Source organism: Paracoccus sp. R12_2, from assembly GCF_017744015.1.
In the GTDB taxonomy this organism is placed as follows: Bacteria; Pseudomonadota; Alphaproteobacteria; order Rhodobacterales; family Rhodobacteraceae; genus Paracoccus.
In genome coordinates this window covers 57,672-115,342 of record NZ_JAGHRA010000012.1, presented here as the reverse complement: position 1 = coordinate 115,342, position 57,671 = coordinate 57,672, and the positions used below count along the sequence as shown (strand labels likewise).

General features: G+C 63.3%; 48 protein-coding genes, 1 tRNA gene and 2 pseudogenes (2 of these 51 cut by a window edge). 22 read left to right on the top strand and 29 right to left on the bottom strand.

Features of this window, described 5'->3' with window-relative positions:
• The 3 genes and pseudogenes from J7359_RS14430 to J7359_RS14420 form a co-directional block, all read right to left on the bottom strand.
• Positions 1 to 1,355 carry the 5' portion of a SulP family inorganic anion transporter gene (locus tag J7359_RS14430; RefSeq protein ID WP_209057631.1) on the bottom strand. The gene continues 367 nt to the left of window position 1, outside the view, so the window shows 1,355 of its 1,722 coding nt (coding positions 1-1,355); it begins with the start codon at positions 1,353 to 1,355; its stop codon lies beyond the left edge, outside the window.
• Between the two features lie 75 nt (positions 1,356 to 1,430).
• Positions 1,431 to 1,673 carry a helix-turn-helix transcriptional regulator gene (locus J7359_RS14425; protein WP_247740417.1) on the bottom strand — a complete coding sequence of 81 codons (243 nt, stop codon included), beginning with the start codon at positions 1,671 to 1,673 and terminating at the stop codon, positions 1,431 to 1,433.
• A 573-nt stretch (positions 1,674 to 2,246) separates the two neighbouring features.
• Positions 2,247 to 2,783 (bottom strand): annotated as a pseudogene (locus J7359_RS14420) (malonyl-CoA synthase); the annotation flags it as partial.
• 91 nt (positions 2,784 to 2,874) lie between these two features.
• Here J7359_RS14420 and J7359_RS19970 point away from each other — a divergent pair.
• The 5 genes and pseudogenes from J7359_RS19970 to J7359_RS14400 form a co-directional block, all read left to right on the top strand.
• Positions 2,875 to 3,050: pseudogene (locus tag J7359_RS19970) on the top strand (IS5/IS1182 family transposase); the annotation flags it as partial.
• Between the two features lie 237 nt (positions 3,051 to 3,287).
• Positions 3,288 to 4,541: a TolC family protein gene (locus tag J7359_RS14415; protein ID WP_348524396.1), complete on the top strand. Its 1,254-nt coding sequence runs from the start codon at positions 3,288 to 3,290 to the stop codon at positions 4,539 to 4,541.
• A gap of 2 nt (positions 4,542 to 4,543) precedes the next feature.
• Entirely contained in the window at positions 4,544 to 6,697 is a 2,154-nt protein-coding gene (locus J7359_RS14410) for a type I secretion system permease/ATPase (RefSeq protein ID WP_209057629.1), read from the top strand.
• A complete protein-coding gene (locus tag J7359_RS14405) occupies positions 6,694 to 7,866 on the top strand; it encodes an HlyD family efflux transporter periplasmic adaptor subunit (protein WP_209057628.1) in 1,173 nt (390 codons plus the stop codon). Before J7359_RS14410 ends, J7359_RS14405 begins: the two co-directional genes overlap by 4 nt.
• Positions 7,867 to 7,889: 23 nt before the next feature.
• The gene (locus tag J7359_RS14400) at positions 7,890 to 9,167 is read left to right on the top strand and encodes a BamA/TamA family outer membrane protein (protein ID WP_209057627.1); all 1,278 of its coding nucleotides are present in this window, start codon (positions 7,890 to 7,892) and stop codon (positions 9,165 to 9,167) included.
• 6 nt (positions 9,168 to 9,173) lie between these two features.
• Here the strand turns inward: J7359_RS14400 and J7359_RS14395 are convergent, their stop codons facing one another.
• The 3 genes from J7359_RS14395 to J7359_RS14385 all read right to left on the bottom strand — a co-directional run bounded on the left by J7359_RS14395 (position 9,174) and on the right by J7359_RS14385 (position 13,052).
• Positions 9,174 to 10,418, bottom strand: coding sequence for a glycosyltransferase (locus tag J7359_RS14395; RefSeq protein ID WP_209057625.1), 1,245 nt, complete (start codon positions 10,416 to 10,418; stop codon positions 9,174 to 9,176).
• Positions 10,415 to 11,089 (bottom strand): response regulator transcription factor, encoded by a 675-nt coding sequence (locus J7359_RS14390; protein WP_247740416.1) that lies wholly within the window; start codon positions 11,087 to 11,089, stop codon positions 10,415 to 10,417. Before J7359_RS14390 ends, J7359_RS14395 begins: the two co-directional genes overlap by 4 nt.
• Before the next feature lie 91 nt (positions 11,090 to 11,180).
• The gene (locus J7359_RS14385; protein ID WP_209057623.1) at positions 11,181 to 13,052 is read right to left on the bottom strand and encodes a response regulator; all 1,872 of its coding nucleotides are present in this window, start codon (positions 13,050 to 13,052) and stop codon (positions 11,181 to 11,183) included.
• A 362-nt stretch (positions 13,053 to 13,414) separates the two neighbouring features.
• Between J7359_RS14385 and J7359_RS14380 the strand changes: the two genes are divergently transcribed.
• Together J7359_RS14380 and J7359_RS14375 are read left to right on the top strand one after the other, a co-directional pair.
• The gene (locus J7359_RS14380; protein WP_209057620.1) at positions 13,415 to 15,505 is read left to right on the top strand and encodes a hypothetical protein; all 2,091 of its coding nucleotides are present in this window, start codon (positions 13,415 to 13,417) and stop codon (positions 15,503 to 15,505) included.
• A 69-nt stretch (positions 15,506 to 15,574) separates the two neighbouring features.
• On the top strand, positions 15,575 to 15,820 hold the full coding sequence (locus J7359_RS14375; RefSeq protein ID WP_209057617.1) for a hypothetical protein: 246 nt from the start codon (positions 15,575 to 15,577) through the stop codon (positions 15,818 to 15,820).
• A gap of 121 nt (positions 15,821 to 15,941) precedes the next feature.
• On the opposite strand, the gene J7359_RS14370 is transcribed toward J7359_RS14375, so the two are convergent.
• Complete coding sequence (locus J7359_RS14370) at positions 15,942 to 16,946, bottom strand: NAD(P)-dependent oxidoreductase (RefSeq protein WP_280637518.1); 1,005 nt, start codon at positions 16,944 to 16,946, stop codon at positions 15,942 to 15,944.
• A 491-nt stretch (positions 16,947 to 17,437) separates the two neighbouring features.
• Here J7359_RS14370 and J7359_RS14365 point away from each other — a divergent pair, with 491 nt between their 5' ends.
• Positions 17,438 to 18,244, top strand: coding sequence for a class I SAM-dependent methyltransferase (locus J7359_RS14365; RefSeq protein WP_209057610.1), 807 nt, complete (start codon positions 17,438 to 17,440; stop codon positions 18,242 to 18,244).
• Between the two features lie 922 nt (positions 18,245 to 19,166).
• Here the strand turns inward: J7359_RS14365 and hemH are convergent.
• Together hemH and J7359_RS14350 are read right to left on the bottom strand one after the other, a co-directional pair.
• Entirely contained in the window at positions 19,167 to 20,198 is a 1,032-nt protein-coding gene (hemH, locus tag J7359_RS14355; RefSeq protein ID WP_209057604.1) for a ferrochelatase, read from the bottom strand.
• Entirely contained in the window at positions 20,195 to 21,034 is an 840-nt protein-coding gene (locus J7359_RS14350) for an SAM-dependent methyltransferase (protein WP_209057601.1), read from the bottom strand. The genes hemH and J7359_RS14350 overlap by 4 nt, the downstream gene beginning before the upstream one ends.
• Here J7359_RS14350 and J7359_RS14345 point away from each other — a divergent pair.
• The 4 genes from J7359_RS14345 to J7359_RS14330 are packed head-to-tail and all read left to right on the top strand — an operon-like array spanning position 21,033 to position 23,453.
• A complete protein-coding gene (locus J7359_RS14345; protein ID WP_247740415.1) occupies positions 21,033 to 21,806 on the top strand; it encodes a double zinc ribbon domain-containing protein in 774 nt (257 codons plus the stop codon). The genes J7359_RS14350 and J7359_RS14345 overlap by 2 nt on opposite strands.
• A 32-nt stretch (positions 21,807 to 21,838) precedes the next feature.
• Positions 21,839 to 22,114, top strand: a complete 276-nt coding sequence (gene grxC, locus J7359_RS14340) for a glutaredoxin 3 (RefSeq protein WP_209057649.1) — start codon at positions 21,839 to 21,841, stop codon at positions 22,112 to 22,114.
• Positions 22,111 to 22,965, top strand: coding sequence for a carbon-nitrogen hydrolase family protein (locus J7359_RS14335; protein ID WP_247740414.1), 855 nt, complete (start codon positions 22,111 to 22,113; stop codon positions 22,963 to 22,965). The genes grxC and J7359_RS14335 overlap by 4 nt, the downstream gene beginning before the upstream one ends.
• A gap of 14 nt (positions 22,966 to 22,979) precedes the next feature.
• On the top strand, positions 22,980 to 23,453 hold the full coding sequence (locus tag J7359_RS14330) for a MarR family transcriptional regulator (RefSeq protein ID WP_209057599.1): 474 nt from the start codon (positions 22,980 to 22,982) through the stop codon (positions 23,451 to 23,453).
• Positions 23,454 to 23,463: 10 nt separating this feature from the next.
• Here the strand turns inward: J7359_RS14330 and ubiG are convergent, their stop codons facing one another.
• A complete protein-coding gene (gene ubiG, locus J7359_RS14325) occupies positions 23,464 to 24,198 on the bottom strand; it encodes a bifunctional 2-polyprenyl-6-hydroxyphenol methylase/3-demethylubiquinol 3-O-methyltransferase UbiG (protein WP_247740413.1) in 735 nt (244 codons plus the stop codon).
• Between the two features lie 48 nt (positions 24,199 to 24,246).
• On the opposite strand from ubiG, the gene pip reads away from it, so the two are divergent.
• On the top strand, positions 24,247 to 25,251 hold the full coding sequence (gene pip, locus J7359_RS14320; RefSeq protein ID WP_209057595.1) for a prolyl aminopeptidase: 1,005 nt from the start codon (positions 24,247 to 24,249) through the stop codon (positions 25,249 to 25,251).
• Here the strand turns inward: pip and J7359_RS14315 are convergent.
• Together J7359_RS14315 and J7359_RS14310 are read right to left on the bottom strand one after the other, a co-directional pair.
• Complete coding sequence (locus J7359_RS14315) at positions 25,243 to 26,415, bottom strand: GAF domain-containing protein (protein ID WP_209057593.1); 1,173 nt, start codon at positions 26,413 to 26,415, stop codon at positions 25,243 to 25,245. The two genes, pip and J7359_RS14315, sit on opposite strands and share 9 nt — an antisense overlap.
• A 123-nt stretch (positions 26,416 to 26,538) precedes the next feature.
• Positions 26,539 to 28,008 carry a 2-isopropylmalate synthase gene (locus J7359_RS14310; protein ID WP_209057592.1) on the bottom strand — a complete coding sequence of 490 codons (1,470 nt, stop codon included), beginning with the start codon at positions 28,006 to 28,008 and terminating at the stop codon, positions 26,539 to 26,541.
• Between the two features lie 122 nt (positions 28,009 to 28,130).
• On the opposite strand from J7359_RS14310, the gene J7359_RS14305 reads away from it, so the two are divergent.
• Positions 28,131 to 29,789, top strand: coding sequence for an NAD+ synthase (locus J7359_RS14305; protein ID WP_209057591.1), 1,659 nt, complete (start codon positions 28,131 to 28,133; stop codon positions 29,787 to 29,789).
• A gap of 43 nt (positions 29,790 to 29,832) precedes the next feature.
• Here the strand turns inward: J7359_RS14305 and J7359_RS14300 are convergent, their stop codons facing one another.
• From J7359_RS14300 to J7359_RS14265, 8 genes are all read right to left on the bottom strand, one after another.
• Positions 29,833 to 33,309 (bottom strand): VCBS domain-containing protein, encoded by a 3,477-nt coding sequence (locus J7359_RS14300; protein WP_209057590.1) that lies wholly within the window; start codon positions 33,307 to 33,309, stop codon positions 29,833 to 29,835.
• A 128-nt stretch (positions 33,310 to 33,437) separates the two neighbouring features.
• Positions 33,438 to 34,976, bottom strand: coding sequence for an argininosuccinate lyase (locus tag J7359_RS14295; RefSeq protein WP_209057589.1), 1,539 nt, complete (start codon positions 34,974 to 34,976; stop codon positions 33,438 to 33,440).
• Positions 34,977 to 35,070: 94 nt separating this feature from the next.
• On the bottom strand, positions 35,071 to 37,239 hold the full coding sequence (locus tag J7359_RS14290) for a TRAP transporter permease (protein ID WP_209057588.1): 2,169 nt from the start codon (positions 37,237 to 37,239) through the stop codon (positions 35,071 to 35,073).
• Positions 37,240 to 37,370: 131 nt separating this feature from the next.
• Positions 37,371 to 38,345, bottom strand: a complete 975-nt coding sequence (locus J7359_RS14285; protein ID WP_209057587.1) for a TAXI family TRAP transporter solute-binding subunit — start codon at positions 38,343 to 38,345, stop codon at positions 37,371 to 37,373.
• Positions 38,346 to 38,528: 183 nt separating this feature from the next.
• Positions 38,529 to 39,881, bottom strand: coding sequence for a sigma-54 dependent transcriptional regulator (locus tag J7359_RS14280; protein ID WP_209057586.1), 1,353 nt, complete (start codon positions 39,879 to 39,881; stop codon positions 38,529 to 38,531).
• Positions 39,878 to 41,737, bottom strand: coding sequence for an ATP-binding protein (locus J7359_RS14275; RefSeq protein ID WP_209057585.1), 1,860 nt, complete (start codon positions 41,735 to 41,737; stop codon positions 39,878 to 39,880). The genes J7359_RS14280 and J7359_RS14275 overlap by 4 nt, the downstream gene beginning before the upstream one ends.
• A 96-nt stretch (positions 41,738 to 41,833) precedes the next feature.
• Positions 41,834 to 42,889: an AbrB family transcriptional regulator gene (locus J7359_RS14270; protein WP_209057583.1), complete on the bottom strand. Its 1,056-nt coding sequence runs from the start codon at positions 42,887 to 42,889 to the stop codon at positions 41,834 to 41,836.
• Positions 42,879 to 43,691 carry an alpha/beta fold hydrolase gene (locus J7359_RS14265; protein WP_209057581.1) on the bottom strand — a complete coding sequence of 271 codons (813 nt, stop codon included), beginning with the start codon at positions 43,689 to 43,691 and terminating at the stop codon, positions 42,879 to 42,881. The genes J7359_RS14270 and J7359_RS14265 overlap by 11 nt, the downstream gene beginning before the upstream one ends.
• 148 nt (positions 43,692 to 43,839) lie before the next feature.
• Between J7359_RS14265 and J7359_RS14260 the strand changes: the two genes are divergently transcribed.
• Complete coding sequence (locus tag J7359_RS14260) at positions 43,840 to 44,403, top strand: hypothetical protein (RefSeq protein ID WP_209057580.1); 564 nt, start codon at positions 43,840 to 43,842, stop codon at positions 44,401 to 44,403.
• A 109-nt stretch (positions 44,404 to 44,512) separates the two neighbouring features.
• Here the strand turns inward: J7359_RS14260 and J7359_RS14255 are convergent, their stop codons facing one another.
• From J7359_RS14255 to gltX, 4 genes are all read right to left on the bottom strand, one after another.
• Positions 44,513 to 44,851, bottom strand: a complete 339-nt coding sequence (locus J7359_RS14255; protein WP_247740412.1) for an IclR family transcriptional regulator C-terminal domain-containing protein — start codon at positions 44,849 to 44,851, stop codon at positions 44,513 to 44,515.
• On the bottom strand, positions 44,820 to 45,314 hold the full coding sequence (locus J7359_RS19965; protein ID WP_247740411.1) for a hypothetical protein: 495 nt from the start codon (positions 45,312 to 45,314) through the stop codon (positions 44,820 to 44,822). The genes J7359_RS14255 and J7359_RS19965 overlap by 32 nt, the downstream gene beginning before the upstream one ends.
• 405 nt (positions 45,315 to 45,719) lie before the next feature.
• Positions 45,720 to 45,796 (bottom strand) — tRNA-Met (locus J7359_RS14245).
• A gap of 240 nt (positions 45,797 to 46,036) precedes the next feature.
• Positions 46,037 to 47,359: a glutamate--tRNA ligase gene (gltX, locus tag J7359_RS14240; RefSeq protein ID WP_209057574.1), complete on the bottom strand. Its 1,323-nt coding sequence runs from the start codon at positions 47,357 to 47,359 to the stop codon at positions 46,037 to 46,039.
• Between the two features lie 78 nt (positions 47,360 to 47,437).
• Here gltX and J7359_RS14235 point away from each other — a divergent pair, with 78 nt between their 5' ends.
• Positions 47,438 to 47,845: a metallopeptidase family protein gene (locus J7359_RS14235; protein WP_209057571.1), complete on the top strand. Its 408-nt coding sequence runs from the start codon at positions 47,438 to 47,440 to the stop codon at positions 47,843 to 47,845.
• On the top strand, positions 47,842 to 48,810 hold the full coding sequence (locus J7359_RS14230; protein WP_209057569.1) for a 1-phosphofructokinase family hexose kinase: 969 nt from the start codon (positions 47,842 to 47,844) through the stop codon (positions 48,808 to 48,810). Before J7359_RS14235 ends, J7359_RS14230 begins: the two co-directional genes overlap by 4 nt.
• A gap of 97 nt (positions 48,811 to 48,907) precedes the next feature.
• On the opposite strand, the gene J7359_RS14225 is transcribed toward J7359_RS14230, so the two are convergent.
• Positions 48,908 to 49,234 carry a DUF6280 family protein gene (locus J7359_RS14225; protein WP_209057567.1) on the bottom strand — a complete coding sequence of 109 codons (327 nt, stop codon included), beginning with the start codon at positions 49,232 to 49,234 and terminating at the stop codon, positions 48,908 to 48,910.
• Between the two features lie 363 nt (positions 49,235 to 49,597).
• Here J7359_RS14225 and efp point away from each other — a divergent pair, with 363 nt between their 5' ends.
• On the top strand, positions 49,598 to 50,161 hold the full coding sequence (gene efp / locus J7359_RS14220) for an elongation factor P (RefSeq protein WP_209057564.1): 564 nt from the start codon (positions 49,598 to 49,600) through the stop codon (positions 50,159 to 50,161).
• A gap of 78 nt (positions 50,162 to 50,239) precedes the next feature.
• On the top strand, positions 50,240 to 50,605 hold the full coding sequence (locus J7359_RS14215) for a DoxX family protein (RefSeq protein WP_209057561.1): 366 nt from the start codon (positions 50,240 to 50,242) through the stop codon (positions 50,603 to 50,605).
• Here the strand turns inward: J7359_RS14215 and dinB are convergent.
• The 3 genes from dinB to J7359_RS14200 are packed head-to-tail and all read right to left on the bottom strand — an operon-like array spanning position 50,602 to position 54,127.
• Entirely contained in the window at positions 50,602 to 51,747 is a 1,146-nt protein-coding gene (gene dinB / locus J7359_RS14210) for a DNA polymerase IV (RefSeq protein WP_247740410.1), read from the bottom strand. The genes J7359_RS14215 and dinB overlap by 4 nt on opposite strands.
• A complete protein-coding gene (locus tag J7359_RS14205; protein WP_209057559.1) occupies positions 51,744 to 52,463 on the bottom strand; it encodes a folate-binding protein YgfZ in 720 nt (239 codons plus the stop codon). The genes dinB and J7359_RS14205 overlap by 4 nt, the downstream gene beginning before the upstream one ends.
• On the bottom strand, positions 52,460 to 54,127 hold the full coding sequence (locus tag J7359_RS14200) for an ABC transporter ATP-binding protein (protein WP_247740422.1): 1,668 nt from the start codon (positions 54,125 to 54,127) through the stop codon (positions 52,460 to 52,462). The genes J7359_RS14205 and J7359_RS14200 overlap by 4 nt, the downstream gene beginning before the upstream one ends.
• 328 nt (positions 54,128 to 54,455) lie before the next feature.
• Between J7359_RS14200 and J7359_RS14195 the strand changes: the two genes are divergently transcribed.
• The 3 genes from J7359_RS14195 (at position 54,456) to msrA (ending at position 56,438) form a co-directional block, all read left to right on the top strand.
• Positions 54,456 to 55,424: a nitronate monooxygenase family protein gene (locus J7359_RS14195; protein ID WP_209057555.1), complete on the top strand. Its 969-nt coding sequence runs from the start codon at positions 54,456 to 54,458 to the stop codon at positions 55,422 to 55,424.
• 65 nt (positions 55,425 to 55,489) lie between these two features.
• Positions 55,490 to 55,930 (top strand): peptide-methionine (R)-S-oxide reductase MsrB, encoded by a 441-nt coding sequence (gene msrB, locus J7359_RS14190; RefSeq protein WP_209057552.1) that lies wholly within the window; start codon positions 55,490 to 55,492, stop codon positions 55,928 to 55,930.
• A gap of 1 nt (position 55,931) precedes the next feature.
• Positions 55,932 to 56,438 (top strand): peptide-methionine (S)-S-oxide reductase MsrA, encoded by a 507-nt coding sequence (gene msrA / locus J7359_RS14185; protein ID WP_209057549.1) that lies wholly within the window; start codon positions 55,932 to 55,934, stop codon positions 56,436 to 56,438.
• Positions 56,439 to 56,625: 187 nt separating this feature from the next.
• Here the strand turns inward: msrA and J7359_RS14180 are convergent, their stop codons facing one another.
• A protein-coding gene (locus J7359_RS14180; RefSeq protein WP_209057547.1) for an efflux RND transporter permease subunit crosses the window boundary here: on the bottom strand, positions 56,626 to 57,671 show its final stretch. Its footprint extends 2,020 nt past the window's final position; only the last 1,046 of its 3,066 coding nucleotides appear in the window; its start codon lies beyond the right edge, outside the window; the stop codon is at positions 56,626 to 56,628.

Below are 57,671 nucleotides of genomic sequence, written 5' to 3'. Positions count from 1 at the left end.
TCGCCGCGCGGGTGGACGCTGTCGGCCTCGTCGCGACCGACAAAGGCGCCGTCCGTCGCAATCTCGGTCATGCGACTCATGCGGTGAATGAAGAGCACCGAGCCGAGGGCGAAGCCGACCACGATGGCCTCGGTCAGGTTCCGAAATATGGTCAGGAAGAACGTCGCGCCGAGGACTGTCGCCTCGCCCCAGCCAGAGCGGATCAGGATCGCAATGGCCGGTTTTTCGATCATGTTCCAGGCCACGACCGCCAGAACCCCGGCAAGCGCCGCCAATGGGATGTAGGAAGCAAGCGGTGCCGCGACGAGCATGAACAGCAAGAGAAACAGGGCATGCAGCATGCCCGCCACCGGGCCATGCGCCCCGGCGCGGACATTGGTCGCGGTCCGCGCGATGGTGCCGGTCACGCAGAAGCCGCCGAACAGCGACGACCCGATATTGGCCGCGCCCTGCGCCACCAGTTCGCAGTTCGAGCGGTGGCGGCGGCCGGTCATGCCATCGGCGACGACCGCGGACAGCAGCGATTCGATGGCCCCCAGCAGGGTGAAGGAGATGGCGGCCGGCAGGACCGCGAGAATGGCTTCCATCGAGAGAGACGGCAGGGTGGGCTGAGGGAGCGACGATGGGATCCCGCCGAATTTCGTGCCGATCGTCTGCACCGGCAAGGACAGGAACATGGTCGCGACCGCGGCAAGGGCGACGGCGATCAGCATGCCCGGCCAGTGCGGACGCCAACGCCGCAGCCCAAGGATGACCGCGACAGTTGCCACGGAAACGACAAGGGCCGCTGGCGTCAGGCTGTCCCGAGCCTGCCAGAGCGCGGGGATCTTTTCCAGCAGCTCGCCCGGTTCATCGGTCAGCGTCAGGCCGAACAATTCCTTGACCTGACTGGCGAAGATGATGACTGCAACCCCCGCCGTGAACCCCACCGTGACAGGAAAGGGAATGAACTTGATGAAGGTGCCGAGGCGCAGGAACCCCAAGACCGCAAGCATCAGCCCCGAAAGGAACGTCGCGAGGATCAGCCCCTGCATCCCATGCTGGGTCACGGTGGCGGCGACGAGCACGATGAAGGCTCCGGCCGGCCCGCCGATCTGAAAGCGCGATCCGCCCAGCAGCGACACAAGGAAACCGCCGACGATGGCCGTATACAACCCCTGCGCCGGGGTCGCACCGGACGCGATGGCGATTGCCATCGAAAGCGGCAACGCGACGATTGCAACGGTCAAGCCGGCGATGGCATCCGCGCGCAGCTGCGTCATCCCATAACCCTCGCGCAGGACGGTGATCAGTTTGGGGGTGAAGAGCTCGGCGAAACTCGGATCGTCGATATGTCCGGTGGTCTGGTCTTTCATCTGTGGCCGCACCTTTGGGAAGGAAGCGGCGGGATCGTCGGCCTGGTGTCGGCGGTCGCCGTCGCGTGTTGAGGATCAGTGTCTTGACGGGGGCACCCTCAGTCGCACGCCACGTCCGCCCACCGTGCTGACGGCGCCTTCGCCAATCAGTTCAACACCGGCAAGTTCAAGGGCCGCGACAACCTTGGTCAGACTGTCGACGACGCCGCGCACGTTGCCGTGGCTGGCCTCCATGCGCTGAATCGTCGGGACGGAAAGTCCCGCCAATTCAGCCAAGGTCTTCTGGTCGATGCCAAGAAGGGTACGCGCGGCGCGCATCTGAGGTCCGGTAATCATGAAGCACATTCAGAATGGGATAAGCGTTATACTATTTATGCATAATGATATGTCAAATATCATCTAGCTTGGCTTAAAGTATTTAAGGTGAACGCGTGCGCGATGGCGAAGGTTTGCAAAGCGCTTCAGAGTGGGCCTTTGTATTTCGATGCCGATAGGCAGTGAAGTCCAAGGTTTGTGCCTGCTGGACGCGCGACATCCAGCGGCGGCAAACCTGACAAGAAGGAACGCTCGTGCTAGTTGCTGCGAACACTATGACCGGCGGTCGAGCACGCAACGATCGCATCCAGAGCGCTCATGCTGGAGCGGCTGCAGCGCGGGGTCACCCGAGACCAGGGCCATCATCATGCGTGGCGACAATACTGCCGGATTCATCGCTCGCGTATAAGCCGCCAGCCCCCGAAAGCCACCGTCTGGACCGCACCGCCACACGGATCAGCACCGCCATCTGCTCGGACAATGATCCAGAAAGCCGATCATGCACGAGATTTGAAGCCGGCCCACCTCATGGGACCGGACCATTCCAGGCGCGAGGTGGCGGCATCTGGTCGATGCAAACAGATCCTTGTAGGCCTCGCGCAGAGCATTTTTTGTACCTTGCCCATGGTGTTGCGCGGCAGACTGTCGACCACCACCAGCCGGCGCGGATGCTTGAAGCGCGCGAGCGGCCCCTTGACCGTCTCCATGATCGCATCGGTGTCAGGGCCCTGCCCGTCTTGCGCCACCAGAATGCCCAGTACGGTTTCACCGAAATCGGGATGCGCCACACCGATAACGGCGCTTTCCAGCACGCCGGGCTGCTCGTCCAGCACCAGTTCGATTTCCTTGGGGTAGATGTTGTAGCCGCCAGAAATGATCATGTCCTTGCCCCGACCGACGATGCTGACATAGCCGTCGGCATCGGTCTGGCCCAAGTCGCCCGTGATGAAGAACCCGTCGTCACGCAGTTCGGCGGCGGTTTTTTCCGGCATCTGCCAGTACCCCTTGAATACATTCGGACCGCGCACTTCGATCACGCCGACCCCGCCCTGGGGCATGGTTTCTCCGGTGTCGGGGTGGGTGATCTTCAGTTCGCCCCCCCGGCAGCGGAAAGGTGCAGATATCCAGAGATCAACTCACCGGGCCGGCACACAGATTAGGTTTCGGACCGCTTGATGTCTTCTTTTGGACGTGATTCACGACCCGAGGAGCGTGGAAAAACAACGGGATATGCGCTTGCATGCCCGCCCGAGAGCAGCGCAAGACAAGCGGCTCAACCGCATCGAGTTCATGTTCGGCAGGCACAAGGATTGGCAGCGTGCGGCAAAGTTCTTCCGCTCAGCCATCGCCCCCGCTGCAGCTGTCATCCATTCGCCATAAGTCCAGACCTTGACTAATGATTAATTTGTCTGGGTCCGGTGGACAGTCAATCGGGTTTATGTAAACTTGATCGTGCAAAAGGGGCATCGGATAGAGATCTTGCGCGCATTCGTGACGCCAGCATATGCAAGAGAAGCGCTAAACTGCCGTCAAACACAGGCGGCCGCACGACCGATCGGTTCCTCGAGACATTCTGGCCGATCGAAGCGAGCCTCTGTTTCATTTGCCAATGCCATCGTGAAAGCAGTGCGACTTGATTGCCTGCTTGCAGCGATCCTTGTCACTACATTCTCGGCAGGGGCCTTGCAGGCGCAGACGCGCTTGGCCGACGCGGTGCTGGTCGCATCCGAGCGGGACCCGGGCATCACTGCGATGAGACAACAGGTAGCCCGCCGCGGAGTCGATATCGAGGCCGCAAGAGACGAGCGATATCCCCAATTCAGCCTGTCCGCCGATACCAGTTCGGTCGACGCGAATGGCGCCGGCATCACGCTGACCGTGTCGCAGGTCCTCTATGACTGGGGTCGCGTGGAAGGCATGATCGCAAGTGCCTCGCAACAGCGCGTCAAGGCCGTCTCGGACCTCAAGATGGCGATTGAGGAACTGACGCTGGACGTGTCGAACTATTACATCGACGTTGAGGTGCTGGACCTCAAGATCGCGCGAACCCAAGACTATCTCGATTTCGCCCAGCGTATATCGGCAAACGCCTCTGAGCGCGCCGAGGCGGGACTGGGCGACCGGGGCGAGGTTGCGCGTGCGGGCCTGGAAGTCGGGCGGACCCAGGACCGTCTGCAGCAGTTGCGCAGCGATCGCGGATTGGCCCTGGCCCAACTGCAATTCCTGATGGGCCGCGCTCCTGGTGGCGTGTCTGCGCCGCCGGACCTTGGCTTCACCAGTCTCTATGGCAGCGGTAACGCGATTTCTTCGGCGGTCCGCATGTCGCCGGATTTCGTCGGAGCCAGGGCCGAGGCCGTGGCAGCCGAGGCCGGGATCGGCGTCGCCAAGGCGAAGCGTCTGCCAACCATTCGCTTGCAGGCAGAGGCCCGGGGCGGGCTGAACGGCGGGCGCAGCCGCACGGCCGTCGGGCTGTCAGCGGGCGTCGATCTGAACTCCGGCGCGTTTCAGGGCCGCCAGATTCAGGCCGCCCGTCTGGACGCAGCGGCGGCTCGATCAAACATGGATGCCATCGGCAGGAACCTTGCGAATGCCGCGCGTACCGCGATGGAACGAATTCGCGTGCTGCGCGCAAGCGAAACGTCACAGCGAAACCAACTTGTGCAGGCCGACGCGGTTCTAGCCACTTACGAAGAACAGTTTATCGCCGGGCAGCGCGAGTTGATCGACCTTCTGACGACGGCGCGCGATCTTTATGACGCGCAGATGGATGCGATTGACACCTATGATGATCGCCGGCGGGCAGAATATCAGGCCGCCCGCGACCTGGGCGTTCTCGGAACGCTTATTCTTTCCCGGTCCCGGAGCGGTTGAGGATGAGCGATACAAGCGACCCCGATCAACCTCGCACCACCGACCACCTTGCTCTCGGTCTTGTCGAATTGTGCCGCGTTCATGGTGTCGCCGCGTCGCCCGAGCGTCTGACCGACGGCCTGCCCCGCGCCAACGGTGAACCGCTGCATGTGCGCGATACCGCGCTGGCGCTGAGGCGGGTGAACATGAGCTGCCGTGTCAGCTCCGAGCCCCTCACATCGCTTGGGGATCACATCCTGCCGGTGCTGCTTTTCCTGCGCGACGGTCGCACGGTTGTTCTGGAGTCCATAAGAAACGACCAGGCCAGCCTGCTGCTGCCAGAGGCCGCAGGCGGTCGCGACGTGTGGCCGATCCAGAAGCTGACGCAAGAACATGACGGGCGCATCCTGATCTCGAAGCCTCTCGACATCGTCTCCGACCGGCTTGACGATGCAGGAGACAATAAAAGGCACTGGATCTTGGGTCCCGTCCTGGACAACTGGGCCATCTATCGCGACGTGATCATCGCATCCTTCGTGGCGAATCTTCTGGCGATCGCGACCGCTCTGTTCTCGATGCAGGTCTATGACCGGGTCGTTCCGAACAAGGCCTTCGACACGTTGTGGATCCTTGCCAGCGGGGTTGGCATCGCGATCCTGCTTGAGGTCGCGCTGAGGATCATGCGTGCCTCGCTGATTGACGTTTCGGGACGCGATCTCGACCTTCGACTTTCAGCGCAGCTTTTCGACCGCGTGTCGAACCTGCGCTTGTCGCACCAGCCGAAATCGACCGGCGTCTTTGCCAACCAGGTCCGCGACTTCGCCACGGTGCGAGAGTTCTTTACATCGGGAACCGTCACCGCCTTGTGCGATATCCCGTTTGTCGCGATTTTCATTGGCGTTCTGGCCTTCCTGGGCGGCCCGCTGGCCTTGGTGACCCTGGCGGCGGTCGTGCTGACCGTCGTGCCGGGCCTTGTCCTGCAACGTCGCCTTGGCCGCGCGTCGCGGGAAAACATCCGCGAGGCGGCCGCATTGAACGGGCTGCTGCTGGAAACGGTATCGAACCTGGAAACGGTCAAGGCGGCCCGTGCCGAAGGACGTCTTCAACGGGCCTATGCGCAGCTGACGGCGACGATGGCGACGACCGCGGTCAGGACGCGGGGGCTGACCAACCTCATGTCCCAGATCGTCACCTCGATCCAGAAATTCGCCTATGCGGGCGTTATCATTGTCGGCGTCTATCTGATCAGTTCAGGTCAGTTAACGGTCGGCAGCCTCATTGCCTGCACGTTGCTTTCCAGCCGCACGCTGGCGCCGATGGGACAGATCGCAGGGCTGCTGGCACGCTGGCAGCACGTCCGCGCCGCGATGGAGGGGCTGGACGGCATCATGAAAATGCCCGTCGAAAGATCGTCCGATCGCCACTATGTTCGGGCTGCTTCTGTGGCGGGCGCTTATCGGCTGGACGATGTCCGTTTCCGCCACGACCCTGATGCCGCTCCGGTCGTCAACATTCCACAACTGCAAATCGCGGCAGGTGAGAAGATCACGCTTCTTGGCGGAAACGGTTCGGGGAAATCGACGCTGCTTCGCCTGCTTGCTGGCCTGACCGATCCACAAGAAGGCATGGTCCTGGTCGACGATCTTGCGCTCAGCCAGATCGACCCCATCGATCGGCGGCGGCAGATCGGATATCTGCCCCAGAATGTCGCTCTCTTTCAGGGAACGCTTCGGGACAACCTGCTGCTGGATCATGGCCTGCACAGCGATGATGAACTGCTGGCGGCGCTGGATGCGGTCGGACTTGGCACCTATGTCCGCCGTCATGTGCGGGGTCTGGACCTGCAGATTTACAGCAATGCGAATGTCTCGGGTGGGCAGAAGCAGGCGATCGGGCTGGCGCGGGTCATCCTGCAGGATCCGAAGGTGGTCCTGCTGGACGAACCGACTTCTGCCTTTGATCACGTCACCGAAGCGAAGGTGATCGGATTTCTGCGCCAGTGGCTTGAAGGACGAACCGCGATCATCTCGACCCACAAACGCGAGGTGTTGGGTCTGACAAGCCGGGCGATCGTCTTGAAGGATGGCCGGGTCGCGCGGGACGGAGACCTGCTGGAAATCCTGAATGCGGCAAGGGCCGAAAAGGCGCAGAAGAAGCCCGTCCAAGTCGTTACATGATCGACGAAGATGCCCATCAGACCAGCCATGTCGATGGAAGCTATCGTCGATTGGCCCTTAAGCGCGCGCGACTGACGGTCCATATCGTCCTGCTGACGGTTGCTGTCGCGGTCGGATGGAGCGCTTTCGCACAGATCGACCAGATCACGCGCGGCGACGGCCGGGTCATTCCCTTGCGTCGGATGCAAAGTATCGAAAGCCTGGAAGGTGGCATCCTGTCCGACCTGCTGGTCAGCGAAGGCGATCTGGTCAAGGAAGGGCAGATCATCGCAAATCTCGACGCAACCCGGTCGCGGGCGGCCTTTCTGTCTGCGCAGTCCGAGGTCGAATCGCTGAAGGCAGAGGTGGAGCGCCTTGAGGCCGAGGTGCTTGAAAAGCCTGCGCTGGATTTCGGTGGCAATCCCACCGCCACCGAGCAAACGGAACTGCGCCTCTTCAACGCTCGACGGACACGACTGGAAGCGTCTTTGAAGGCGCTGGAAGGCGAGCGAAGCTCGGTTCAGCAGCAGCTTGATATCACCGGACCGTTGGCAAGCTCTGGCTCGGTCAGCAGGATCGACGTGCTGCAGTTGCAGCAGAAGCTGGCCGAACTTGAAGGCAAGATCAGCGAAGCGAGGAACGGTTATGTTCAGGACGCGTATCGCGACTTGGCCGAACGTCGTGCAAAACTGTCGTCGCTGCAGCAGGAACTGGTGCAGAAAGAGGCGGAGCTGGGCCGCACTGTCGTCCGATCACCGGTCGAGGGGCGCATCAACGATATCCTGATCACCACTCTGGGCGGCGTGGTCCAACCGGGAGAGGCGATCATGGAGATCACGCCGATCGACGACGAATTGCTGATCGAAACCCGTGTCCTGCCCCGCGACGTCGCCTTCATTGCGCCCGAGATGCCTGCAAGCGTCAAGATCACAGCTTATGACTTCTCTGTCTACGGCGATCTTCGCGGCAAGGTGACCCAGATCTCCGAGGACACCGTCGAGGAGGATACGCCGAATGGCCCGCAGGATTACTATCGGGTGATGGTCCGCACCGAACGAAGCTATCTCGAACGGTTCGGGGACCGTTTTCCGATAAGACCGGGCATGGTTGCCCAAGTCGATATCGAAAGCGGCAAGCAATCCATCCTCAGCTATCTGAGCCGACCGCTTTTGCGGGCACGTTTACGTTAGCGGAAGGGACGATCTTATCTCTCATGATCTCGCACAAGACCTTGCATCATTGCATCCTCGTTCTTGCCACCACCTTGGGCGCGGCCTCTGGGTCCTCGGCCAATGTCTATGATCGCGTGACGGTCCGCGGTGCGGAGCTGATCCCCGAGGAGGACATCCGCAAGACTTGCGGCGAATTGCAGGGTATCTACATCGACGAGGCAGAAATGCGTGCCGTCGAGGAATGTCTGATGTCCACGGCCGTTTTCGAGAGGGTGTCGATTTCGGGTGAAGGTAGGGCGCTGGTCATCGATGTCACTGAAATCGAACAGCGCCCAGGCCGCATCGATGCGGGAATTTCCTGGGTCAATGACCGCAGCCTGACCGGCACCCTGTCCTACGAGCAGTTCAACCTGATCCCGGACAGCTTTACCGCGATTCACGGCGATTTCAGCCGCGACGTGGAAAGCTTTGATATGAATTTCTATCGCCCCGAGGCATTCGGGCCGAAACTGCATTTCGGCATCGACCTGACCGGCGAGAATGCGGATTACCGAGACTTGTCCTTTTCGGTTCGCAACCGTCAGGCCGAGGCCTATCTGGCGTGGACTCCGCGCCAGCATTTGCGGATCGAATACGGGCTGGGCTACCGGGATCATCGCCTTTACGACGTGAATGCCTCCGCAAGCCGGCTTCTGCTGCGTGATCGCGGTCAGCAGGACGCGCCTTTCCTGCGCTTCGGGCTGACTTATCGCGATGCAGAGGCGGATCGTCCGGGCTGGTTCGTCCGGGTCGAGCAATTCCTGTGGAACATCGGCACCGCTTCCCCTGTCTCGGAAAGCCGGGTCGAGCTTGGCTCGACACTGAAGGCAAGCAGTCAGACCGACCTGATGCTGCGGCTTGGTGCCGGTCTGGTCGCAGGGCTTTCAGGCAACGACACGACAGCGCTGGATCGGCTGTTTCCCGGCGGTGACAGTTTTCGCGGTTTCGCACCTCGCGGCATCGGGCCTGCCGACCAAGGCGATATGCTGGGCGGAAATCGCTATCTTATCGCATCCGCAGAGTTGCAACGGGATCTGGGCAAGATCGCGGGTCAGCACTTGCGCGGTGGGGCCTTCGTCGACATCGGTTCGGTCTGGGATCTGGATGACGATCTTGACGGTCGCATCGACGATTCATCCCATATTCGCAGCAGCATCGGTCTGACCCTGTCGATGACGATCGGCGAAACGCCAGTCTCGGTCTATGCCGCGACGCCGTTGTCGCGTCAGCCGCAGGACAAACGCCAAAATTTCGGATTGATGGTCAGCGCCAACTTCTAGGGGCCGCTATGCGAGGCGGCGTTCGCGATTCCGGACGGCTTGCTGAAACAGCTTCATGTATCGGGGCGCGACCGACCGAAGGCTTTGTGCCTGTCCAATGATGCGGGCGGCGCGGCCCAGCCTTTGCCGTCGCGGGGGATCGTCCCTGAGGGCCCTGATCTCGGCGATCCAGCTATCGATACTGTCGGGCAGCAGCACGCCGTTGATTTCGTGCTGGATCAATTCCGTCGGATAGCCGCTTTGCGGCGCGATGACGCAACCGCCCCGCCCTAGAATTTCCATCAGCCCCCAATTGGCCACGCCAAAGCGAAGCGGGTAGAGAAAGAGATCAATCTCTGACAGGCGCTTCGTAAAGTCTTCATATGCCAGCTTGCCCGGCATATCCAACGCGCCGGCCGCGCAGGGATATTCGCGCATCAGGTAGTCTGCAAAATCGGCAATCTCACCTTTGTATCTCCGCTGAACCCATTGCTGCTCATAGCCGTAGGTCGCGCCGTCGGCGCCGCCAAGGGCAACAAAACGCGCATCGAACCCGTCGCGGACAAGTTGATCGACGATCCGGACATAGGTGTCGAAGCCTTTCGCGCTGGACAGGTCTCTCGCAGCGAACCCGATCGTGAATGGCCGATCTGTCGGCCGAGGGGGGAGTGGCGGGCCGAAATCCAGCCCTTCCAGTTGCACCTCGATATTGCCCTGCAGCGCGGCGGGGAACATGGCCTTCGCGTGATGGCTGGGGCAAATCACAAGATCGCTGCGCAGTGCCTGATGAAAATTCAGCATCTCGATGTTCTTGTCGGTCATCCGCTGCGACAGATCCGGCGGATAGGCCGGGTCCCATCCATGCGTGCGATAGCTGGGAAACTCGATATAGCTGACGATCGCGGCATCAATCTCATCATAGAGAAAATGCGGCGCACCCCACAGGGAATGCGTCACGACAACATCGATCTTGCGCTGCGCCTGGAACGAGCGCAGCGCAGACAGCAACCCTCGTCCTATCCGAGCAGAGCGTTCCAGTTTCGCGACATAGTGGTAGCCTTCGGATCCCACGATCGGTCCGTCGGGTCGAAATGCCAGAACATGTTGCCCCTTGTCGAGATTGCGGCTGCGATGACCCGGCGTGGTAAGAAAATAGGTTTCCGCCATCCCCGTCTTGCGCAGGTAGTCGCAAAGCGGACCGAACTGTCCCGGATAAACGGCCCCGGCGAAGACAACCACCAGCTTGCGGCCTGCCGATGCCGCGCTACTCATATCAGCTTGCGTTCCTGAGCCGCGATAACCGCCTGCGTGCGGTTGCTGACGCCCAACTTTTTGCAGATGGATTTGACATGCATCTTCACCGTTGGCTCGGCCAGGGAAAGATCAGCCCCAATGGCGCGGTTCGGCTTGCCCTCGGCCAAAAGCGCCAGTACCTCACTCTCACGTTTTGACAGGGCGCTGACGGGCGCTTCGGATGCCGTTGCCTGCTGCTCGACCAGTTCGATCGGCAGGTAACGGCCGCCCCCGGCCATAAATCGCATCTCATTGGCGAAGTTCTTCAACGACGCAGTCTTGAGGACGATCCCCGCCCCGCCAAGCGCCATCGCTTCTTCGACGACCGCCCTGCCGGGATTGCTGGTTAGAATCCCCACCGGCTTCCCGCCATTGTGTTTCAAGGCGCGCTCAAGGCCCTCGACGCCGTTCATGCCCGGCATGTCCAGATCCACCAGAACCAGATCGAACGGTCCGTCAGCGTCAATGGCGGCAAGCGCGGCGGGCAGATCGGCCACCGTAGTCAGGTCTATATCGGGAACACTCGCAAGATACATTTCCAACATGTCGAGGATCATGGCGTGGTCGTCCGCGACCAGCACGCGCAATCCGATGTTGTGTTGATCCGTCATATCCCGCGCTCGCTTCGCCTGTCTGTCGTCGACACGCATATCCCTGGGCCCGCTCGCACGCTACGTCCGACCGCAAGTTTTCCGCACCTGCGATACACGATCTTTCCTGTATCGAACAATTCCCGCCCTCTCATGTCAGATCCTCGGCGGCGGTCCGGGTCGATGTCACCGCGCCTTGCAGATCGGCTATCAGGTCGGCCAAGTCCGTCCGGCCCAGTTCAACGGCCCGTTCTATCGCCCGAAGCCGCGCTTCCACAAGGTTCAGCCCCGTCAGGCCACTTGCGCCGGTGGCCGCATGCAATCTGCGTCCTGTATCCGGGCCCAGCCCCTCGGTCGTCAGTTCATCCAGCACCGACTGGGCTTCATCCAGCGCCCGTATCATGAACGAGCGCGCCTTGTCCGGACCAAGCCTTTGGACAAGATCGCTGGCGGCCTGTGATGAGATCGCCCTGTCTCGGTCCTCGCTGATCATGTCGGGGTCAACAGCAGTAGGCACGTCTTGCGACATGATCCCGATCAGCGCGTTCTTCAATGTGTCCGAGCGGATCGGCTTTTCCAGGACAGAGACCATGCCTGCCTGCCGGCAGGCGCGTCTGATGCTGTCATCCGCATGCGCGGTAAGTCCCACGATCTTGCCGGTCCACCTGGTCGCAGAGGCCGGATCACCAGCGCATAACCGGGCCGCGAAATCGATGCCGCTCATCCTTGGCAGCGTCACGTCTGTCAGGATCAGTTCCACGCGGCGCGCCAGGTCGTCTCGCGACAAAAACGCCAGCGCCTCGGGTCCTCCGCCGGCAGAAACAACGATGGCACCAAAGCTTTGTAGGATATGGGTCAGCCATTCGCGGCTGGCCGGACTGTCCTCGACAAGCAGCAATGTCCGCCCGGTCAGGGGTGTGACCTGCACCGCTTCGGATGTTGCACGCTCCAACGGAAAACTGGCCGCTGGAAGGGTGAATTCCGCTTTCAGGATGGTGCCAATGATCCGCCCGTCCCCGCTTGCGGGCAGCGCACCACCGTCGGTTCCCCGGTCCCGAATCTCGATATGGCCGCCAAGTTGCCGCAAGGCATGCGCCAAGACGTTCAAACCTGCCGAAGGTCGGGATGTATCACCCGTGGCCTCTGGTGTTCCCTCGGGCACCGGCAGCCCCAAAGCACGCGCAAGGCGCGTCTTCTGCGCGGGCGGCAGCCCTCCTCCCTCGTCGCGGATCAAAAATTTGACCCGCCATTCCGTGCCATCCGCAAGTTCGGTGCCCAGCGGCTGTGGCAGCTGCGTGCAGTTCAGCACGATCTCGACCCGTCCGCCGCCATGATTGACGGAATTGTCGATCACATTCTGGCACAGGGCGCGCACGAATCGCACCGGCCCATGCAGGATAAGGCTGTCAGGAACATCTGTCGTCAGGATCAATTCGGTTGACCGTGCCTTCGCGATGGGCTCGACCAGCGCGACGAGGCTTCTGACTTCTTCAGCGATGGAAAAATCTTCGTCCGGCTGTCCACCGTGACCGCCCTGTTCGCCACGGATCACGGCCAGCACATTGCTGATATGTTCCAATGCGGATTCCGCGGCCAGCCGTATCTGCCGAGACTGTTCGTCGGTTCCCGAACGCGCCCTTATCAAGGCATCGGCCGATGCAAGCAGTGATTGAATGGGCGTGCGCAGATCGTGCGAAACCCGCATCAGCGTCGCCGAGCGTGCCCGATTTCGCAGCCAAGTCGATTCATGGTCGTTCTCGGCCAGACGCAGCAGGAATCCTTCGGCGGGGCCAAGGGGCACATGCACCACCTCGCCCTCGAACACCTGATCGTCCTGATGCCACGTTGCGTTCACGCTGCCGGCCCGGCGAACCCGCGCGCACAGCTCTGGCCAGTCCAGCCGCGCCAAAAGTTCAACCTGGATGAGACCAAGACGGTTCGCGCCCTGATTCGCCAGAAGAACCCGACCTGCCGCATTCGCCAGCACCACGGCTCTGCGATCGGTTGCGATCAAACGAGCCATCGCCCTGAGGATCGGACGAACCGAGCTTGCAATATCGTGCCCGGATCCGACGGCCAGATCCTCGGATGAGCCTGCTTTTGGAGATTTCTCTTCAGGCACTGACGTCGAGACCTTGTGAATTCTAAGCCCGGCTGCCCGCTGCCTTGAAGGCGGCGCGATTTCAGCTTGTCCCACCAATCTGGACCAGGGCAGGTCTTCAAGACAAGTAGGACCTGATCGCGCCACCCTAACGTGTCCCATACATCTTATAGTTGACAGATCTTTAGTATGCATCCAAGATACATACTAACGTATATATTCACTATGCGGAACCCATACTATTCTTGCCCGCAGAGACGGGCCCTTGTGAAAGGATGATCCTGATGGCGCAAAGCATTATTCAAGCTGGCACACTGACCGAGGTGTCCATTCAGGCCCTGCCAGGCGACATCGGTGGCTATGCAAAGTCGGGTGACGATCTTATCGTCCAACTCCATTCCGGCGACGAGGTGCTGGTTCAGGGCTTCTATCAGCCCGACGCGAATGGCATGGCCCACAAGCTGGTCTTGGGCGACGGGACGGTCATCCTGGCCGACGGCACGGATGAGGAAGAGTTAGGCCTTGGTGCGGGCATGGTCGGCGCAGATGCCGCCGTTGCTGGACTAGGCGCGGCGGGCGTGGCGGCTGTGGCCGCTAGCGGGGGCGGCTCCGGCGGATCAGATGATCCGACCGACGGCACCGACCCGACTGACGGCACCGACCCGACCGATGGCACAGACCCGACCGACGGCACCGACCCGACTGACGGCACCGACCCGACCGATGGCACGGACCCGACCGATGGCACCGACCCGACCGATGGCACCGACCCGACCGATGGCACGGACCCGACCGATGGCACGGACCCGACCGATGGCACAGACCCGACCGACGGCACGGACCCGACCGATGGCACCGACCCGACTGACGGCACGGACCCGACCGATGGCACCGACCCGACCGACGGCACGGACCCGACCGATGGCACCGACCCGACCGACGGCACGGACCCGACCGATGGCACGGACCCGACTGACGGCACCGACCCGACCGATGGCACGGACCCGACTGACGGCACCGACCCGACCGATGGCACGGACCCGACCGATGGGGCCGAGCAGATGCAGGGTGTCCTCGACCCGATCCTGGGTGACGGCGGACTGTTGGGCGATGTAACCGGAAATTCCGGAGCGTTGGGTGAGCTGACCGGATCGGACGGTCTTGCCGGGGACCTTCTGGGTGAAGACGGTTTGCTTGGCGCAGTCGGCGACGATCTTCTGGGTGCGCCATTGCTGGGTGATGGCGTTGATGGATCCGCGGGTGTACTGGACCCCATCCTGGCAGATGGCGGCGTCCTTGGGGACATCACCGGCGACAATGCCGTACTGGGCGATGTCACCGGTGCTGACGGCCTGCTGGGCGATCTCGTCGGAAACGACGGCATACTTGGCGATGTGACCGGCGAAGACGGACTGGTCGGCGAACTGACCGGAACCGGCCTGCTGGGCGACGGCGACATGTCCGACGGGCCGGGTGACGGTATCGGCGGCATTCTGGACGGCGTCCTGGGAGACGGCACAGGAGACAATCTTCTTGGCGGCATCACCGATGCGCTGGGCGGGCTTGGCGGCGCAACAGAAGGCGGTGTCCTTGACCCGGTACTGGCTGACGGCGGGTTGTTGGGTGATGTCACCGGAAATGACGGCATCCTTGCAGAGGCCACCGGATCGGACGGATTGCTCGGCGACGTGATCGGTGATGAGGGCGTTCTGTCCGACCTGACCGGCAGCGGCGGCCTGGCCGGCGATGTGTTGGGAACGGGCCTGCTTGGTGATGGCTCTGACACGTCCGATGGTCCGCTAGATGGCATCGGCGGCGCTTTTGAAGATCTGTTGGGAGACGGAGGGGGAGACGGTGTGGCAGACCTTGCCGACGGCCTGCTCGGCGGGACCGAAGACCTTCTGTCGGGGATCACCGACACTCTGGCTGGTCTGTCGGGCGACAACCTGCCGGGTGATCTGCTGAATGGTGGAGGCCTGCTGGAGACGGTCGAAGGCGTGCTTGGCGGCAACGGTGACGGCCTTCTGGACCCCGTCCTGGGTGACGACGGAATTGCCGGAGCCATCACCGGAGGCTCCGGCGTTCTGGGCGAACTGACCGGATCTGAAGGGATCCTGGGCGACGTTGTCGGGGATGAAGGCCTGCTTGCGGGCGTCACCGAAGGGAACGGATTGCTGGACGGACTGCTGGACGACGAAGGCGGTGCGCTCGACGGGCTGCTGGGTGGCGGTGAAGGCGATCTGCTTGGTGGCATCACCGGTGGGTTGCTTGGCGACGGAGAAGCTGGCCTGTTCGCATCGCTTGGCGGTCAGGACGACCTCTTGTCGCCTGACAGCGGACTGCTGGGTGGCAGCGGAGATGAGACGACCGGCTAAGAAAGATGCCGCGGCGCACCCTGCCAAATCCGCCGCGGCATTCCTCTGCAACTTGCAAGGAGGGACGAAATGGACCCGGAAAAGCTGAATGAGAAGCTTTCGGAGTCGCGCATGGCGATTGCACATTGCCGCGTCTATGCCGAAGAAATCAGCTGCAGCGATGAAGATGTCTGCGCTTTGAAATGGCAGGTGAACGCGCAGGTCAGGCAACTCGTGGGTCTGCTGGATCAACTGGATCGGTTGATGACAAGCGATTCCACTTCAACGGTCGACCGCAAGCTTTGCAGGTTTCCCGCGCAGTTGGCCCGGCGCTGATGCAGCTTCGCAGTGCATTGGCCACCAAAAGTCCACGTTCAGAAGTCAATGTCCGGCCTCATGAATTGGCTTGCGGGCACATCGAGCCAGCTGTTTCGTCCGGGCATCTGGTGGATCGGGTTTAGAAAGAGGCTGTCTGGCTCGGAATTCCGGATATTGCAGATCTCTTCATGGGGTATAAGCTCGTGACCTGCTCTTCGACTATCGAGAGCGATATCACTGGCAGTCTAAGCCTGAACCGGGCCAGGAAAAAGGCTGCCGGGATTTCGCCGAACGACCTCATGCAAATCACGTCGGTTGCGGGGACTCGATTCCAGAAATACTTGCCTTTGCATGCCGCGAATTGGACAAGTTCGATGGCCTTCGCGGCGTAGCGACAACAATCCAGGCTCGCCGCATGGGGCGTGACGATCAGGTTGGGTGCCGAGAACAACGGATGATCGCTCTGCGGCGGCTCCGCCTCGAAGCTATCTACCGCGGCACCGGCGATCTCGCGCTGCCTGAGCGCGGCCTCGAGCGCGACCTCGTCGATTATCCCGCCGCGTGCCGTGTTGACCAGCACAGCGTGGCTCTGCATCTTGGAGAGAAACGCCGCATCCACCATGTGCCGCGTCGACGGAACCAGCGGGCAATGCAACGAGATGATATCAGAGTTCGCGATCAGCGCGCCGACGCTAGAGCAAGGTTCGATCTCATCTCCCGCGACATCCTCTGGCCGCAAAGCGGGATCGAAGGCGGTGACGTGCATCCCAAGAGCGCGCGCCATCGCGGCTGCCTCATGGCCGATCACGCCCATCCCGATGAGTCCGAGCCGGGTCCCCAGGATGTCCCTTCCGATGAAGGAGCCCTTAAGCCAGCGCCCTACCTTCGTCGCATGATCCAGATGCGGCAGCGATTTTCTCAGCGCAAGCATAAGCGTGATCGCATGTTCCGCGACCGCCCGTGCATTGGCGCCAACCGCGCGGAAAACCGGGATACCGCGCGCCTCCGCGGCGTGCAGATTGATGTTGTTCACACCGCTTCCGTGCTTGGCGATGAACTTCAGCTGATCGGAGGCTGCGATCACCTCCTCGGTGATCTTGCCTTGGGAGACCATGATAGCGCTGATCTTCTTTTCGCGTGCCAGTGCAACGACATCGGACAGTTCCGTGTGGGGCGGCGAAAATAGGCAGGCCAGTTCTTGGTCTTGTAGCTCGACGCATGCTGACAGGCTACCACGCTGAATTCACGAGATGAATCCCACGCAACCTTTCCGCAACAAAGTCGAGCACTGGTCGCCCGGGGCGAGGTTTCGGTTCAAAGCGTTCAGCGAGGTGTTCCAGGCGGATGTATTGTATCTGGCAATCTGGCACCAGACGGCATCTGCCCAGACTGTGGATTGCATTCACAACCACGTCACCCTAGTCTACCTGGCAAATGTCGGGAGAGAGCCGTCCTTGCATCGCCGGGCGTGCCAGATAATGCCGATGCAGCCCCGCATCCGAGGTCGGCAGTAAGCCCATCTTGCCGTCGACGGTAGCGTGTCGGGCCGCCCAAAAGTCGGCCCGCGACTTAGTCGGAGCCAAGCCCCAGCGCGTGTGGTAGTCTCTGCACATGGCGCTGCTTCGGAGGTAAGACTTGGGCAACTCATCCCGTCATGATGCATGGCAAGCAGGCGAAAGCTATGACCTCTACATGGGCCGATGGAGTCGCCAGATAGCGCCACTTTTCCTCGACCTACTGGGTGCCGAAAAGGACCTGGATTGGCTAGACGTCGGCTGCGGAACCGGCGCGTTGTCACAGGCCATCCTCGACACATCTAAGCCGAGACGGGTGGTCGGGGTTGACCCTTCCGAAGGCTTCGTCGCGTGGGCGCTTGAAATCGTGACAGACCCTCGTGTGACTTTCCTCGTCGGCGGGGCCGAGGCCTTTCCGGTCGAGGCTGACGAATTCGATCGAGTCGTCTCGGCCCTGGTGCTCAATTTTGTTCCGGACAAAGTCAAAGCGTTGAAGGAAATGAAGCGTGCCGCCCGTCCGGCCGGCCGGGTCTGCTTCTACGTATGGGATTACCCGAACGCCGGCGTGGAGTTCATGCGGGCCTTCTGGTCAGCCGCGGTTTCACTCGACCCGGGTGCTTCGGAGTTGGGGAAGGATGGACGGTTTCCTTTTTGCACCCCGTCCGACCTTAGGGCTCTGGTGGACGAAGCGGGCTTGGTCGTAATCCGAATCGAGGCTGTGGAAACGCCGACGCACTTTTCGGACTTCGACGACTACTGGCGGCCCTTCACCCTGGGTGCAGGCCCGGCCCCCGGCTACTGCGCCAGTCTGTCACCCGAGAAACGCGAAGAACTTCGGGCCACCTTGCAAGAGCGCCTGCCGACACAGGACGATGGCTCCATTCATCTGAGTGCACGCGCGTGGGCTGTTGAAGCCTCGGTCCAGTGAGGCAATCCCGGCCCGGAGGCAGGTGCGGCATCACCCCGGAATCGTCGCGTCTGCCGGTTTTCCCTATTGCCGAGAGAACTGCGCGGCGAGGAACCCGGCGCTGACAAAGAAAATGCCCGCGATGCCCCACGCACAAACGGTAAAAATACGCTCTTTCACTATCTCTGCCTTTCACGACGGTCATAAAGCGCGATATTTCCGCCATTGATCGCTGCGCACCACATGGACGGCCGGTTCGGTGAAGCTGCACAGCGGCAGCCACATCGACGATGAGTGGCCGCAAGGGGCCGAACGAGTAGCCACAGCATTATGCCAGCCCAGCAAACAGGCGATTGCTCTGACGACTTAATGGCACCATTCAAGGACTTTTTTTGCAGAGCATCGCTGCACGGACCAGAACCAGCACGCGCCATCCGAGACGTAAACCGATGGCTTACATCGAATATGTAATGCGGATCTCACTCAGACGTGCAATCGAGGGATAGCAACGACCCTCATTGTCTGCGTGGTCCGCCAGCGCCAACAGTATCAGGCGGGCTGTGGAGCCCAATTCTCTGCTCTCAAAAACGGCCGACATGATCCTGACACTCATATCGCACCCCCGACAACGATACATCCGCGGAACTTGCGATCATCGTTTGGGCACCTGCGGGTGACGCCGACGGACGACGAGTTTTTAGCGGTTCCAACAGGCTGTTTATCGAGATGGCTGCAGTTATCATGTTTCGGCTTCGTTTCCGCTATATCCTGATAACGCAACGGAACCGGCTTACTGATTTTATTTGGAAAATTCAGGGCTTTGGAGACCGATGCTCTACCAACTGAGCTATACTCCTGCAGCGCAGCCCTGAAAGGGGTTGCGACGCGCGCCGTCAAGCGCACAATCGGCGCGATATCACGCCGGGCGCGCACCAGGCAGGAATTACTGGATCCAGCCGCCGATATTTTCGCGGATGACCGACATCATCACCTCGATATGGGCCGGATCATCGTTCAGGCACGGGATGTAGGTGAAATCCTTGCCGCCTGCATGTTCGAAGCTTTCGCGGATCTCTCCGTTGATCTCTTCCAGGGTTTCGATGCAGTCCGCCGCGAAGGCGGGCGAAATCACCGCGATATCGGTGACGCCCTGCCCGGCCAGTTCGGCGACATGTTCGACGGTATAGGGACGCAGCCATTCCTCGCGGCCGAAGACCGACTGGAAGGTGGTGTCGATCACGCCGTCGGGCCAGCCAAGTTCCTGTTGCAGAAGGCGCGAGGTCTTCTGGCACTGGCAGTGATAGGGATCGCCCTGCATCAGGTATCGCCGTGGCATGCCGTGATATGACGCGACCAGTCGGGACGGCACCCGGTCCCCCAGCGTCCGGCGGACCGACCCCGCCAGCGCCGCGATATAGTCTGGCCGGTCGAAATAAGGGTCGCAGGTCCGCACCGAAGGTTGCCAGGTCTGTTCCATCAGCGCCCGGAACAACTGGTCGTTCGCCGTCGCCGAGGTCGGCGCGGCGTATTGCGGATACAGCGGCAGGAACACGATCCGCCGACAGCCGGCCTTCACCATCCGGTCAAGCACATCCGAGGTCGAGGGATTGCCATAGCGCATGCAGAAATCGACCATCACCTTGTCGCCCCATTCGGCCTGGGCCCGGTCGCGCAGCGCCGCCGTCTGATCGCGGGTGATCGTCATCAGCGGGCTTTCGCCCTTGTCTTCGTTCCAGATCAGCTTGTAGTTCGCGCCGGAACTGAACGGTCGCTTGGTCAGGATGATCCCCTGCAGGATCGGCTGCCATTTCCAGCGCGGCAGGTCGATCACCCGGCGGTCGGACAGGAATTCGTTCAGATAACGGCGCATCGACCAGTAATCATAGCCGTCGGGCGTGCCCAGATTGGCGATCAGGATGCCGGTTCTGGCGGGCTGGATCGCGGGGTGATCGGCGGGCGCGTGGTCTGGCGTCATGGCTTGTTCCTGATTTCGTTCAGCGCATCGGCTAGGCGGGTCTTGGCAGATCCAGGCCGCAGCGGTTTGGGCTGCGATTCGGACGGGGCCCATCCGGTCAGAAAGACCAGATCGAAGGTCGTTGCGACACGGGACGGATCGTCGCGGTCGGGATGATGTTCGGCCATGATCGCGGCGGCGCGGGCAAAGACCTCGCGCCGTGTCGGACGGCGCAGGCGGGCGGCCATGGCGTTGCCCTCGCCCATGGCGCGCAGGTCGCGCGCCAGATGGATCAGATCGCGATAGCTGGCCCGCTGGCTGACCAGGTCGGCGACCGGCAGCGCCAGCCCGGCACGTCCCAGCAGCGCGCCCATGTCGCGGATCTCGCCCATCGGCAGGATGCGGGGCGACAACCCGCCCGTCACTTCGGCTTCGGCCTGCGCCAGGGCCTGGCGAACCTCGTGCAGGGTCTGGCCGCCAGGACAGGCGGCGATGAACAACCCGTCTTCGCGCAGGGCGCGTGCCGATTGCACGATTTGTCCAACCGGGTCGTCCGCCCAGTGCAGAGACATGGCGTGAATCACAAGATCATGCGCGCCGGGACGCAGGTCCAGAACCGGATCATCGGCCACGATCCTCGCATCCGGGAAACGCGCGCCCCAGAGATCGGCAAATCCCGTCACCAGGGCGGGTTGCGTAAACGATCTGTTAATCTCGGCCAGCCTATCGTGGATCTCGTCCGCGGCAAGGCGGTGCAGGACATCGGCATGACCCGTGCGGATCGCGCGCCGGCGCTGACGGTTCAGCGCCGCGCGGTCGGTCAGAACAGGGCGATCGGTGGCAGAGGGGGCTTCCATGGGGATGCAACATAGGGTGCTTCGCAGGGCGATGAAAGGCGCGCTGACACTGCTGTATCCGCCGCAATGCATCGGTTGTGGCGTACCCGTCGCGGGCAGCGCCGAAGGCGACACGGGGCTGTGTCCGGATTGCTGGCGCGAGACGCGCTTCATCACCGGCACGGCGTGCAACCGCTGCGGCGCCCCGCTGCCCGATGACGGCACCGGCCGTGCCGACGACGAATCGCTGATCTGCGACGATTGCCTGGCGATCGCACGCCCCTGGCGGCACGGCCGCGCGGCGGTGGTCTATTCCGGCACGGGTCGCGGCCTGATCCTGGCGCTGAAACATGGCGACCGGCCCGACCTGGCGCCTTTTCTGGCAGGCTGGCTGTCCCGTTCGGCCGCGCCGCTCTTGCGGCCCGGCATGGTCATCGCGCCGGTCCCTCTGCATCTTCGGCGGCTGATGAAGCGGCGCTACAATCAGGCGGCACTGGTTTCGGCGCATCTGGCCAGGTTGCGCGGGCTGCAACATATGCCCGATCTGCTGATCCGCCACCGCCACACGCAGGGTCAGGACCATCGCAACGTCAGCGACCGTTTTGCCAATATCGCCGGTGCGTTGGGGGTGAACCCCCGCCGCAGCGCGCGGATCGAAGGCCGGGCGGTGCTGCTGGTCGACGACGTGATGACCTCGGGCGCGACGCTGGCCGCAGCGGCCGAGGCGCTGCTGACGGCCGGTTCGGGGCCAATATCGGTCGCGGTTCTGGCGCGCGCGGTCAAGGATGACTAGATTTGACCCTGGAACCTGATGACCGGAACGCCATGACCCAGAAACCTACAGTCGAAATCTACGCCACCCGCACCTGCCCGTTCTGCATCGCCGCCAAGGCGTTGCTGGATCGCAAGAATGTCAGCTATGCCGAGATCGATGTCGGCGCCGAACCCGAACGCCGGGCCGAGATGATGCAGCGCGCCCACGGCAAGCGCACGGTGCCGCAGATCTTCATCGGCGAAACCCATGTCGGCGGCAGCGACGAATTGCACGCTCTGGAACGCGCCGGCAAGCTGGACCCGCTGCTGCAGGGCAAAGCGGCATGACCGGGGGCGACACGTTGAAGGTCGGCCTGGTCCAGCTGAATGTCAGCGACGATCCGATCGCGAATCTGTCGCAGACCATTCCGCTGATCCGGCAGGCGGCTGCCGAGGGTGCACAGCTGGTGCTGACGCCCGAGGCTACGAATATCCTGTCGCCGGATCGCAAGCGCCAGGATGCGGTGCTGCATGTACAGGCCAAGGATCCGACCCTGTCGGCATTGCGATCCGAGGCGCGCGCGGCCGGGATCTGGCTGCTGATCGGATCGCTGGCGCTGAAATCCGACGATGGCGACCGTTTCGTCAATCGCAGCATCCTGATCGATCCCGAAGGCGACGTCGCGGCCAGCTATGACAAGCTGCACATGTTCGATGTGACGATTTCCGAGACCGAGCAATATCGCGAAAGCGCCGCCTATCGCCCCGGCGATCGGGCGGTGGTGACCAAGGCGGCAGGCGTGCCGGTGGGGTTGACCATCTGCTATGATCTGCGGTTCCCGCATCTTTACCGCAAGCTGGCGCAAGCCGGTGCGCGGATCCTGACGGTGCCCTCGGCATTCAGCCCGACAACCGGCGCCGCGCATTGGGAGGTGCTGATGCGCGCGCGCGCCATCGAGACCGGCTGCTTCGTGCTGGCCCCCGCGCAATGCGGCACGCATGACGCGCCGCACAGCCCCGATCGGGTGCCGCGCCGCAGCCACGGGCACAGCCTTGCCGTCGATCCGTGGGGCAAGGTGCTGGCTGACGGGGGCGTGACGCAAGGTCTGACCATGGTCGAGCTTGACCTTGGGGCAGTTGACAGGGCACGGTCGCGCATTCCCTCGCTGACCCATGACAGGCCATTCGACGGCCCGTGAGACTTGCCCAGACGATGAACAAGCCCGTGACAGACATCGAGAAACCGCAATCGACCGACCGGCTGGCCGCAAGCCTGTTCGCCGAGGTGCTGATTGCCGATCAGCTGTCACGCAACCTGATCAGCAAGGCGCTGCCGCGCGGCATGCAGATCTCGCATTTCTCGGTGCTGAACCTGCTGGCGCATGTGAACGAGGAGCGTACCCCCGCCCAGTTGGCCGAGGCGTTCCACGTCACGCGCGGCGCGATGACCAACACGCTGTCGCGGCTGGAATGGGCCGGGCATGTTCATATCCGCCCGGATTGGGACGACGCGCGGCGGAAGTTCGTGTCGATCAGCCCTGCGGGCCGCGCGGCGCGGGATGCGGCGATCGCCGCGTTCATGCCGCTGATTGCCGAAGTTGTGCGCGATATCGGGGCGGATCGGGTGCGCGGCGCGCTGCCGGTGCTGCGGGAACTGCGCATCCGGCTTGAAGGCGGGCCGGACTGAGGGCGGCCGGTCAGACCTGCCGCCGCGCCGTCAGGATATAGTTCACCGACAGATCGCGGTCCGACAGGTGCCACCCGAAACCGATCGGGTTGAAGACCATGCCGCGCCGATCCACGACGTTGCAGCCTGCCGTCTCGGCCATCGCGGCCAGTTCGTCCGGCTTGATGAAGCGTGCCCAGTCATGCGTGCCCCTGGGCAGCCAGCGCATGATCCATTCGGCCCCGATGATCGCCGCGCCGAAGCTTTTCGCGGTGCGGTTCAGCGTGGACATGATGACCAGTCCGCCGGGACGCAGCAGATCGCGGCAGGTGGCGATGAAGGCCGCCGGATCGGCGACATGTTCCACGATCTCAAGCGCCAGAAGCACATCGAACCGCTCGCCCGCATCTGCCAGCGCCTCGGCGGTCGTTGCGCGATAGTCGATCGCCAGATCCTGCTGATCGGCGTGAAGCCCGGCGACTGCGATATTGCCCTGGGCGGCGTCCGCCCCCACGACATCGGCGCCCAGACGCGCCATGGGTTCCGCGACAAGGCCGCCGCCGCAGCCGATATCCAGGATACGCAGCCCGTCGAATGGCCGGGCGCCCTTGCGATCGCGGCCAAACTCGGCCGCGATCTGGGTGGCAATGTAATCCAGGCGCACCGGGTTCATCAGGTGCAACGGCCTGAACTTGCCCTTCGGATCCCACCAGTCTGCGGCCATCGCCTCGAACTTGGCGATTTCGTCGGGGTCGATGCTGGTCATGCTTCGGTCCTTCTGGCAGGCGCTGTCGGTTCTGTCTATACTGGCCGGATGGACCGAATGGCAGGGCAAATCTCCGCGACACATGGCCGCCTGCACCCGGCGGACGATCCCTTCGACCGCCGCATCCTGAATGTGGGCGACGGACATCGCCTGTATGTCGAGCAATGCGGCAATCCGGAGGGACGGCCGGTGCTTGTGCTGCATGGCGGGCCTGGTGGCGGATGCAGCCCGTTCATGCGCAGGTTCTTCGATCCGGCCCATTTCCGGATCGTGCTGTTCGACCAGCGCGGCTGTGGCCGGTCGCGCCCCACCGCATCGGTCGAGGCGAACACGACGCAGCATCTGGTCGCCGATATCGAACGCATCCGCGCCGATCTGGACATCCCGGCCTGGCTGCTGTTCGGCGGCAGCTGGGGCGCAACGCTGGCGCTGGCTTATGCCGAGGCGCATCCCGACCATGTCACCGGGCTGGTGCTGCGGGGGGTCTTTCTTGGTCGGCAACGCGAACTGGACTGGTTCTATGGCGGCGGCGCGGCGCGGTTCTTTCCCGATCTGTGGGCGCGGTTTCAGGACCCCATCCCCGAGGCGGAACGCCACGACATGATCGGCGCATATCATCGCCGCCTGTTCTCCGACGATGCGGGACGGCAGGGTCGCTATGCGCTGCCGTGGCTGATGTGGGAAAACGCGCTGGCGGGCCTGCAATCGGCACCGGTCAGCCACGCGCCCGCCGAATATGCCCGCGCCTTCGCCCGGCTAGAGAATCATTATTTCAGCAACCAGTGCTTTCTGGAGGAAGGTCAGCTTCTGCGTGACCGCCACCGGATCGAACATTTGCCTGCGGTGATCGTTCAGGGCCGGTATGACATGGTGTGTCCGCCCGGAACCGCGCATGAGTTGGCCGAGGGCTGGCCGGGCTGCGAATTGCGGATCATCCCCGCGTCGGGTCACGCCCTGTCCGAACCGCGCATCTCGTCGGAACTGGTCCGGGTCATGGACACGATCCGCGACGACGATCTGCGCGACGGTTCGGCCAACGCCGGATCAGCGTGACAGCGAGGCCAGCGGCAGGCTGAATTTGCGCACAAGCCCCGAGGCCGCACCGCCGCCGGTGATCTGCCCTTCAAGAGGCCCTGCCACCAGAAGATCGATCAGCTGCGATCCGAAACCCGGCGCGGACGGATCGGTCGATATTTCGGCATCGCCACCCGCCATGTCCGGATCGGTCGACGTTTCCGACCAGTCCAGTTGCAGCGCATTACCCCCCAGCCGCCATCCGATCGCCAGCCGCCCGCCGCCGTCGCGCAGCGCACCGTATTTCGCGGCATTCGTGATCATCTCGTGAAAGACCAGCGCCAGTGTCGCGGCGGCGCGTGGCCCCAGATCGATCTGCGGTCCTTGAACATCCAGTGACAGGCCCGGCCGCTGATAGGGCGCGGTCAGGGTTTCGATCAGCCGGTCCAGCGGCACACTGTCGGCCGACACCATGTCAGACGCCACGCTCGGCGCGATCAGCCCGTGCGCCGCCGATAACGCCTGAAGGCGCTGTTCGATCTCGGCCGCCAGCGCATCCGCGTCATCTTCGTGCGCGCGCCGGCTGATGCGGACGATGGCCGATACCACGGTGAAAAGATTTTTCACGCGATGGTTCATCTCGGACAGCAGCAACTGCCGCGCGGCCGCGGCATGTCGCAGCGCAAGTTCGCTTTCGACCATCGCGGCAAGGCTGTGCATCGAATCGATCTGATCCTCGGACCAATCCCGGGACGAGGTGTCGATGGCGCACAGCGAACCGATAGCCTGGCCGTCGGGCGCATGGATCGGCACGCCCAGATAGGCGCTGACCTTCAGGTCGCGCACAGCACCGTTGTCGCGCAGCAGCGGGCTTTGCACCGCATCCGACACGACCAGAGGCGCATCGCGGCTGACGACATACTGGCACAGCGAATGGCTGAGCGGGGTCTGGCGGGTTTCGGCCACATCGTCGGGCAGGCCCGCCTGCGCCTTGAAGAACTGCCGCGTCTCATCGACCAGAGAGAAAAGCCCAACAGGCGCTCCGGTCAGGCGTGACGCCAGCCGGATCACCCGGTCGAACGTCTCCTCGGGCAGGCTGTCCATCAGGTCGGACGCCTTCAGCGACGCCAGCCGCGCCGGGTCCGAAAGCCTGCCGTGATGATCGTCCGGCGCGGTGTCGAGGGGGGTGTCAGGCAGGCTCAATTCCGGCGTCCTTGTTGCAAGCGCATCAGGCTAGATCAGTTTCGCGGGGCAACGCAAGCCGGGCGGCGCCGCACCCGCACCGAATGCGAATGTCCGCTGCGTCGGGGCGATGTCGGCAGGCTGTCAGTTGCCGCCGCCCTCGGCGGGCAGGTCGGGGGCCTGACCCTGCTGCAGTGCGGCGGGCGGGGTTTCCGCCGCAGCGTCGTCAGCCTCGATCAGACGGTTGTCCTGCCATTCGCCCGAGGCGACCTGCCCCGTCGCATAGCGCATCACGCCCTGGCCCTGCCGCTTGCCCGCAACGAAGTTCCCTTCATAGCGGTCGCCATTGGCATAGGTGGCGACCCCGTCTCCGTCGATCTCGCCATCCTTCCAGCCGCCCTCGTACACGAAGCCGTCGGGGGTGGTCAGCTTGCCCTGCCCCGCCCTGAGACCGTTCGCGAAGCTGCCGGTATAGACGGTGCCATCCGGATAGGTCGCCTGGCCGTCGCCATGCCGCTGGCCATCTTTCCATGCCCCGGTATAGACGTAACCGTCGGGATAGGACATCCGGCCCTGACCGTCATTGCGGGCGTTCCGGAAACTGCCTTCATAGACCATGCCATTGGCATAGGTGGCCTTGCCCTCGCCCTCGATCACGCCTGCGTTCCACTGGCCCTCATAGGTCGATCCGTCGGGATAGGTGATCTTGCCCGTGCCGTCGGGCCGGTCGTCCTTCATCTGACCGACATAGACCGAACCGTCGGGATAGGTGATCCGGCCGCTGCCCTCCATCCGGCCCTCGACCCAGTCGCCGGTATAGACATAACCATCGGTGCCGGTGAAGGTGCCGGTGCCATGGCGACGGTCGGCACTGAACTGGCCGTCATAGACATCGCCGTTGGCATAGGTCGCGATGCCCTGCCCCTCGCGCTTGCCCGCCACCATCCGGCCCTCGTAGCGGTCGCCCGACGCCTGAACCAGAACGCCGGTGCCCGACATCTGGCCCGCCGACCAGATGCCGTCATAGGTCATGCCGTCGGCCATGGTCAGCTTGCCGCGCCCGGCACGCTGGCCGGCCAGCATGCCGCCTTCATAGATCGACCCGTCGGGATAGGTAATCCGGCCCTGGCCTTCCTTGACCCCGGCATTCCAGTCGCCTTCGTATTTGTAGCCGTTCGGCTGGGTCAACACGCCCTTACCCTGGTGCAGGCCCTTGATGAACTGCCCCTTGTAGACGCTGCCATTGGCATACTGCGCCTCGCCCTCGCCGGTGATCTCGCCGCCGATCCAGTCGCCTTCATAGGTGCCGCCATCGCCATAGGTGATCTTGCCCTTGCCGTCGGGCTTGCCGCCGGCGAACTGGCCGACATAGACCGATCCGTTCGGGAAGGTCGCGGTGCCCTGCCCCATGATCTGACCATCGACCCAGTCGCCCTCGTAGCGATAGCCATTGGGCAGGGTATAGCTGCCCTGACCGTGCTGGCGGCCATTGCGGAACGTGCCTTCATAGACGCCGCCATCGTCGTATTTCTTGGTGATGACCTGCGCATCGGCCACAGTCGTGGTCGCGAATATGGCCAGCGCCGCCAAACCTGCCCGAAATGCTGCCTTCATCAACCCGCACCCTTCGTCTTTTGCCTCATGGTCTATCGCAACCGGACGTCACGCGCAAAGCCCGACTTTTCCTTTCAGGAATGATCCCCTATCACGGATGCGAAAACACAGGGGGCCCTGCCATGACCGACCGTTTCCGCCTGACCATCGGGCAGCTGAACGCCACCGTCGGCGACCTGTCTGGCAATGCCCGCAAGGCACGCGAGGCGTGGCAGACCGCGCGTCAGGCCGGCGCCGACATGCTGGCGCTGCCGGAAATGTTCATCACCGGCTATCAGACGCAGGATCTGGTGCTGAAGCCGGCCTTCACCCAGCAGGCGATGGCCGCCGTCATGGCGGTGGGCGAGGCCTGTGTGGACGGCCCCGCAATCGGTATCGGCGGTCCTTGGCGCGATGGGGACAAGCTGTATAACGCCTATTTCGTCTTCAGGAACGGCAAGCTGGTGGCCCGCGTCCTGAAGCATCACCTGCCCTACAAGCAGTTGTTCGACGAATTGCGCCTGTTCGACAGCGGCCCGATCAGCGGACCCTATGTCGTCGGCGATGCCCGGATCGGCAGCCCGATCTGCGAGGACAGCTGGTATCCCGATGTGGCCGAGACACTGGCCGAAACCGGGGCCGAGATCCTGGTGGTGCCGAATGGCAGCCCCTATCACCGCGAAAAACTGGATCTGCGCATGGGTCACATGGTGGGGCGCGTGGTCGAGACCGGCCTGCCGCTGGTCTATGTGAACATGGTGGGCGGGCAGGACGATCAGCTTTACGACGGCGCCAGCTTCGTGCTGAACCCCGGCGGCAGGAAGGTGGTCCAGCTTCCGCCCTTCGAGGAAGCGATCGCGCATGTCGATTTCATCCGCAGCGCCGAGGGCTGGCAGGCGCAGCCCGGCCTGATGGCCACCCAGCCCGATGCCTGGGAACAGGATTACCACGCGATGATGCTGGGCTTGCGGGAATACCTGCGCAAGTCGGGCTTCAGCAAGGTCGTTCTGGGTCTGTCGGGCGGCATCGATTCCGCGCTGGTCGCAACCATCGCCGCCGACGCGATCGGGCCGGACAACGTGCGCTGCGTCATGCTGCCGTCGAAATACACTTCTCAGGGCAGTCTGGACGACGCCGCCGATTGCGCCACGCGACTTGGCACACGTCTGGACACCGTCCATATCGAAGGTGCGCGCGACGCCGTGGCCGATGCGCTGGCGCATCTGATGGAGGGCACCCAACCCGACACGACCGAAGAGAACATCCAGTCGCGCCTGCGCGGCGTGATGCTGATGGCGCTGTCGAACAAGTTCAACGAAATGCTGCTGACCACCGGCAACAAATCCGAGGTCGCGGTGGGCTATGCCACGATCTATGGCGACATGGCGGGCGGCTATAACCCGATCAAGGATCTGTACAAGACACGGGTGTTCGAAACCAGCCGCTGGCGAAACGCCAATCACCGCGACTGGATGATGGGTCCCAAGGGCGAGGTGATCCCGCCGCAGATCATCCGCAAGCCCCCCTCGGCCGAGCTGCGTCCCGACCAGAAGGACGAGGATTCGCTGCCCCCCTACGAGGTCCTGGATGCGATCCTGGAAGGGCTGGTCGAAAAGGACCTGGCGCTGAAGGATCTGGTTGCCCAGGGCTTCGACGCCGGAACCGTGAAACAGGTCGAAAAGCTGCTGTATATCAGCGAATGGAAACGCTATCAGGCCGCCCCCGGACCGCGCATTTCCACCAGGGCGTTCTGGCTGGATCGCCGCTATCCGCTGGTCAATCGCTGGCGGGACGAATTGTAGCTTCCGCGGCGCGGCCAGGGATCGGGTCGCGCCGCGGGCCCGATCAGACGAACTGCAGGTCGTCGAAATCCTTGACGCCGTGAATGACGATCAGATCCGCATCGTCGCCCACGGTCAGTTGCAGCGTTCTGCCATGAATCGCGACCGATGTGATCTCGGCGTCTCCGATATCGATCCTGTCCAGGTCGTCATGGTCGCGGATTTTCAGCACGCTGGTCCGCCCATCAGAGATTTCGTCCACAAAGACGAACTGATCAGCACCCTTTCCGCCGAACAGGACGTCGCCATCGCCCTGTCCATGGATCAGGTCGTCGCCCGCGCCGCCGCGGATCGTATCGGCACCCAGTCCGCCACGCAGGCTGTTGTCACCGCCATCACCGCGGATCACGTCGTCGCCTTGGCCGCCGACCACGTTCTCGATCGATTTGAGCGTGCCAAGTCCGATCTGTTTGCCCAGCATGATCCCTGACCTGAGGTTGACGGAACTGTCCGCCGTCAGGTCCGACAGATCCAGCGTATCCTGTCCCGCATCGCCGTCCAGCGCATGGAACGAAAATTTGCTGCCCGCCGCGAAGCGGATCACGTCATCACCATCGCCAGCCTGCACAAGCAGATTGGTGCGCGCGACGGTGATGATGTCGGCACCGTCGGTGCCTTTCAGCAGGAACTGGCCCGGCTTGCCCACGATCTGTTCGCTGGTGCCGTCGATCCGGACAGATATGACCTGCGACGCACTGCCATCCAGCGACGTCACGGTCAGGCTGTCCTGAAGAACATCGCCATCGCCCAGCATCTGAACCGCATCGGCGTCGTTATCCAGATCATAGCTCCACGCTCCGCTTGTGGGGTCGAAGGTGAACCGGCCATAGTCGCCGGACAGGGCTGGCGGCGTTTGAAACCCGGCCTGCCCCTGATCCTCGTCCGCGATCGTCAGCAGGCCGCCCGTGGTCGTCTGGCCGTCCTCGGTCACCCGCCCGGCTGCGTCTCCGCCAATCGAGGCCGGGTCATCGACATCATTGATCGTCACGCTGATCGACTGGCGGGCCGTGCCTGCCCCATCGCTGGCCTGAACGATCACGTCATAGATGTTGTCCTGATCGGAATCGGTCGGCGCTTCGTAATTCGGGGCCGTGTTGAAACGAAGCTCTCCGGTCTTGGCGTCGATGGAAAACGCCGCCGCGTCGGCGCCACCGGCAATCGCATAGCTTGGCAAGGCGCCCTCGGGGTCGAAGGCCGTGATGGTCGTCACCGCCTGTGTATTCTCGGCCATCTGCAGGGACAGGCTGGCAGCGCCGTCACCCGATGTGATGATCGGCGCGTCGTCATCGCTGCCGGTGATCACCACATCTACCTCTTGCGTGGCGACGCCGCCATGATCGTCGGTGATGGTGACCAGGAAACGCTCGATCCGCGTTTCGCCCGGCGCAAGGAAATCGACGGCGCGGCTGTCCACCGTATAGGTCCAGTTGACCGCGCCGCCCGTGCCATCGCCCGTCGTGTCGGCGTGCAAGGTGACGTCCAGCCCCCCAAGCGCATCGGTCGTCAGCGCGCTGGCCGTGACCGAATGCGTCGCTTCTAAATCGTTATCCGCAAAGCCGAACGCCCCTGCCGTGGCCAGCACCCCCGCGTCGCCCCGCAACTCGGTCACCTGCCCCGGTGCGGTCCAATGCGCGTCCAGCGAAAAGCCAAGGGTCGCCGCCGCGACATCCTGCAGGGCGGCGGCTTCGGATGCCGTGATGCCCAGATCCGCCGCCGCACGTTCCTGCGCCCCAAGCGCGCGCGGATCGACGCCGGTGATCGTGCCGAACAGGGTCAGGCTGCTGAGATAGGATCCGTATTTGCTGGCATGCAGATTATCGTCCCACCACAGATCAACCTTGCCGTCGCTGCCCGCATCCGGCGCATAGGGGTCGCGCGTCGCAACGCCCTGCTGAACCGCCAACAGGAAAGCCTCGCCCACCGGCGCCACGTCCCTGAAGATCGGATTGGCCTCGGCCAGACCGCGATAGGCGTCGCGCAGATCGTCTGTCATGTCCTCGAGCGACAGGTAATATTCCGGGGCCGAGACCTCGAAAGTGGTCACCTCGCCGGTTTCCTCGTCCGTCGATCGCTCAAGCGCACCAAGGACCAGATCGGGTCGCGCCCAGGTTTCATAAAGATAGACCTGCGTGGCGAGGTTCGCGTTGGCGTTCGCGGCAATCTCGCCATCCGCCGCGCCCGTCGTCGCGTATTCGGCCAGCTTGACCGCGTAGGTGTTGAACGACGCCAGGTTCGGGTTCTCGGCCCCCGCGGTTTCGAAACTGTCGGCGCCGGTCACGGTGAAATCCCCGGACGGCAGCGTCGCAGTTCCGCTGACCTCGAAACCGACCGTCAGGGCATCTGACGCCGCGCCACTGCGGTGAAATTCGTAGACCAGATTACCGTCGCCATCCTCATAGACCGTCGCCGAGGCAAGGTTCATGGTGATATTGGGCAGGGATGGATCCGTCTCGGGGTCAAGATCGTCGTTCAGGATCGTCGCGGTGACCGGACCAAGCGTGCCGACGTTATAGCCGTCGCTGTCGGCCAGGCTGAGGCGGATCGATTCATCTGCCTCGATCTGGGTATCCGGGCGGGGGTTAAGCGTAAAGGTGACCGAACTTGCGCCGGCCGGGATGATGACCGATCCGCCGCCCGCGTTGAAGCTGAGATTGCCCTGCGTCTGCACCCCATCGCTGCTGAAGCTGGTCCTGAACTGACTGACGAAACTCTCGAAATCGCCGGTCGAGGTGTTGACCGAGGGGGCGGTGCTGCCGTCGCGTTCGGCCAGAAAGTCGATGACCAGCGGCTGATCCAGCGGCCCGTTGCGCGTGAAGGTGTAGGCAAGGTTTGCCTCGCCGTCCTCGGTCACCGCCGAGGGCGATGCGATCAGCGTGACCGTCGGCAGATCCGGGTCCATGACCGGCAGCGACACATCGTCGTCAAGGATCGTTCCGATGACCTCGCCGGTCGTGCCCACGCGATAACCGTCGCCATCATTCAACTGCAGGATCAGGGTTTCATCGGCTTCCAGCTTGGCATCCGAAGTCGGGGCGACCACCAGCCGCACCGTCGTCTCGCCCGGCGCGAAGGTGATCGTGCCGCTGCCCGAGGGCAACGCGCGTGAACTGTTGTCCTGCAGCACCAGCGTATCCCAGGATTGGCTGGCGACATTGCCCAGCATGTCCCACCCGGCCGGATTGCTGTTCAGATAATGCCCCTGCAAAGAAGCCGCGTTGCGCGTGGACAGCGACACGTCATAGTCAAGCCCGACCTGATCGGTGAACACCTCGAAGATGCCCGGAACGCCGCCCCAGGGATGCGGCTCGAAGACATTGCCGCCGGTCGCATCCTCGAACGAGGTTCCCGGCACGGGGGCGGTCATGTCGGTGACATTCGCGGTGTTGTAGCTCATGACGGGATCGACCCGCCCGAAGGTAAAGCTGTTTCCAACAAACAGGATGGACGTGGACGTGTCGATCTGGATGGAGTTATCGGGCATGGCTTCCTCCCATGGTCAGTCACGCTGGTGCCGCGGGCGGCTGATCCAGCTTGCTGCGTTGATGAACGGGGTCGTCGGGCGTCGTTCGGATTGCGGGGCACCCTGATCGTGGGGCGCCCCGCGCCGGATCACCTGGTCAGCAGGGCGCTGAAATCGTCGTTCAGGCTGGCCAGCGATTTCTGGATATGGTCACGTTTCTCGGTGATCCACTGATCCTGCGATGCAATGCGGTCGCGCGCCTGGGTCAACATCCGTTCGACCTCGGCGGGTTGCGGGCCGCCCGAGGTCGCGCGGTTCCGCACGATGGCCACCGGATCAAGGGCGGCGCGGAACTGATCTTCGGACATCGGCAATTCCTGCGGAAAATCCGTGCCCTCGACGGTTTCGGCATAGATCCGCTGCGCCTCGGCATAGGGAAAATCCAAGGGTCCGATCCCTTGCGCGCGGGCATACCCGACGATCTCGGAGGCGACGTGATGGCCTTCGCGGAACGGCAGGCCATGATCGCGCATCAGGATATCGGCAACCTCTTGCGATGCGGTCCAGTCGCTGTTCAGCTCCTCCAGCGCCCGTTCGGGGTTGACCCGCAGCGCCTTCAGGACGCGGTCCAGCCGCGACAGGGCGCCGATACCCGCGTCGATGATGGCGGCGTTCTCGTCGGTGTCTTTCGGATCGCTCATCCCCGGCGTGATGTTGTGGGTCTGCCAGACCGGACCAAGCGCCAGCGCGATTGCCTGCGACGCATCGCTGCGCGCCGAATTCAGGATCCCCGGATTGCGTTTCTGGGGCATGGCGGACGAGACATAGGTGTTGTCGCCCCCTTCCTCCAGCAGGATCCACGGCCGGCTTTGGGCATATTGGGTCATCACGTCCTCGACGAAATTGCCCGTATGCAGTGCGATCGAAGTGACGATCTGGCCGACTTCGGCCGGCTGATCCATCGAGGAAATCTGAGACGCGTCATAGGCGTTGTCGACCACCCCGGCAAAGCCCAGATAATCTGCCATCCGCTGCCTGTTCAGCGGCCAGCTTGTGCCGTTCAGGACCGTGGTGCCCATGGCCGAACGGTCGATCCTTTCAAAGGCCTCGCGGATACGCTGTGCATCGCGATCCAGACCGGCGGCATGACCCAGCAGATAGTGGGCGTAGCTGTTGGGTTGGGCCGCGACACCGTTGGTATAGTTCGGCACGATGGTATCGACATGCTGGGCGGCCAGATCGACCAGTGTCGTGGCAGTGGTGTTCAGTTGCTGGGCAAGAGTCAGCATCCCGTCCCGCAGCATCGCGGCGCGGTAGGTGGCGTGCATGTCCTGGCTGGAACGACCGGCATGGATCAGCGTCACCTCGACCCCGCCCTGTTCGATCAGCAACGGCTCGAAGGTGATGACGGTGCCCGGACGTTCGGCATCAGGTGCGTTGCCGTTCGCGATGACCGTTTCCAGCGCCTTGCCGATCTCGGGCGCCAGTTCAGTGTCCAGCAAGCCTTCTTCGCTGTTGATCACGATGCTGGCCTTGTTGATCTCGCCCAGCCAGAAGAATTCGTCGCGTTCGGCCGCCTGCTGGGTTTGCGCGGTCACGATGCCGGGCAGGCAGGCGAATGCACCGGCCAGCAGAACACCTGTCATGCCTTCGCGGAAAGCTGATGCCGTCTCACTATGGCGTTTCATCGTTTCTCCTCCCTCAACGATTGATCCGCGGTTGTCAGACCGTCGGCAAAGAAGCGGCTGCGGGCCGTCCGACCCGCAGCCGCATTTCAGTCCGTCATGTCGCGTTGACCCGCTGACCTCGCAGGGCGCGCTGCAGAACGAACAGACCTGCGGCCACCGCCAGTCCGATCGCGTCCGTCAGCCAGCCCCCGTCGACCATCGCCAGGGCGGCAGCCAGCAGGACCGCGCGCAGAAGGATGTTCAGCCGACCGAAATAATAGCCGATCACCGATGCAGACAGCAGGAACATCCCCAGCATCGCGGATACGAAGACATGCAGGATGTCGATCCATTCGCCCTGCATCAGCAGTTCATGCGACGAAAAGAACATGAACGGCACGATGAAGGCGGCAAGCCCAAGGCGGAACGCCTCGAATGAGGTCTTCATCGGGTCCGACCCCGCAAGCCCCGCCCCCGCATAGGCGGCCAGGGCGACCGGCGGTGTGATCGCCGACATGACGGCGTAGTAGAAGACGAAGAAATGCGCGACCAGAACCGGGATGCCCAGAGACACCAGCCCCGGCGCGACGACCGCCGCGGCCACGGCATACGCGGCCGTGGTCGGCATGCCCATTCCCAGCAGGATCGAGATGCACATCGCAAAGAACAGCGCCAGAAGCTGGCTTTGATCGGCGATGCTCAGCAGCAGGGTCGAGAAACGCGCGCCTACGCCCGTCAGCGCGATGACACCGACGATCACCCCGGCGGCGGCACAGACCGCAACCATCTGGATCGACATGCGCGCCCCCAGATCCAGCGCATGCAGGATCTGGCGCGGCCCCATCCGGTGCGGGGTCAGCCAGCTGACCACGGCTGCCGACACCATCGCCAGCGTGCCGGCACGAATGACCGAATACCCCGCAAACAGCGTGTAGATCAGGATGATGATCGGCAGGAACAGATAGACCTGACGGACCAGCACGGCGAATTTCGGCAGTTCGGACCGGGGCAACCCCTTCATGTCCAGCTTCAGCGCCTGCAGATCGACCATGAAGTAGACCGAAATGAAATACAGCACCGCCGGGATGATCGCGGCCACGACGATTTCCGTGTAGGGAATGCCCGTGACCTCGGCCATGATGAACGCACCGGCCCCCATGATCGGCGGCAGGATCTGCCCACCCGACGACGCGGTCGCCTCGATGGCGGCGGCCGATCTGGCCGGATAGCCCACCCGCTTCATCAGCGGAATGGTCAGCGACCCGGTCGAAACGACATTGCCCGCCGAGGTGCCGTTGATCATGCCCATCAGGCCGCTGGCAAAGACGGCGACCTTGGCCGGTCCGCCGCGCGCCTGACCGGCGGCGGCGAAGGCGAAGTTCACGAAGTAATCGCCCACCTTCGATGCCTGCAGGAAAGCCGCGAAGACGATGAACAGGATGATATAGGTCGAGGACACCGCGATCGGCGCGCCCAGGATCCCCTGATCGGTGAAGATATAGGTGAAGAAACGCGAGGCGTTATAGCCACGATGGTTCAGGAACCCCGGCAGCCACGGACCCAGGAACGAATAGGCGATGAACACGCTGACGATCACCACCAGCACAAGCCCGGTCAGGCGTCGCGTCAGTTCAAGGATCAGGATCACGCCGGCGATGGCGGCATACATATCACCCGGCTGCGCCATCCCGGTGCCCGCGCGCAGGCGCAGGGCCCCGACAACGAACAGGATATAGCCAAGCACCGCGATCGACGCGATGCCCAGAAGCCAGTCCCCTTCGTAGATCCGGTTGCGATCGCGACCAGAGTAAAGCCAGCCCGCCACCAGCGCGGCAATCGTTCCAACAAGCAGCGGAATGCCGAAACTGTTGAAGACGAAGGCGGGGGGATTGGCCATGCCTGCGAACCAACGTCCAAGCCAGGCATAGGCGATCATCGCAAAGGCATATCCCACCCCCCCCAGCGCCAGTGCCAGCAGCGCCTTTTCAGGCATGCCGCGGTCCGACAGCTTGCCCGCCGCACCGGTCACGTCATCGGATTGCGTCAGCGCCGAATAACCCAGGAAACCGATCACGAGACCGCCGGTGACATGGATCATGCGATAGGCCCATGTCTCCATCGGAAACAGGTTCATGACCAGAATATGGAAAAGCGTATAGGCGATGCACAGCGCGGCGAAGACGAGGCCGTTTCGCCCCCGCAGATCGCGTTGCGTCGGGGTCAGTGGTTCGTCATCCACGCCCTGCGCGATGACGGGTGACTGGGTGGGCTCGGGATGAGACATCTGCCGCTCCGTTGCAAAAGGGGACCGCCGTGCCGCGCCCTGCGGGCGGCATGTGGCTGCGCGGACAATCTGCCGCAAATTACTGGAAGGATTGGTGGGGATGCCCCGTCATGCGGGGCATCCTTGCCGCCTTACGGACGCAGCTCGTCCGGGATCTCGACGCCGGCTTCGTCGAAATAGCGGACCGCGCCCGGATGATAGGGCAGGAAGCTGTTCTGACCGACATTCTCGGGCAGGGTTTCGGCCGCTGCAGCGTGGATCTGAACCATCGCCTCGTTGTTTTCCATCACCAGCTTGGTGATCTCGTATGCCAGGCTCTCGGGCATCTCGACCGAAGCGGTGGCAAAGTTCCACATCGCCACAGTCCCGTGCGCGGGGGTATCAGGATACAGATCCGCCGGAATGTCGAAGGCCGAGACCTCGGGCATCGCCTCAAGGATCTTGTCGCGTTGCTCGTCGGTGAACCCGAAGATGTTCACCGGGTTCTCTGCGGCAATCTGCGAGAAGGCCGAGATCGGCACGCCCGCGGCAAACGAGAAGCCGTCGATCAGACCGTCCTTGACCTGCCCGGTCGAGTCACTGGCGCCTGCATAGCTGATGTTCGGGCTGACACCGATCACCTCGAAGAAGCGCGGCCAGTAGGTGGCAGCGGTGCCGCCGGCCGGACCGACCGAGACGCGCTTGCCGTCCAGCTTGGACACGTCGTCGATGCCCGTGGATTGCAATGCAACGGCCTCGAAGGGGGTCTGGTACATCGGGAACAGCGCGCGCAGCTGCTTGTGTTCCACGCCCGGCGCAAGTTCGCTTTTGCCGGTCCAGGCCTCGTGTGCCGGTCCCATGGTCAGCAGACCGACCTGATGATCGCCGGTTTCCACCAGCGTGGCGTTCTGGACCGGCCCGCCCGTCACCTCGGCCGAGGCGTTCAAGCCCAGGTTCTGACTGATCAGCGCCGCAAGTCCGGTCCCGTAGATGAAATAGGTGCCGCCCTGGCTGGCGGTGCCGATGGTCATGCTGCTTGGCCAGTCCGCGCGATCTTCCTGTGCGACGGCCGGCTGAAAGATCATCAGCGCGGCGGCGGCGGCAAAGGCGAGACGATGGGTTTGCATGAATTTCCTCCCTCTATGCATTCTCTCCGCGGGCCATGCCCGTGGGATGCACAGTTGAAAGCACCTTGCACAGTTTTGTCGCAAACCTTGCTAGCGCCACCGAAGCCCAAAAAACGCCGCCGCACCGCAGCAATGGGTGGAAAAGGTGACATCGCTTCGCAGGCGTGTTCCCTGCGGACCGCATCAGTCGTCGGTTTCGTCGGCGTCCAATCCGAACCGGGTCTTGTCGATCCCGTATTTCTGCATCTTTTCGTAAAGCGATTTTCGCGACAGTCCCAGTGATTCGTATACCGGTTTCAGCTTGCCGCCATGGTTCAGCAACGCCGCCGCGATCACGTTCCGCTCGAACGCGGCGACCTGATCTGCCAGGCGCATCGGTTGTTCGTCTTCCCCGTCCAGGGGTTGCAGCGCGATGCCCATCGCATAGCGGTCGGCGGCATTTCGCAGTTCGCGGACATTGCCCGGCCAGGGCCGCGAGTTGATGTCATTGATGACCCTGGGCGACAACGGCGGCGGCTCGCAACTGTATCGTCCGGCGGCCTCTTGCACCAGCTTGCTGAACAGCAGCGGGATATCTTCCTGCCGGTCGGTCAGGGGCGGAACCGTCAAGGTCACGACATTCAACCGATACAACAGATCGGGCCTGAAATTGCCCGCTGCGACCTCTTCTTCCAGCGGCTTTCGGGATGTGGCCATGAACCGCACGTCCAGCGGCCGTTCATCGTGCGAGCCAAGCCGGGTGATCACGCGCTTTTCCACCGCCCGCAGGAATTTTCCCTGTACCTGGGTCGGTAACGAGCCGATCTCGTCCAGCAGGATCGTTCCGCCCTGCGCATGTTCCAGCTTGCCGTATCTTTCGCGCAGGGCACCGGCAAAGGCGCCGGCCTCGTGCCCGAACAGTTCGGATTCGATCAGGCTTGCCGGCAGCGCCGCGCAGTCGATCGCAACGAATGGCTTGGTCGCCCGCGACGACAGATCATGTAGGGCCCGCGCCACAACTTCCTTGCCGACGCCGGTCTCGCCGACGATCAGCACGTCTGCCTCGGTCGGTCCGATGGTGCGCATCCTGCGCCGAAGATCGATCATCAGGCTGGAACGCCCGATCAGCCGCTGTTCCAGATCGTCATTTTGTCCGGCGGCGGCGCGCAGCACCCGGTTTTCCAGCAGCACGCGCCTGAATTCCATCGCGCGGGCGGCGATTTCGGTCAGATGCGTGGTCTTGAAGGGCTTCTCCAGAAAATCATAGGCGCCGTCGCGCATCGACCGAACGGCAAGCTGCACATCCCCGTGCCCCGTCACAAGGATCACCGGAATTTCGGCATCGATCTCGGCCACGCGGTTCATCAGGCTTAGCCCGTCAAGGCGGGGCATGCGGATGTCGGTGATCACGATGCCCCGGAACCCGAAGCTGAGCAGATGCAGCGCCGACTGCGCATCGGAATGATCCTCGACCTCGAAGCCTGCCAGATCCAGGGCCTGCGCCATGGAAAGCCGGAAATCATCCTCGTCGTCGATCAGCAGCACACGGCCTTTCATGGCGCTTCTTCGTCCTCTGGTCTTGCCGCTTTCAACTCTATCTCGAATATGGCGCCGCCTGACGGCGCATCGCGCAACCGCAGTTCGCCATCGAAATCCCGTATGATGTTATACGAGATGGACAGGCCAAGCCCCAGTCCCTGCCCGACACCCTTGGTGGAAAAGAACGGATCGAAGATCCGTTCCTGCAGATCGGGGGGAATTCCCGGCCCGTTGTCGATGATGCTTACCAGCACGTTGTCACCCTTGCGGGCGGCCGCGATGACAATTCTCGCATCAGGGGTTTCGCGCAGCGCATCCAGCGAATTCGCCAGCAGATTGACCATTACCTGCTGCAGGCGGACGGGTTCTGCCATGACCCATAACTGATCGGGAATACCATCTGAATCGATGCGGATGGCCGACCCTTTCAGCCGCCACGAGATCACATCGACGCTTTCGCCGACCAGGGTTGCCAGATCGACGGGACCAAGTTGCTGCCTGGGCTTGCGAGCGAAATTGCGAAGCGTGCGGCTGATTTCGGTCATGCGATCGGTCAGGCCAAGAATGCGCGTGATGTTCTTGCGCGCCTCATCCCACCGGTCGCGCTCGATATAGCTTTCGGCGTTTTCGGCAAAGTTCCGTATCGCCCCCAGGGGTTGGTTGAACTCATGGCTCAGCGCCGCCGACATCTGTCCCAAGGCTGCCAGCTTGGCCGATTGCACCAATCGGCGTTGGGTGCGGCGAAGCTCGGTCTCGGTCGCGCGGCGTTCGGTGACCTCGTCGCGCAGGCGCGCGTTGACCGATGCCAGTTCCGCGGTCCGTTCTTGCACGCGTTGTTCCAGCAGCGCCTGCGTCGCCCGTTGATACTGGGTCAGTTCGCGCTGCCTTTTCCGGCGCTGCATGACGACCCCCAGCCCAAGCGTGACGAACGCAATCGCCAGAACCGCCAGCAAGACCATCGTCCATGCCTGCGAACGGGCCAGGGCGGTATCGACCAGCACCCGCACGGTCCACCCGGCATCCTGCATCTGTTGCGCGATGACCAGAAAGCCGCGCGACCTGCCGCCGTCATCCACGGTCACCAGTTCGTCACCGTCATAGCTGCCGGTCACGCGCAAGGGCAGAACGCCGATCTGAGCGTCGGCATAGCGCTGCACTTCCCGGGATCGCTGCAACGCCTCGATGCTAAGGGGTGCCAGCGACGAATAGGACCAGTCCTGCCGGGCCGACAGAAAGATGATCCCCTCGGGGTCGGTCACGATGATCTCGTACTCCGCCGCGCGCCAGCTTTCCTCCAGCAGGTCCAGATCGATCTTCTGCGCGATGACGCCTGTGATCGCGCCACCCTGCCGGATCGGCGCGGCAAAATAATAGCCGCGGCGCTGTGACGTGGTCCCCAAGCCATAGAAACGCCCGAATCCGCCCTGCAGGGCATCCGCGAAATAGGGCCGATAGGAAAAGTTCTGCCCCGTGAAAGGAACATCGGAATCGTAATTGCTGGCGGCCACCGTCAGCCCGTCGGTGTTCATCACGTAAAGATCGGACGACCCAAGCAGCGTGTTGACCGATTTCAGGTAGGCATTCGCGGCCTGAACGACATCGCTATCGGCGGGGTCCGAGACGACCCGTTGCACCAGATCCTGTTGCGCCAGCAATTGCGGCAACCGTTCGTATCGGGCCAACTCGCCATTCAGCGTGGCGACAACCAGACGCATCGTGTTTTCGCCGCGCGCCTTGCTGTCCGACAGATAGTATCTCGTCAGTGGCCCGATGCCGAACACGGAAACGGCAAGGCACAGCGCGATGCAGCACGCGAACAGAACCACCCTTTGGTCGGGCACAGCCTCGTCGCGCTTCATCGCGGGCAACGTCATCTCTTGGATCGCCTTGTCATTTCAAACAGTCGGGCACGCCACTGACCACTCTATGAGGTCTTGCAACCAAGATCCAAGGATGTACCGGGATGCCGATCAGCCTGCGGCTCGCCGCTCTTCGTGGCGTTGCAGAATACGCGCGATCGCAGGTATCGCGGGAACGATCATGAAGATCCGCACCAGATGGAATGCGGTGATCAGCGCGACGTCCAGTTCCAGAAACTTGGCGGTCAGCGCCATCTCGGTCACGCCTCCGGGCGCCGCACCAAGAACCAGATCCTCCCACGTCATGCCCAGAAAGATCGACAGGGCATAGCCGGAGATCGTCGTAAGTCCCAGGAACAGCAGTGTCGACAGGCCGATCGACGCAACCGTTCGCCCCGCTGACACGAACAGGGAACGGCGGAAGGTCGACCCGAGCCAGGTGCCCAGCAAAACCTGAGCAAGGGACAGCACGGCCGGCGGAAACGGGGCCGGTGTCGTTCCGAACGCGGTCAGTGCGGCAGAAGCAGCCAGCGCGCCCAGGAAGAACGGGTTCGAGATGCGCAGGAACCGGAAGGCGAGGGCCGCAGCCACGGCGGCGGCGATCAGCAGCAGCGATCCGAAAGCATCGAAATCTTGTGCCGAGGTCAGTCCCCGACGATCCGGCCAGCCGTCGATGGCATAGATCGTGATCGGCACCAGAACCACGATGGACGCGATCCGAAGGGTCTGCGCGAAGATGACCGGTCCGGGGGGCAGGCCCATGCGCTCGGCGATGACGGCGGCCTCGACCGGGCTGGTCGGAATGGTCGACAGCAGCGATGCGACAAGGCCCGTGCCCGAGATCCGGCTAAGGACGACCGCGACAAGGCAAGCGCAAACTGCGGTCAGCAAGGCCATGCCGACAAGCAGCGGCGTCAGGTCCAGAAGTTTGCCAAGAGCCGTAGGCGAAAAGGACAGCCCGACTTGCGCGGCCACGATGATCTGCCCCAAAGGGCGCGTGCGCACCGGAATGATGTAAGTCGTGACACCGGCGATATAGAGCGAGGCGGTCGCAATCAGCGGACCGATCATCCAGGGCAGCGGCGATCCGATCGCGCTCATCAACCAACCGCCAAGTGCGGCAAAGCCGTAGATACCCACGGGATGCACGATCTTCCTAATGTTCATGACCCGATAGCTCCGCCGTCATGTCATCCGCCACGAACCCGTTGAAGAATTCGGTCAGCGCCGCATCGAAGCCGCCCGGATCCTCGATATTGATGGAATATCCGCCCTGCAGGTCCACGATCCCTACCGAGGGCAAAAGCGTCGGGATCTCGTCCCGCACCGCCTGGAACCTGCGCTCTGTCACGCCATTGACAAGTAGCGTGGGCACGCTGGTCTTGCCGATCCGGTCGCGCACCGACAGGTTGGGCAGACCTTCGGTCATTAGCCTGACGAAGCCCGGAATGTCGCAACCGTCCGCGTCGCAGGACAGCATCGCCCGGATCTGCGCGGGAAAGCGTCTTGCGTGGGCAGGGTGGAATGCCTGCCTGCGCAGTCCTGTCAGCCCGTTCCCGACAATATCCGCGACACGGGCGTCATGCGCGGCACGCTGCGCCTCTGTCCAGATACCGCGGAGGGCGGCGTTCGCATTGGTAAAGCCTTGGGCGATGACCCGATCCGGATGGGTCAGCGCATAGCGCAGCGTCAGCCCCGCCCCAAAACTTTGCCCGCAGATGAACCAGCGGTCGATGCCCAGTCCTGCGCGCAGCCGATCCAGCGCGGCGACCATCGCATCGGGGCGATAAAACAATGGATCGTCGGGCGCAGGGCTTTTCCCGTGGGCCGGAAGATCGACCCGGATACAGCGATAGTCACGTGACAGAGCCGTGTTCAGTGCCCAGTGACGCCGGCTTGACAGGACCCCATGGACCAGCAGCAACGACGGCTTGCCCGCAGGATCGGCCTCGAAATGAAGTTCGTGCATTCGTCGTTCCGCCCTCCTGCCTCAGCTTGAGCCTCGGGCACAATTGCAGCAACTGCAATATAGCAGGGCATCGGCTGAGCAAAGGTCAGGTTACAAGATCAGGCGACGGACTATACCCGCCCCAAGAACTGCCCGGAGGAGGGGCGCCATGATACCCGCGCAGAACGGCGGAGCTGTGAGGCTGATCAGCCTTGACAGATCCAGGCGATTGAACGCACCGGACATCCTGATTCAGCAAGGGCTGCCCGCCACGACCTGCGCAGCCTGGCAAGACGGGGAACGCCGTGCGGTAAGGCTGACGGAAGCGGGCCGGGCCCTCAATCCTGCGCACGGCTATTGCAACGGCGCTGACGCTGAACCGGGTGACCCTCGCGGCGAACAGGGCGCGAAATATGGACCTGATCCAGCAGATCCGTTCCGCCGATCGCACCGAATGTGTCCTCGCCTTCAGCAGAAGCGGACCCCGCGCTTCGGGCCGCACGCACTCTCTAACCAAGCCGGAGCATTCATGCCCCCAGTCACGCTGACTATCCACGACGACATCGCCCATGTCGAGATCGACAACCCTCCCGTGAACGCGCTTAATCGGGCCGTGCGCGCGGGGCTCAAGGATGCGGCCGAGAAGATCGAGGCGTGTGACGATGTCAGGCTCGTCATCCTTCATTGCGCCGGGCGGACCTTCGTCTCGGGCGCGTTCAGAGGAGGAAGCTGATAGCTCATTGTCACTTATCCGATGCTCGTGCGCAATTGTCTGCACCGGATGTTCTTGGTCGAACCTTGACTGCCGCGCAGCTTCACGCGGGTGATGACATGACCGAGCTTCATACCAGCACCCATTTCAGTTCAGCCTGCAAGTCGATCAACGGCTGAAGATACCGTTCCACGATCTCGCCGGTATCGCCCGCCATTGCAGGCAGACCCGGATTGATCGCTGCTACGACGTCCCCCCGGCTGTTAAGGACCGGCACCGCGATGGAAGGCAGCCCCACTTCGACTTCCTGATCGATCACCGAGAATCCGCTCTCTCTTACATCGCGCAAAATCTGAATGAGTTTTTCGGGGTCAGTTTCCGTGTACGGGGTTCTCCTGACCAGCGATCCCGAAGCCAGTTTCTGCCTGACAACGCGTTCAGGCAGCGATGCCAGCAGGACGCGTCCCATCGATGTGCAGAATGCAGGCAGACGAGATCCGGGCATAAGTGTGATCGACACGACCTTCTTCTGCACCGCCCGCACGACCAAGACCGCTGCTGGCCGACGCCTCTGATATTGATTGACGCGCACGGTCGCTGCAGAAGGAGTCGATGACCTGCAGCCCATTGGCATGGCCACCCATCATGCCCATGGTCGCGATTTGCATGTTCTTTCCGTGCGATACCCGAACCAATTTTCTATAGCGTACGCCAGCGGTAATGGTCCAACTGATCCCTTGCGAAAGACCGGCAAGGCGCTCTTCCTCGATAGAGCGGGCAGGATCACCCTGAAAACGCTTGACGGGGAACGACCACACGCAGTGCCACGACTGCCAAGACAAATGGTCGAATGGCTGGCCGAAGAAACGATCGCCGCCGCCGTCAAGGCCGATATACAGGCCTTGGATCGTCGTTATATTCTTTATGGACACCGGCTCGCCTGGTGAACCGTTCGTACAGGATGTATCGGATCGGTGGCGACGCCCCCGCGGTGTGTCCCGACGTTGACAATTTCCACTTTGGAAAGCCCGGAGAAGGCCGCCAGACCAAGGCTGAGGTAGTTGTAGACGGACGGGAACGGGCGATGACATCGATGCGGGGGCGATGCCCGCCATGCCGAATGTTAGCGCGGCATCCCGCCGGTCCAGAATTCGGGACAGATCGTCAACCGGCCACCGATCAGGCGCGCCTCAGGTCTGTCCGGCACGCTCCTGCCGTTGCTGGGGCGCCAGGTTGCCCTGATCACGCATTGCGGATCTCAGGCTGCGCTATCAAGACAAATCTTTCGAAGGGATCGCCCCTCGACGAGTTCGGCTATGAATTCCAACGGGGAAAGATGGTAGCGGAGGAGGGATTTGAACCCCCGACACAAGGATTATGATTCCTCTGCTCTAACCAACTGAGCTACTCCGCCACGGGTGTGGGGCGATGTAAGGGGTGGCGCAGGGGGCGTCAAGCGGTTTTCTGGGACAGATCCGAACAAACTCCGACGCCGTGCCTCATCTTGTTGTGCCGCCTGAAATCCGCCGACGCAGCCCGTCCAGTCCGATGTCGCAGAATTGCGGAAAACAACATTGACGGTCGCTTGGCAGAACATAGATCAGAGACGTTTCCAGCGCTGGAACCGTCGCTGACGCTGCGCCCACACGGGTCGCTATCCGCGCGCCTTCACCACCTGCAGCAGCGGCATCAGGTCGGCCATCTCGGGACCGTGCGCCTGCCCCGTGACGGCCTTGCGCAGCGGCATGAACAGCCCCTTGCCCTTGCGGCCGGTCGCGGCCTTCACCTGCGCGGTCCACGTGGCCCAAGTGTCATCTTCGTAGGGCGGCGGCGGCAGCAGCGCCATCGCATCTGCGATGAAATCGGCATCCTCGGGTTCGATCTGCGGATCGGCCCCGGTGCTGAAGATGCGCCACCATCCGGCCAGATCGTCCAGCGTGGTGATGTTCTTTGACGTCACGCGCCAGAACCGCGCGGCCTGTTCATTCGGGACGCCAAGCGCGAGGATCCGGTCCTCGACCGCCTCGAACGGCAGCGACTGGGTCTTTTCACGGGTCAGTGGCCACAGATCCTCGGCATCGAACTTGGTAGGCGATGCGCCGAACCGGGACAAGTCGAACTCGTCAGCCAATTCGTCAAGACCTGCCAGCGTCACCGGCTGACCCGACCCAAGCCGCGCCATCAGCGACAGCAGCGCCTCTGGCGCCACGCCAGCTTCGCGCAGATCCTTCAGCGACAGCGCGCCGATCCGCTTGGACAGCTCTTCGCCCTTGGCACCGGTCAGAAGGCTGTGATGGGCGAAGTTGGGGGGTGTTCCGCCGATCGCCTGAATGATCTGGATCTGCGTCGCGGTATTGGTCACGTGATCCGATCCGCGCACGATGTCGGTCACGCCCATATCGGTGTCGTCCACCGATGACGCGAAGGTATAAAGAACCTGCCCGTCGGCACGGATCAGCACCGGATCGCTGACCGAGGCCGCGTCGATCGAGATGTCGCCCAGGATGCCGTCATCCCATTCGATCCGCTGGTGATCCAGACGAAAGCGCCAGTAGCCGTCGCGGCCCTCGGCGCGCAGCCGATCCTTGTCCGCGTCCGACAGGTTCAGGCCGGTGCGGTCATAGACCGGGGGCTTGCCCATGTTCAGCTGCTTCTTGCGCTTCAGATCCAGTTCGGTCGGGGTTTCGAACACCTCGTAAAGCCGACCCGATTCGCGCAATTGCCGCGCAACCTCGGCGTAACGGTCCAGACGCAGCGACTGCCGTTCGACACGGTCCCAGTGCAGACCCAGCCATTCCAGATCCCGCTTGATCCCATCGGCATATTCCTCCTTGCTGCGTTCCTGATCGGTATCATCAAGGCGCAGGATGAAGGTGCCGCCAGCCTTTCGCGCGATCAGATAGTTGAACAACGCGGTCCGCAGGTTTCCGACATGGATGTTGCCGGTGGGTGACGGTGCGAAGCGGGTGGTGGTCATGGGCTGTCTCCTGTTGCCGTTGCTCTTTCACAGAAGCCGATTCTTGTCCATATCAGGGAATGAACGCAGGAGGTGTGGATGACGGACTGGGACGGGATCAGGGCACCTGACGCGAACGAGATCGAGGCCATGGCACGGGCCGCGCTGGTCACGCTGCCGGCAAGGTTCGCGGGGCACGCACAGGATGTCGCGATCCGGGTCGCCGAATTCGCGCCCGACGACGTGCTGGACGAACTGCAGATCGACGATCCGTTCGAACTGACCGGGCTGTACGACGGCATCCCGGTGACCGAGAAATCGGTGGCCGATCAGCCCGAAGGGCCGGACATCGTCTGGCTGTTCCGCCGCCCCTTGCTGGACGAATGGGCGGCGCGCGGAAACGTGACCCTGGGCGAGCTGATCACCCACGTCGTCACGCATGAACTGGCCCATCATTTCGGCTGGTCCGACGACGACATCGCGCATATCGACAGGTGGTGGGAATGACCCTGCCCGGCAGCGAGACCCAGGCCCCGATCCTGACGGTCACGCTGAATCCGGCGCTGGACCTGTCCACCGCCGCCGACGAGGTGCGCCCGGACCTCAAGCTGCGCTGTGACAAGCCGGTTGTCGATCCCGGCGGCGGCGGCATCAATGTCAGCCGCGCGATCAAGATTCTGGGAGGGCAGTCCACGGCGATGGTCGCGCTTGGCGGCGCGACCGGCACCCGGATCGCGGATCTGCTGAAATCCGACGGGCTGTCCATCCTGCGCCTGACCGCGCCCGGCGAGACGCGACAATCGCTGGCGGTCACCGATCGCACAACGGGCAGCCAGTATCGTTTCGTCATGCCCGGCCCTGAATGGCACACGACCCATGTCTCCGACATGATGTCAGCGATTTCGGAAACCGCGCGCGCGGGCGGCTGGGTGGTCGTCTCGGGGTCCAACCCGCCGGGCGTTGCACCCGGCTTCGAACAGATGCTGACCGTGCGCCTCAAGGATGGCCGGGCGCGGCTGCTGGTCGACACGTCAGGGGAGGCGCTGCAGGCGCTTGCAGGTTCGTCAACACCGGTCGATGTGCTGCGCATGGACAGCCACGAAGCCGAGGCACTGGCGGGCCGCCCCCTGCCCTTGCGCAGCGACAGCGCCGCATTCGCCGCCGTGCTGGTCAGGGAAGGTGCCGCCAGGTCCGTCATCGTCGCCCGTGGCGCAGACGGGTCGGTGATCGCCGGCCCCGACGGCGCGTGGCATGCCGAGGCAGCGCGCGTAAGGGTGGTCAGCGCGGTCGGCGCAGGGGACAGTTTCGTGGCGGGGTTCGTCCTGGCCCGGGCCCGCGAATGGCCCGTGGAAGAGGCGCTTGCACTTGGTGCCGCAGCCGCCTCGGCTGCGGTCATGACACCGGCGACCGAGCTGTGCCACGCCCATGACGTCGAACGCATGTTCGCCGAACGCGTTGTCACCCGGATCTGACGCAGCCCCCGAAGCAGGCCCCGGCAGCACATGCCGGAAAAAAAAGAGCCGCCCCGAAGGGCGGCATGGGTTCTTCATGCGGGAAGGCAGACGCGGATCAGGCGGCCTCGGCCTCTTCCGCCTCGGCGGCCATGCGGCGTTCGCTTTCCTCGCGCGACAAGGCGACCGATGTGCGGACACCCTTGGACACGAATTCCATCAGGCCCTTCACGACCCGTTCGTTCGGATCGATGCCGGCACAGCTCAGCACTTCGCGACCATCGCGGGACCGGGCCCAACGCGCGATCTGGTCGGGGCCGTTACCGTATTTCTTGTCATCGGCGATGGCATCATCCAGCGCCGCCAGCACCACGGCCGCAAAAAGCTTGCGGGCGCGCTGGCCTTGTTCGAAATTGAAAGCTGAGCCGTCAACAAAATCACGCATTCCATTCGTCCATTCTTATGCGGACCTCGGGTCACCAAGGCCCTTGCGGGAGGAACATGACGCAACCCCGCGTTTTTTCTTTCCGTTTCTTCGACGGTGCCGCCTGCAATAGACCAGAACCCCGCCGATTCGATATTCCCGCAACCGCATAGCTGCCATGCATAGCCCGCATTCCATGTAAAACTCAGAAGAAATTTACATGTCATTGCCGGGATCGGCGGCGGATCGCCGCTGATCCTGCCTTGACAACGCGCCAATCCTGTATTGGTTGCCTCTGTGTGCTGCTGCGGATATAGGAACGCGACACCGCCGTTCAACGCCCGGACGCGCGGATTTTCCGTAACATCCGACAGAGTATGGTTCATGCCCAAGATAAACGGCAACGAAATTCGCCCCGGCAACGTGCTGGAACATGACGGCGGCCTGTGGGCCGCCGTGAAAGTCAATCACGTCAAACCCGGCAAGGGCGGGGCCTTTGCGCAGGTCGAGCTGAAGAACCTTCGCGACGGTCGCAAGCTGAACGAACGGTTCCGCAGCGAGGACAAGGTCGAACGCGTGCGTCTGGATCAGAAGGACCAGCAATTCCTGTACGAGACCGACGGCCGGCTGGTCTTCATGGACAGCGAAACGTTCGAACAGACCGAGCTTGATGCCGATCTGCTGGGTGAACGTCGGCCCTTCCTTCAGGACGGGATGACCGCAACCATCGAATATTACGGCGACGAGGCGCTGTCGGTGTCGATCCCGCAGAAAGTCACCTGCAAGGTCACCGAGACCGAGCCGGTGGTGAAGGGCCAGACGGCGGCGAACAGCTACAAGCCTGCCATCCTCGACAACGGCGTGCGCATCATGATCCCGCCTTTCGTGGGCGAAGGTGAAGACATCGTCGTGAACACCGAGATGTTCGAATACAGCGAACGGGCCTGAGGCCGCCCCGACCGCGTCCGATCCGAACATCACGGGCGCGGGACGGCCGCCCTGCCCCCGCATTTTCGGAGAAAGCCCATGCGCGATGCGACCAATCTGATCGGGCGCATCCTCATCGCGCTGCTGTTTCTGGGCGGCGCGGTGCAGAAATTCGCCGACCCGGCCCCCGCCGCACAGATGATCACCGGGATCGGCTTGCCCGGTGCGTTGATCTGGCCGGTGGCGGTCTTTGACGCCATCGCCGCGCTGGCCTTGGTCCTGGGGCCGCGCGTCGGGATCTGGGCCGCGGTGATGGCGGTCTATTGCATGGCGACCAGCTGGTTTCACTGGCAGCTGCGGGCCGACCCGTGGCAGGTCACCATCTTTGTCAAGAATTGGGCCATCGCGGGCGGTCTGCTGATCCTGGCGGCCCAAGGTCCGGGGCGGTGGGTGATCTGGCGCTAGGACACGCCGCCCGGCTCTTGGCCAGGCGCGGCCTGGGGGGCGAACAGGTCAAGCTGGGCGGGCTCATCAGGCGCGATGTCCAGAAAGCCCGACAAGGTGACGCCAAGCAGCCGTGCCCCGCGCGGGTCGGGCAGCACCTGCCGGATCAGCGCGCAGGCCTGATCCAGCAACTCGGCCTCAGAGCCGACCGGGCGCGGCAGGCTGCGCGCCCGTGTGATTTGCTGAAAATCAGAAAACTTGACCTTGGCCGTGACCGTCCGCCCCTGCAGGCGATGGCGGCTGACATGGTCCCACACCTTGCGCGCCAGGGGAGCGAGCGCGTCATCGGCCGCCTCGAGCGTCATCAGGTCGGTGAAATAGGTGTTCTCGGCGCCGACGGATTTGCGGATCCGCTCTGGCCGGACCTGCCGGTGGTCGATCCCGCGTGAGATATTCCAGTAATATTGCCCCGCCTTGCCAAAGCGACGGGTCAGAAAATCCAGATCCTGCGCGCGCAGGTCGGCGCCCGTTTCGATCCCCATCGCGTTCATCTTCGACGCGGTCGCAGGGCCGATGCCGTGAAACTTGCCGACCGGCAGGTGCAACACGAAATCGGGGCCGCGTTCAGGCGGAATGACGCAAAGCCCGTCGGGCTTGTTCTGGTCCGAGGCCAACTTGGCCAGAAACTTGTTATAGCTGACCCCCGCGCTGGCCGTCAGGCAGGTCGCCTGCAGGATTCGCGCGCGGATCTCTTTGGCGACCTGGGTCGCGGTCTGTCCGGGCCACAGATGGTCGGTCACGTCCAGATAGGCTTCGTCCAGCGAAAGCGGCTCGATCAACGGCGTGTAGTCGGCGAAGATGTCGCGGATCTGGGCGCTGACCTCGCGATAGACATCGAAGCGGTGCTTGACGAAGATCAGGTCCGGGCACAGACGTTTTGCCGTGACAGACGGCATGGCGGATCGCACCCCGAACACCCGCGCCTCATAGCTGGCGGCCGCGACCACGCCGCGCAGGCTGGAGCCGCCGACCGCGACGGGCGTGCCGCGCAGTTCGGGGTGATCGCGCTGCTCGACCGAGGCATAGAACGCGTCCATGTCGATATGGATGATCTTGCGCAGCGTGGGCTGCGCGTCGGGGGCCATGTCGGCCCCACGGCTCATGCGGCGAAGATGCGGGCCGGGCCAGCCTCCATGCCGTCACCCAGCCGGTCAAAGCGGACATGCGCAAGGCCCCGCCCGCCCGACTGGGTGAACAGCGTGCCGACCGCACGCCCGTCGCGGGTGATCTGGGTGCCGACCGGTGCCTCGCCCTCGACCCGCAGGGTGGTCAGACCCTTGCGCAGCTCGGCCTTGTGCTTCATCCGCGCGGTGACTTCCTGCCCGACATAGCATCCCTTGCGGAAATCGACGCCGTGAAGACGCTCGAAACCGACCTCCAGGATGAACGTCTCGTTCGGGATCAGTTCGATCAGCGTCTCGGGGATGCAGTGCTCGACCCTGATCGCATCCCAGTCGCTGCCGTCATCGCCCGTCTGTCCATAATCTCGCCAGCCAAGGGCATCGTGGCGCGGATCGGCGATGGCGCCGTCAGGCACCGGACCGGTCCCGCGGGCGACGGTCATGTCCGTCGGCTGCAATTCGACCCTGGACCTCAGCTTGTACATCGACAATCGCCGGATCAGGTCGTCAGCCAGCCCCGCATCGACATCCAGCAGCAGCGCATCGTCGCCTGGCACGATCAGGAAATCCGCCAGATACTTGCCCTGCGGTGTCAGCATCGCAGCCCAGCACGGCGCCCGCGTCACGTCGTTCGTGACCAGCCCTTGCAGGAATTCGACGCGATCCTCACCCGTAACGCGAATGATCTTGCGGTTCATAGCTCGTCTCCGAATTGCAGTGCCACAAGCCGGGCATAGGCCCCGGCCTTTGCCATCAACTGGTCATGGCTGCCTTGCTCGACAACCCGTCCCGCCTCGATCACGACGATCTTGTCGGCATTTCGGATGGTGGACAGCCGGTGCGCGATGACCAGCGTGGTCCGCCCCGCCGACAACCTGTCCAGCGCGTCCTGCACCAGCCGTTCGCTGGCGGTGTCCAGCGCGCTGGTCGCCTCGTCCAGCAGCAGGATCGGCGCATCGCGCAGAACCGCCCGCGCAATCGCGATGCGCTGGCGCTGACCACCCGACAACGACGAACCGCGCGGGCCGGCGGGACTGTCCAGACCGCGCCCCATGGGATCGACGAAATCGGTGACATGGGCCGCCTGCAGCGCGGCGGTCAGGGCCTGATCATCCGCGCCCGGTCGGCCCATCAGGATATTGTCACGCAGGGATTCGTCGAACAGCGCCGATTCCTGCGCCACGGTCGAAAACTGATCCCGCAGCACGCCCAGATCATAGTCCGACACCGGTATCCCCCCCAGAGACACGCTGCCGCTGTCGGGATCGACCATCCGGGTCAGCAGGTTGAAGACGGTGGACTTGCCGGCCCCCGACGGTCCGACCAGCGCGGTGGTGCGCCCGGCCTCGGCAGTGAAGTCCAGACCGCGCAGCACCGGCTGACCGTCATAGGACAGCCACACATCCCGCAGCGCCACCGACATGTCGGGCGGCGGCTCGCGCCGCGCCCCCGACACGATGCCTGAACGGGTGTCGAACACCTCGTAGATCCGTTCCAGGCTGGCGGCAGCGGTCTGCCACGTGCCGGCCAGCCCGCCAAGCCGGCGCATCGGCTGAAAGGCCAGCGCCAGGGCGGTGAAGAACGACATGAAATCCCCGACGCTGCGTTCGCCCTGCATCACCTCTCGGCCGCCAAGGGCCAGCACGGCGACGAAGCCGATCCCGGTGACGATATCGGTCAGCGCCGGGATGACGCTGCTGGTCGCGGCAACCTTGACCTGCGAGTTGCGGAATCGTTCGACGATACGCTGGAAGCGAAGGGTCTGATCGGCCTCGGCCCGGTTCAGCCGGATCGAGGTGATGCCGTGCATGATCTCATCCAGCCGCGTGGCGCGGGCGCTGGCGGTGGCGCGGTTCTGACGCATCTTGCGGCGGATATAGCGTTGCACAAGCGCGGCCGGGACGATCAGCAGCGGCGCGCCGACCATCGCCCCCAGCGTCCAGACCGGATCCACTGTCAACGCCACCCCGAACAGCATCACCAGCGAGATCGCGTCCCGCGTGGCCCCGGTCAGCAATGTGGACCAGACACCCTGAACGGCCATCGTGTCACCCTGGATCCGCTCGATCAGCGCGCCCGGCGCATTGTCGCGAAAGAACCGCCCGTCAAGCGTCAGGATATGGGCCAGAAGATCGGTCTGCATCCTGGTCGAGATATCCAGCGAAATCCGCGTCAGCAGCGACTTGCTGGCGACCAGTGTCACCGCGCGCAGCAGGAAGATGCCGAAGATCGATCCGCCGACCCACCAGATCGCGCCGGGTTCTTTACCGACGAAGACCAGGTCGAACAGCGGCTTCAGCATCCAAGAGATCAGCGCAAGCGTCGATCCTTCCAGCGTCATCAGCAGAAAAGCCAATGCCATGAGCCAGCGATGCGGACGCAGATAATCCGCCCAAAGCCGGCGAAACAGGGAAGTGGTCGGGACGGACTGGATCACGGGCTGCGCGGACCTTCCTGCACCGGTTATCGTGTTCCGCCCAGCCATAGCCCGGTCCGCCGGTCACGGGCAAGCCGACAGGTGAGGCGCGGCGTGTTGACAGCCGACTTGGTGCCGAGAGATCGCAAATCGGGATGCGCCCGGTGATACGCCAATCGCGAATCGCGGTCCGGTGGCGTTCCCCCGCGTCACGGCTTGTGCCGCGCCAGCGTCACCTGCAAGTTCTGAGAAACGCAATCCGGGGAGAGAGTCCATGCTGCCACCGATCCTGCAAGATCTGCGCATTCCCGTTGTCGGCTCGCCGATGTTCATCGTCTCGGGGCCGGAGCTGGTCATCGCCCAATGCAAGGCGGGGATCGTGGGAAGCTTTCCGGCGCTGAACGCCCGCGAGAAGGACGGCGAACCGCCGCTGCTGGATGTATGGCTGACCCGGATTACCGAAGAGCTGGACCGACACAACCAGGCCAACCCCGACCACCCTGCCGCACCCTTCGCCGTCAATCAGATCGTGCATCGCAGCAATGCAAGGCTGGAACGCGACATCGAGATCTGTCACCGCCACAAGGTGCCGATCTGGATCACTTCGCTGGGGGCCCGCCCCGAGGTGAACGCGGCGGCGCATGATTGCGGCGGTATCGCGTTGCACGACATCATCAACAACGTCTTCGCCAGAAAAGCCATCGACAAGGGCGCCGACGGGCTGATCGCGGTTGCCGCCGGTGCCGGCGGCCACGCCGGGCCGCAATCGCCCTTCGCGCTGATCCAGGAGATCCGCGAATGGTTTGACGGCCCCTTGCTGCTGTCCGGATCGATTGCGACCGGCCGCGCGGTGCTGGCCGCACGGGCGATGGGTGCGGATCTGGCCTATATCGGCAGCCCGTTCATCGCCACGGACGAGGCGAATGCGCAGGCAGACTACAAGCAGATGATCTGCGACAGCGGTGCGATGGATATCGTGACCTCGTCGCTCTTCACGGGCGTGTCCGGGAACTACCTTGCGCCGTCGATCCGCAATGCGGGATTGGACCCGGACAACCTGGATCAGGCTGATGCAAGCGCGATGAATTTCGGACAGGGATCGTCAAAGGCGAAGGCCTGGAGCCAGATCTGGGGGGCTGGCCAGGGAATCGGCGCGATCCACGACATCGTTCCGGCGGCGGATCTGGTCGGCCGGCTGGCCCGCGAATACGCCGAAGCGAAGGCGGAATTGGCGCGATTGTGACCTTTGCGAAACGGGCCCGGCATCCCATATAGGGCTGCGACAGGACCCGATCCGTGGAGGGCGACTTGGCTTATCAGAAGACGAAGGACGCGATCGACCGGCTCACGCCGGAGCAGTATCGCGTGACGCAGGAAAATGGCACTGAACGTGCCTTTACCGGCGAATACGATCATCATTTCGAACCGGGCATCTATGTCGATGTGGTGTCCGGCGAGCCGCTGTTCGTCAGCGCGGCCAAATACAATTCGGGCTGCGGCTGGCCCGCCTTCACCAAGCCCATCGACGAGAACGTGACCGAACATCGCGACGTCTCGTTCGGGATGGTGCGGACCGAGGTGCGGTCGCGCCACGGCGACAGCCATCTGGGCCATGTGTTCCCGGATGGACCCGCCGAACAGGGCGGGCTGCGCTATTGCATCAATTCGGCCTCGCTGCGCTTCGTTCCGAAGGATCGGATGGCGGCGGAAGGCTATGGCGACTATCTGGCTCAGATCGAGGAGGCTTGACATGACCGAACGCGCTGTTCTGGCGGGGGGCTGTTTCTGGGGCATGCAGGATCTGATCCGGCGCATGCCCGGCGTGATTTCGACCCGGGTGGGTTATACCGGCGGCGATGTTCCCAATGCCACCTATCGCAACCACGGCACCCATGCCGAAGGGATCGAGATCATCTTCGATCCGTCGATCATCAGCTATCGTCAATTGCTGGAGTTGTTTTTCCAGATCCACGACCCGACCACGCCGAACCGGCAGGGGAACGATATCGGGCCCAGCTATCGTTCCGCGATCTATTACCTCGATGACCGGCAGCAGCAGGTTGCGCGCAATACGATCGAGGATGTCGAGGCTTCGGGGCTTTGGCCCGGCCGGGTGGTGACCGAACTGGCCCCCGTGGGCGATTTCTGGGAAGCCGAGCCCGAACATCAGGACTATCTGGAACGGTTTCCGAACGGCTATACCTGCCACTTCCCGCGTCCCAACTGGGTGCTGCCCAGACGGAGCGCCGCCGAATAGGCGGCGCGACCTGAAGGGGGCAACGACCCGCAGGGTCGTTTCATCCGGATCAGAAGACCAAGGCGCCGCGAAGCAAGCTTCGCGGCGCTTCCTGCGTCCCGCGATGGCGCCGCCGTCAAACGCGGCACCTGCGGCGGATGGCGCTCGCGGCGGCGCAGGTCCGGACCGCAGCGATGCAGTCGCGGCATCAAGCGGGTCGGTCGTTCCCTTCATCACCCGGCGGTGAAACACCGAAGACCGCACAATACAGCGCCGGCACGAAGATCAGCGTGATCAGCGTGCCGGCGATGATCCCGCCCATCATCGCGAAGGCCATCGGCCCCCAGAATACCTGCCGCGAAATCGGAATCAGCGCCAGCGAGGCGGCGGCCGCAGTCAGCAGGATCGGCCGGGCGCGGCTGTCCGACGCTTCGAACACGGCCTGCCATCTGGAACGACCCTGGCCCAGAAGCTCCTGGATCTCGTGCACCAGGATGACCGAGTTGCGGATCAGGATCCCCACCAGCGCCAGTATCCCCAGAATCGCGACGAACCCCATCGGCACCCCGAAGGGAACCAGAACCGCGACGACCCCGATCAGGCCCATGGGCGCCGCGGCGAAGACGATCAGGGAAAGGCGCAGGCTTTGCATCTGCGCCATGACCAGCACCGCCATGATCAGCAGCATGACGGGCACCACCGCGGCGATGGGCGCCTGACTGTCGCCCGAGCTTTCGACCGTACCGCCGATTTCGACCGTGACCGACGCGGGCAGTCCCGCCGTGAATTCGGCAACCCTTGGGGCAAGCGCCTGCACCAGCGTCGCCGGCTGATCCTTGCCGTCGATCGCCGCCTTGACCGTCGCGGTCGGCCTGCCGTCACGCTGCAGGATCAATGGCTGTTCAGTGCCGTATTCCAGGCTGACAAGGGTCGTCAGCGGGATCCGCTGACCGCTGGAGGTGGTCAGCTGAAGGTTCCTGATCGATCCCAGAGTCTCGCGATCCGAGGCATCGCCGCGCGCCACGACGTCGATCAGGTAGATATCGTCGCGAAGCTGCGTCGCGACAACGCCCGAGAACAGCGCCGAGAGCGAATCCGAGATGTCCCGGCTGGTCACGCCCAACTGGCGGGCCTGATCCTGATCGACCCTCAGCCGCACCACACGCGCCGGCTCGTTCCAGTCAAGCGCGATGTCGCGCAACCGCTGCTCGGTCGCAAGGACGGCTGCAAGGTCGCGCGCGACATCGCGGGCCA

Bases quoted from the DNA above. Each gene is read 5' to 3' on its own strand.
- J7359_RS14425 (WP_247740417.1), bottom strand. From the start codon at position 1,673: ATGCGCGCCGCGCGTACCCTTCTTGGCATCGACCAGAAGACCTTGGCT.
- J7359_RS14410 (WP_209057629.1), top strand. From the start codon at position 4,544: ATGAGCGATACAAGCGACCCCGATCAACCTCGCACCACCGACCACCTT.
- J7359_RS14405 (WP_209057628.1), top strand. From the start codon at position 6,694: ATGATCGACGAAGATGCCCATCAGACCAGCCATGTCGATGGAAGCTAT.
- J7359_RS14400 (WP_209057627.1), top strand. From the start codon at position 7,890: ATGATCTCGCACAAGACCTTGCATCATTGCATCCTCGTTCTTGCCACC.
- J7359_RS14395 (WP_209057625.1), bottom strand. From the start codon at position 10,418: ATGAGTAGCGCGGCATCGGCAGGCCGCAAGCTGGTGGTTGTCTTCGCC.
- J7359_RS14390 (WP_247740416.1), bottom strand. From the start codon at position 11,089: ATGCGTGTCGACGACAGACAGGCGAAGCGAGCGCGGGATATGACGGAT.
- J7359_RS14385 (WP_209057623.1), bottom strand. From the start codon at position 13,052: ATGGCTCGTTTGATCGCAACCGATCGCAGAGCCGTGGTGCTGGCGAAT.
- J7359_RS14380 (WP_209057620.1), top strand. From the start codon at position 13,415: ATGGCGCAAAGCATTATTCAAGCTGGCACACTGACCGAGGTGTCCATT.
- J7359_RS14375 (WP_209057617.1), top strand. From the start codon at position 15,575: ATGGACCCGGAAAAGCTGAATGAGAAGCTTTCGGAGTCGCGCATGGCG.
- hemH (WP_209057604.1), bottom strand. From the start codon at position 20,198: ATGACGCCAGACCACGCGCCCGCCGATCACCCCGCGATCCAGCCCGCC.
- J7359_RS14345 (WP_247740415.1), top strand. From the start codon at position 21,033: ATGGGGATGCAACATAGGGTGCTTCGCAGGGCGATGAAAGGCGCGCTG.
- J7359_RS14350 (WP_209057601.1), bottom strand. From the start codon at position 21,034: ATGGAAGCCCCCTCTGCCACCGATCGCCCTGTTCTGACCGACCGCGCG.
- grxC (WP_209057649.1), top strand. From the start codon at position 21,839: ATGACCCAGAAACCTACAGTCGAAATCTACGCCACCCGCACCTGCCCG.
- J7359_RS14335 (WP_247740414.1), top strand. From the start codon at position 22,111: ATGACCGGGGGCGACACGTTGAAGGTCGGCCTGGTCCAGCTGAATGTC.
- J7359_RS14330 (WP_209057599.1), top strand. From the start codon at position 22,980: ATGAACAAGCCCGTGACAGACATCGAGAAACCGCAATCGACCGACCGG.
- ubiG (WP_247740413.1), bottom strand. From the start codon at position 24,198: ATGACCAGCATCGACCCCGACGAAATCGCCAAGTTCGAGGCGATGGCC.
- pip (WP_209057595.1), top strand. From the start codon at position 24,247: ATGGACCGAATGGCAGGGCAAATCTCCGCGACACATGGCCGCCTGCAC.
- J7359_RS14310 (WP_209057592.1), bottom strand. From the start codon at position 28,008: ATGAAGGCAGCATTTCGGGCAGGTTTGGCGGCGCTGGCCATATTCGCG.
- J7359_RS14305 (WP_209057591.1), top strand. From the start codon at position 28,131: ATGACCGACCGTTTCCGCCTGACCATCGGGCAGCTGAACGCCACCGTC.
- J7359_RS14300 (WP_209057590.1), bottom strand. From the start codon at position 33,309: ATGCCCGATAACTCCATCCAGATCGACACGTCCACGTCCATCCTGTTT.
- J7359_RS14295 (WP_209057589.1), bottom strand. From the start codon at position 34,976: ATGAAACGCCATAGTGAGACGGCATCAGCTTTCCGCGAAGGCATGACA.
- J7359_RS14290 (WP_209057588.1), bottom strand. From the start codon at position 37,239: ATGTCTCATCCCGAGCCCACCCAGTCACCCGTCATCGCGCAGGGCGTG.
- J7359_RS14285 (WP_209057587.1), bottom strand. From the start codon at position 38,345: ATGCAAACCCATCGTCTCGCCTTTGCCGCCGCCGCCGCGCTGATGATC.
- J7359_RS14280 (WP_209057586.1), bottom strand. From the start codon at position 39,881: ATGAAAGGCCGTGTGCTGCTGATCGACGACGAGGATGATTTCCGGCTT.
- J7359_RS14275 (WP_209057585.1), bottom strand. From the start codon at position 41,737: ATGACGTTGCCCGCGATGAAGCGCGACGAGGCTGTGCCCGACCAAAGG.
- J7359_RS14270 (WP_209057583.1), bottom strand. From the start codon at position 42,889: ATGAACATTAGGAAGATCGTGCATCCCGTGGGTATCTACGGCTTTGCC.
- J7359_RS14265 (WP_209057581.1), bottom strand. From the start codon at position 43,691: ATGCACGAACTTCATTTCGAGGCCGATCCTGCGGGCAAGCCGTCGTTG.
- J7359_RS14260 (WP_209057580.1), top strand. From the start codon at position 43,840: ATGATACCCGCGCAGAACGGCGGAGCTGTGAGGCTGATCAGCCTTGAC.
- J7359_RS14255 (WP_247740412.1), bottom strand. From the start codon at position 44,851: ATGGGACGCGTCCTGCTGGCATCGCTGCCTGAACGCGTTGTCAGGCAG.
- gltX (WP_209057574.1), bottom strand. From the start codon at position 47,359: ATGACCACCACCCGCTTCGCACCGTCACCCACCGGCAACATCCATGTC.
- J7359_RS14235 (WP_209057571.1), top strand. From the start codon at position 47,438: ATGACGGACTGGGACGGGATCAGGGCACCTGACGCGAACGAGATCGAG.
- J7359_RS14230 (WP_209057569.1), top strand. From the start codon at position 47,842: ATGACCCTGCCCGGCAGCGAGACCCAGGCCCCGATCCTGACGGTCACG.
- J7359_RS14225 (WP_209057567.1), bottom strand. From the start codon at position 49,234: ATGCGTGATTTTGTTGACGGCTCAGCTTTCAATTTCGAACAAGGCCAG.
- efp (WP_209057564.1), top strand. From the start codon at position 49,598: ATGCCCAAGATAAACGGCAACGAAATTCGCCCCGGCAACGTGCTGGAA.
- J7359_RS14215 (WP_209057561.1), top strand. From the start codon at position 50,240: ATGCGCGATGCGACCAATCTGATCGGGCGCATCCTCATCGCGCTGCTG.
- dinB (WP_247740410.1), bottom strand. From the start codon at position 51,747: ATGAGCCGTGGGGCCGACATGGCCCCCGACGCGCAGCCCACGCTGCGC.
- J7359_RS14205 (WP_209057559.1), bottom strand. From the start codon at position 52,463: ATGAACCGCAAGATCATTCGCGTTACGGGTGAGGATCGCGTCGAATTC.
- J7359_RS14200 (WP_247740422.1), bottom strand. From the start codon at position 54,127: ATGGCATTGGCTTTTCTGCTGATGACGCTGGAAGGATCGACGCTTGCG.
- J7359_RS14195 (WP_209057555.1), top strand. From the start codon at position 54,456: ATGCTGCCACCGATCCTGCAAGATCTGCGCATTCCCGTTGTCGGCTCG.
- msrA (WP_209057549.1), top strand. From the start codon at position 55,932: ATGACCGAACGCGCTGTTCTGGCGGGGGGCTGTTTCTGGGGCATGCAG.